General features: G+C 68.8%; 46 protein-coding genes and 1 pseudogene (2 of these 47 cut by a window edge). 26 read left to right on the forward strand and 21 right to left on the reverse strand.

Annotated elements, in window-relative coordinates; genetic code table 11:
- Nucleotides 1-268 carry the 3' portion of a beta-propeller domain-containing protein gene (locus Drose_RS00560; protein WP_260726221.1) on the forward strand. The gene continues 1643 nt to the left of window position 1, outside the view, so only the last 268 of its 1911 coding nucleotides appear in the window; the start codon falls outside the window, past its left edge; it ends in the stop codon at nt 266-268.
- Nucleotides 269-427: 159 nt separating this feature from the next.
- Complete coding sequence (locus Drose_RS00565; RefSeq protein ID WP_260729555.1) at nt 428-880, forward strand: PH domain-containing protein; 453 nt, start codon at nt 428-430, stop codon at nt 878-880.
- Here Drose_RS00565 and Drose_RS00570 read toward each other — a convergent pair.
- Nucleotides 877-2844 (reverse strand): SpoIIE family protein phosphatase, encoded by a 1968-nt coding sequence (locus tag Drose_RS00570; protein ID WP_260726222.1) that lies wholly within the window; start codon nt 2842-2844, stop codon nt 877-879. The two genes, Drose_RS00565 and Drose_RS00570, sit on opposite strands and share 4 nt — an antisense overlap.
- Before the next feature lie 91 nt (nt 2845-2935).
- Here Drose_RS00570 and Drose_RS00575 point away from each other — a divergent pair, with 91 nt between their 5' ends.
- Nucleotides 2936-7324, forward strand: coding sequence for a HAMP domain-containing protein (locus tag Drose_RS00575; RefSeq protein WP_260726223.1), 4389 nt, complete (start codon nt 2936-2938; stop codon nt 7322-7324).
- 31 nt (nt 7325-7355) lie between these two features.
- Nucleotides 7356-7934 (forward strand): response regulator, encoded by a 579-nt coding sequence (locus Drose_RS00580; RefSeq protein WP_260726224.1) that lies wholly within the window; start codon nt 7356-7358, stop codon nt 7932-7934.
- Nucleotides 7935-7967: 33 nt separating this feature from the next.
- On the opposite strand, the gene Drose_RS00585 is transcribed toward Drose_RS00580, so the two are convergent.
- The gene (locus tag Drose_RS00585) at nt 7968-8774 is read right to left on the reverse strand and encodes a YveK family protein (protein WP_260726225.1); all 807 of its coding nucleotides are present in this window, start codon (nt 8772-8774) and stop codon (nt 7968-7970) included.
- A gap of 241 nt (nt 8775-9015) precedes the next feature.
- On the opposite strand from Drose_RS00585, the gene Drose_RS00590 reads away from it, so the two are divergent.
- The 6 genes from Drose_RS00590 to Drose_RS00615 are packed head-to-tail and all read left to right on the forward strand — an operon-like array spanning nt 9016 to nt 15417.
- On the forward strand, nt 9016-10278 hold the full coding sequence (locus tag Drose_RS00590) for a polysaccharide biosynthesis protein (RefSeq protein WP_260726226.1): 1263 nt from the start codon (nt 9016-9018) through the stop codon (nt 10276-10278).
- A gap of 24 nt (nt 10279-10302) precedes the next feature.
- Nucleotides 10303-11133, forward strand: coding sequence for a glycosyltransferase (locus tag Drose_RS00595; protein WP_260726227.1), 831 nt, complete (start codon nt 10303-10305; stop codon nt 11131-11133).
- A 5-nt stretch (nt 11134-11138) separates the two neighbouring features.
- Nucleotides 11139-12224: a glycosyltransferase family 4 protein gene (locus tag Drose_RS00600; protein WP_260726228.1), complete on the forward strand. Its 1086-nt coding sequence runs from the start codon at nt 11139-11141 to the stop codon at nt 12222-12224.
- Nucleotides 12211-13623, forward strand: a complete 1413-nt coding sequence (locus Drose_RS00605; protein WP_260726229.1) for an O-antigen polymerase — start codon at nt 12211-12213, stop codon at nt 13621-13623. Before Drose_RS00600 ends, Drose_RS00605 begins: the two co-directional genes overlap by 14 nt.
- Before the next feature lie 49 nt (nt 13624-13672).
- On the forward strand, nt 13673-14542 hold the full coding sequence (locus Drose_RS00610) for a glycosyltransferase family 2 protein (protein WP_260726230.1): 870 nt from the start codon (nt 13673-13675) through the stop codon (nt 14540-14542).
- Nucleotides 14539-15417, forward strand: coding sequence for a glycosyltransferase family 2 protein (locus Drose_RS00615; RefSeq protein ID WP_260726231.1), 879 nt, complete (start codon nt 14539-14541; stop codon nt 15415-15417). The genes Drose_RS00610 and Drose_RS00615 overlap by 4 nt, the downstream gene beginning before the upstream one ends.
- 83 nt (nt 15418-15500) lie before the next feature.
- On the opposite strand, the gene Drose_RS00620 is transcribed toward Drose_RS00615, so the two are convergent.
- Nucleotides 15501-16190, reverse strand: coding sequence for a hypothetical protein (locus Drose_RS00620; protein ID WP_260726232.1), 690 nt, complete (start codon nt 16188-16190; stop codon nt 15501-15503).
- Between the two features lie 613 nt (nt 16191-16803).
- Here Drose_RS00620 and Drose_RS00625 point away from each other — a divergent pair.
- Nucleotides 16804-18540, forward strand: coding sequence for a DUF4185 domain-containing protein (locus Drose_RS00625; RefSeq protein WP_260726233.1), 1737 nt, complete (start codon nt 16804-16806; stop codon nt 18538-18540).
- A 227-nt stretch (nt 18541-18767) separates the two neighbouring features.
- Here Drose_RS00625 and Drose_RS00630 read toward each other — a convergent pair whose 3' ends face one another.
- Entirely contained in the window at nt 18768-20213 is a 1446-nt protein-coding gene (locus Drose_RS00630; protein WP_260726234.1) for a sugar transferase, read from the reverse strand.
- A gap of 692 nt (nt 20214-20905) precedes the next feature.
- Between Drose_RS00630 and Drose_RS00635 the strand changes: the two genes are divergently transcribed.
- Complete coding sequence (locus tag Drose_RS00635) at nt 20906-21985, forward strand: LCP family protein (protein WP_260726235.1); 1080 nt, start codon at nt 20906-20908, stop codon at nt 21983-21985.
- Nucleotides 21986-22039: 54 nt separating this feature from the next.
- Here Drose_RS00635 and Drose_RS00640 read toward each other — a convergent pair whose 3' ends face one another.
- Nucleotides 22040-22366: an STAS domain-containing protein gene (locus Drose_RS00640; protein ID WP_260726236.1), complete on the reverse strand. Its 327-nt coding sequence runs from the start codon at nt 22364-22366 to the stop codon at nt 22040-22042.
- Nucleotides 22367-22467: 101 nt separating this feature from the next.
- Between Drose_RS00640 and hemL the strand changes: the two genes are divergently transcribed.
- From hemL to ccsB, 6 genes are read left to right on the forward strand one after another with little or no spacing between them, the layout of a single operon-like run.
- On the forward strand, nt 22468-23793 hold the full coding sequence (gene hemL / locus Drose_RS00645) for a glutamate-1-semialdehyde 2,1-aminomutase (RefSeq protein ID WP_260726237.1): 1326 nt from the start codon (nt 22468-22470) through the stop codon (nt 23791-23793).
- Complete coding sequence (locus Drose_RS00650; protein WP_260726238.1) at nt 23790-24434, forward strand: histidine phosphatase family protein; 645 nt, start codon at nt 23790-23792, stop codon at nt 24432-24434. Before hemL ends, Drose_RS00650 begins: the two co-directional genes overlap by 4 nt.
- 4 nt (nt 24435-24438) lie before the next feature.
- Nucleotides 24439-24981, forward strand: coding sequence for a TlpA family protein disulfide reductase (locus Drose_RS00655; RefSeq protein WP_260726239.1), 543 nt, complete (start codon nt 24439-24441; stop codon nt 24979-24981).
- A gap of 1 nt (nt 24982) precedes the next feature.
- Nucleotides 24983-25726, forward strand: a complete 744-nt coding sequence (locus Drose_RS00660; protein WP_390891294.1) for a cytochrome c biogenesis CcdA family protein — start codon at nt 24983-24985, stop codon at nt 25724-25726.
- Complete coding sequence (gene resB / locus Drose_RS00665; RefSeq protein WP_260726240.1) at nt 25726-27306, forward strand: cytochrome c biogenesis protein ResB; 1581 nt, start codon at nt 25726-25728, stop codon at nt 27304-27306. The genes Drose_RS00660 and resB overlap by 1 nt, the downstream gene beginning before the upstream one ends.
- Nucleotides 27306-28271 (forward strand): c-type cytochrome biogenesis protein CcsB, encoded by a 966-nt coding sequence (gene ccsB, locus Drose_RS00670; RefSeq protein WP_260726241.1) that lies wholly within the window; start codon nt 27306-27308, stop codon nt 28269-28271. Before resB ends, ccsB begins: the two co-directional genes overlap by 1 nt.
- Before the next feature lie 402 nt (nt 28272-28673).
- On the opposite strand, the gene mqnP is transcribed toward ccsB, so the two are convergent.
- Both mqnP and Drose_RS00680 read right to left on the reverse strand, forming a co-directional pair.
- Entirely contained in the window at nt 28674-29576 is a 903-nt protein-coding gene (gene mqnP / locus Drose_RS00675) for a menaquinone biosynthesis prenyltransferase MqnP (RefSeq protein ID WP_260726242.1), read from the reverse strand.
- Nucleotides 29573-31033, reverse strand: a complete 1461-nt coding sequence (locus tag Drose_RS00680) for a menaquinone biosynthesis decarboxylase (RefSeq protein WP_260726243.1) — start codon at nt 31031-31033, stop codon at nt 29573-29575. The genes mqnP and Drose_RS00680 overlap by 4 nt, the downstream gene beginning before the upstream one ends.
- Before the next feature lie 76 nt (nt 31034-31109).
- Here Drose_RS00680 and Drose_RS00685 point away from each other — a divergent pair, with 76 nt between their 5' ends.
- Nucleotides 31110-31745: a UbiX family flavin prenyltransferase gene (locus Drose_RS00685; RefSeq protein WP_260726244.1), complete on the forward strand. Its 636-nt coding sequence runs from the start codon at nt 31110-31112 to the stop codon at nt 31743-31745.
- Here the strand turns inward: Drose_RS00685 and Drose_RS00690 are convergent.
- A complete protein-coding gene (locus tag Drose_RS00690; RefSeq protein ID WP_259860659.1) occupies nt 31708-31935 on the reverse strand; it encodes a BldC family transcriptional regulator in 228 nt (75 codons plus the stop codon). The genes Drose_RS00685 and Drose_RS00690 overlap by 38 nt on opposite strands.
- 186 nt (nt 31936-32121) lie before the next feature.
- On the opposite strand from Drose_RS00690, the gene Drose_RS00695 reads away from it, so the two are divergent.
- Nucleotides 32122-32577: an Lrp/AsnC family transcriptional regulator gene (locus Drose_RS00695; protein WP_260726245.1), complete on the forward strand. Its 456-nt coding sequence runs from the start codon at nt 32122-32124 to the stop codon at nt 32575-32577.
- 261 nt (nt 32578-32838) lie between these two features.
- Here the strand turns inward: Drose_RS00695 and Drose_RS00700 are convergent, their stop codons facing one another.
- From Drose_RS00700 to Drose_RS00715, 4 genes are all read right to left on the reverse strand, one after another.
- On the reverse strand, nt 32839-33444 hold the full coding sequence (locus Drose_RS00700; RefSeq protein WP_260726246.1) for a putative glycolipid-binding domain-containing protein: 606 nt from the start codon (nt 33442-33444) through the stop codon (nt 32839-32841).
- A gap of 71 nt (nt 33445-33515) precedes the next feature.
- Nucleotides 33516-34820, reverse strand: a complete 1305-nt coding sequence (locus tag Drose_RS00705; RefSeq protein ID WP_390891295.1) for a DEAD/DEAH box helicase — start codon at nt 34818-34820, stop codon at nt 33516-33518.
- Between the two features lie 77 nt (nt 34821-34897).
- Nucleotides 34898-38932 (reverse strand): hypothetical protein, encoded by a 4035-nt coding sequence (locus tag Drose_RS00710; protein WP_260729979.1) that lies wholly within the window; start codon nt 38930-38932, stop codon nt 34898-34900.
- A 158-nt stretch (nt 38933-39090) separates the two neighbouring features.
- Nucleotides 39091-40698, reverse strand: a complete 1608-nt coding sequence (locus Drose_RS00715) for a C40 family peptidase (RefSeq protein WP_260726247.1) — start codon at nt 40696-40698, stop codon at nt 39091-39093.
- Nucleotides 40699-40895: 197 nt separating this feature from the next.
- Between Drose_RS00715 and mqnE the strand changes: the two genes are divergently transcribed.
- The gene (gene mqnE / locus Drose_RS00720) at nt 40896-42065 is read left to right on the forward strand and encodes an aminofutalosine synthase MqnE (protein WP_260726248.1); all 1170 of its coding nucleotides are present in this window, start codon (nt 40896-40898) and stop codon (nt 42063-42065) included.
- A gap of 21 nt (nt 42066-42086) precedes the next feature.
- Here mqnE and Drose_RS00725 read toward each other — a convergent pair whose 3' ends face one another.
- Nucleotides 42087-43076 (reverse strand): FAD-dependent oxidoreductase, encoded by a 990-nt coding sequence (locus Drose_RS00725; protein WP_313899985.1) that lies wholly within the window; start codon nt 43074-43076, stop codon nt 42087-42089.
- Nucleotides 43077-43158: 82 nt separating this feature from the next.
- Here Drose_RS00725 and Drose_RS00730 point away from each other — a divergent pair, with 82 nt between their 5' ends.
- Both Drose_RS00730 and Drose_RS00735 read left to right on the forward strand, forming a co-directional pair.
- The gene (locus Drose_RS00730) at nt 43159-44145 is read left to right on the forward strand and encodes an SCO2521 family protein (protein ID WP_260729557.1); all 987 of its coding nucleotides are present in this window, start codon (nt 43159-43161) and stop codon (nt 44143-44145) included.
- Nucleotides 44142-45248, forward strand: a complete 1107-nt coding sequence (locus Drose_RS00735) for a phosphatidylserine/phosphatidylglycerophosphate/cardiolipin synthase family protein (protein ID WP_260726250.1) — start codon at nt 44142-44144, stop codon at nt 45246-45248. The genes Drose_RS00730 and Drose_RS00735 overlap by 4 nt, the downstream gene beginning before the upstream one ends.
- Here the strand turns inward: Drose_RS00735 and Drose_RS00740 are convergent.
- From Drose_RS00740 to Drose_RS00755, 4 genes are all read right to left on the reverse strand, one after another.
- The gene (locus Drose_RS00740) at nt 45201-46157 is read right to left on the reverse strand and encodes an SCO2522 family protein (protein ID WP_260726251.1); all 957 of its coding nucleotides are present in this window, start codon (nt 46155-46157) and stop codon (nt 45201-45203) included. The two genes, Drose_RS00735 and Drose_RS00740, sit on opposite strands and share 48 nt — an antisense overlap.
- Nucleotides 46158-47075, reverse strand: coding sequence for an SCO2523 family variant P-loop protein (locus tag Drose_RS00745; RefSeq protein ID WP_260726252.1), 918 nt, complete (start codon nt 47073-47075; stop codon nt 46158-46160). It abuts the gene before it with no gap.
- A 1-nt stretch (nt 47076) separates the two neighbouring features.
- Entirely contained in the window at nt 47077-48873 is a 1797-nt protein-coding gene (locus Drose_RS00750) for an SCO2524 family protein (protein ID WP_260726253.1), read from the reverse strand.
- A 66-nt stretch (nt 48874-48939) separates the two neighbouring features.
- A complete protein-coding gene (locus tag Drose_RS00755) occupies nt 48940-49707 on the reverse strand; it encodes an SCO2525 family SAM-dependent methyltransferase (RefSeq protein WP_260726254.1) in 768 nt (255 codons plus the stop codon).
- Nucleotides 49708-50236: 529 nt separating this feature from the next.
- Here Drose_RS00755 and Drose_RS00760 point away from each other — a divergent pair.
- Together Drose_RS00760 and Drose_RS00765 are read left to right on the forward strand one after the other, a co-directional pair.
- On the forward strand, nt 50237-50518 hold the full coding sequence (locus Drose_RS00760; protein WP_260726255.1) for a DUF4229 domain-containing protein: 282 nt from the start codon (nt 50237-50239) through the stop codon (nt 50516-50518).
- 46 nt (nt 50519-50564) lie between these two features.
- Nucleotides 50565-51836, forward strand: a pseudogene (locus Drose_RS00765) (M14 family metallopeptidase); the annotation flags it as partial.
- Nucleotides 51837-51838: 2 nt separating this feature from the next.
- Here Drose_RS00765 and Drose_RS00770 read toward each other — a convergent pair.
- The 3 genes from Drose_RS00770 to Drose_RS00780 form a co-directional block, all read right to left on the reverse strand.
- Complete coding sequence (locus tag Drose_RS00770) at nt 51839-52540, reverse strand: VOC family protein (RefSeq protein ID WP_260726257.1); 702 nt, start codon at nt 52538-52540, stop codon at nt 51839-51841.
- 100 nt (nt 52541-52640) lie between these two features.
- Entirely contained in the window at nt 52641-53099 is a 459-nt protein-coding gene (locus tag Drose_RS00775) for a helicase domain-containing protein (RefSeq protein ID WP_260726258.1), read from the reverse strand.
- A gap of 445 nt (nt 53100-53544) precedes the next feature.
- Nucleotides 53545-54954: a DUF2786 domain-containing protein gene (locus tag Drose_RS00780; RefSeq protein ID WP_260726259.1), complete on the reverse strand. Its 1410-nt coding sequence runs from the start codon at nt 54952-54954 to the stop codon at nt 53545-53547.
- A 366-nt stretch (nt 54955-55320) separates the two neighbouring features.
- On the opposite strand from Drose_RS00780, the gene Drose_RS00785 reads away from it, so the two are divergent.
- The gene (locus tag Drose_RS00785) at nt 55321-55833 is read left to right on the forward strand and encodes an LURP-one-related/scramblase family protein (RefSeq protein ID WP_260729558.1); all 513 of its coding nucleotides are present in this window, start codon (nt 55321-55323) and stop codon (nt 55831-55833) included.
- A 716-nt stretch (nt 55834-56549) separates the two neighbouring features.
- Here Drose_RS00785 and Drose_RS00790 read toward each other — a convergent pair.
- Nucleotides 56550-57671: the 3' portion of a DUF3352 domain-containing protein gene (locus Drose_RS00790; RefSeq protein WP_260726260.1), read on the reverse strand. Its footprint extends 540 nt past the window's final position; only the last 1122 of its 1662 coding nucleotides appear in the window; its start codon lies off the right edge, out of view — the gene reads right to left on this strand; it ends in the stop codon at nt 56550-56552.

Raw genomic sequence — 57671 nt, forward strand, 5'->3', positions numbered from 1 at the left:
GGCGGAGTTCGATCCGCACGCGTTCCTGTACTGGCCGGCGACGGGGTTGCTGGTCGTACCGGTGAACGAGCGGTCGCGGCAGGGTGCGCTCGTGCTGTCGGTCAGCGACAAGGCGATCACCCAGTCGGGCATGATCGGTCATCCCGGGCAATACGCGATGATCCGCCGGTCACTGATCATCGACGGCACTCTGTGGACACTGTCGGATCAGGGCCTCAAGGCCAACGACGCGGCGACCCTCGCGGAGCAGGCCTGGCTGCCGCTCTGAGCCATTCGAGGTGCTGCCGCGAAACATAGCCCGTTGATCTTGCAGTTGTGGTGCCTTGACACTCCCTGAATGTCCGGGTTTGGGGGGCACCACAACTGCAAGATCAACGGAAGGGGGTGGGGGTGGGGAGGGCGTCGGGTGCATGCTGTGCGGGTGGGTATGCGCAGCGGAGCCTGGTCCGAGCCGTCGGCGCCGTCGGCGACGAGCGCTGCCTGGCGGGTGTCGCCGGGGTTCACCGCGGTGAAGTGCGCGGTGACCGTCGTGCTCGTCGGGGTGGCGGTGTTCCTCGCCGACGACTCGCGGGCGTTGACCGCCGCGATCGTGGCCGCGGTAGTCGCCGGGGGGTATGCCCTGCGGGACCTGCTGGCACCGGTCCGGCTGGCCGCTGATCCGCACGGGGTCACGGTGGTCAGTGGCTATGCGGGTCGCCGCCGGCTCGACTGGGGACAGATCGAGCGGATCCGGGTCGACTCACGGACCCGGGCGGGGTTGCGGACCGAGCTGCTGGAGATCGACACCGGCGACCACCTGCACCTGCTCAGCACGTACGACCTGAACGCCCGCCCCGGCGACGTCGCCGACGAACTCCAGCGCATCCGCACTCGGCGCTAGGCGTCGTTGCGCACCGCGAAGATGGCGATGTCATCGCGTGGCGGCTCCTGCGAGTAGCTCAGCGTGCGGGCGCGCAGGCGCGCCACCACCACGTCGGCGGGGAAGCCGGCCAGCACGCCGGCCTCCTCGCGCAGCCGGGCGACGCCGAAGAGGCTGGGGCCGCGGCGGCGCTCGGTGACACCGTCGGTGTAGAAGACCAGCGTGTCGCCGGGGTCGAGGATGACCCGCGTGCGCGGCGTGTTGATCACGTCCAGCAGGCCGAGTGCCGTGCCGCACGTGCCGACCAGCTCCGTCTCCCCGTCGGCGCGCACCAGCACGGGTTGGTCGTGGCCGGCCAGGTGCAGGGTCACGTCGAGCGTGCCGTCCTGGCGGCGCATGACCAGCGCCAGGCAGAGCGTGCAGAAGCGGCCGGCGCCCCGCTCCAGCAGAGTTTCGTTGAGCCGGACCAGTGTCTCCGGCAGCGGCCGGCCGTCGCGGACGAGAACCCGGGTCACGTCACGCACCAGGCCGGTGACGGTCGCCGCCTGCACGCCCTTGCCGGACACGTCACCGACGACCACCAGCCAGCGGCGGCTGGAGAGCGGTACCACGTCGTAGAAGTCGCCGCCGACGTCGACGCCTTCGCCGGTCGGCACGTATTCGGCGCCGAACTCCACGCCTTCGGCCTTCGGGAGCTGGGGCGGCAGCAGCGAGCGCTGGAGCGCCTGGGCGATGTTGCGCCGCTCGGCGTGGATGTTGGCGTTGTCGAGGGCCAGGGCGGCCCGGCGGGCGACGTCCTCGACCACCGCCACCTCCTCGGTCCGCTGCCAGGTGTCCCGCCCGCCGCCGACGGTCAGTGTGCCGAGGTGCTGACCGCGGGCGATCAGCGCGACGACGTATCCCTCCAGGGGCAGGCCGAGCGGTACGACCGCGTCGGTCCCCATCGCCTCCTTGAGCTGCGGCGTGGCCTGGGCCAGGGAGTCGAGCAGGTCGGTGAGCATCGTCTCGTCGGCGTGCGTGGCCGCGGCCAGGTGCAGCTCGCCGCCCGCGTCCGCGGTGTGGATCGCGCACCACACACCGAGCCGCGGGACGACCAGGCGCGGGATCAGCGCGAGGGTCAGCTCGACGTCGAGCGATTGGGCGAGCAGCTCGCTGGCGTCGGCGAGGAACGTCAGCCAGGTGCGCCGCTCGGAGTCGGCGCGGCGCAACCGGTAGTTCTCGACCATCAGCGTCAGCTTGTCGGCGGCCAGGGCGACCAGCGGCCGCCCGTACGGGTTGCCGCCGGCGCCGGAGACCAGCAGCTCGGCCCGCCACGGCCGGGTGAGCTGCAACGGCACCCGCCGTCCGCCGTCCGTCGAACCGGTGAGCCGGCCCACCGCGGCGACCGTGTGCGGGCCGTCGCCCTCGTCGACGGTCAGCGCTGCCCCGGTCGCGCCGCTGACCTCACACAACCGCTGGAGCAGGTCCTCGGCCGCCTCGGTGAGGGTCGCGCCGGCGCTCGGCCCGGCCAGCTCGGCGAGCCGCTCCGGGCTGGGCGCCGCCTGCGCCGACGGCAGCTCGAACGTCGGCGGGGTGAACGGGCCCGGCGGGATGGCCGGCCGGTCGAGGCGGAACCAGACCCCCTTACCGCCGGTGAATTGCAGCGTGCCCCACGCGGTGGCGAGCTGGTCGACGAGCAGCAGGCCGCGCCCGCGCTCGGCCAGCTCGGGGCCGGTGTCGGTGTCGGCCTGCACGCTGAGCTGTCCGGGCTGGAAGTCGAGCACCGCTACCGTCAGCGATGTTTCGGTTGCGGTGATCTCCAGGTCGACCTCGGTGCCGGCGTGCACGACGCTGTTCGTGGTGAGCTCGGTGACCAGCAGCAGCGCCTCGTCGAGAACCGCACTCAAGTCCCGTTCGTGCGCGATTGTCCGGATCGCTGCGCGCGCCAGACCGGGAGAGCTATGGTCGGCCGGTAGCCGGAGCCTCCGGACGGTCTGGGCTGTCACACCTCGCAGTCTCCACTGAACGGTGGTAACAATCCAAGCTGACGGAAGACGATGGGTGGGCCGCCTGCCCCCGAGAACCGGTGGAGACGACATGACCAGAGTCGATGAGGCCGCCCAGCCGAGTGCTTCCGCACCCTCCTCACCCGAGACGCTGCTGCTGCAGGAGCTCTCCGACGCGCTCGACCGCCTGGCGGTCGGCGACCTGACGATCCGGCTCAACCGGCGCGACGGGCTCCCCGGTGAGGTGGTCGAGCGGTTCAACCGGCTGGCGGAGATGAAGCTTCGCCACACCCGTGAGCTGCTGCGCATCAGCCGCGTCGTCGGCCGCGAGGGCCGGATGACCGAGCGGCTCGACGAAGAGGGCTTCGAGGGTGCCTGGCTCGACCGCATCCACGCGGTCAACTCCCTCATCGACGACCTGGGCCGCCCGACCACCGAGATCGCCCGCGTGATCGTCGCCGTCGCCGAGGGCGACCTCACGCAGCACCTGGCGCTGGAGATCGACGGCCGGCCGCTGCGTGGTGAATTTCTCACCATCGGTCGCACGGTGAACACGATGGTGGATCAGTTGTCGTCGTTCGCCGACGAGGTCACGCGGGTGGCGCGTGAGGTCGGCACCGAAGGCAAGCTGGGCGGTCAGGCGCAGGTCACGGGTGTGGCCGGGACCTGGCGGGACCTCACCGACTCGGTGAACTCGATGGCGGCCAACCTCACCGGCCAGGTCCGCTCGATCTCGTCGGCGGCGACGGCGGTGGCCCGCGGTGACCTGTCGCAGAAGATCACGGTGAGCGCCAAGGGCGAGATCGCCGAGCTGTCCGAGACGATCAACTCGTTGGTCGACACGCTGCGGGTCTTCGCCGAGCAGGTGACCCGGGTGGCGCGTGAGGTCGGCACGGAGGGCAAGCTGGGCGGCCAGGCGGACGTGCCCGGCGTGGCCGGCACCTGGAAGGACCTCACCGACAACGTCAACTCGATGGCGTCGAACCTGACCGGTCAGGTCCGCAACATCTCCCAGGTCGCGACGGCGGTGGCCCGCGGTGACCTGTCGCAGAAGATCACCGTGGCGGCGCAGGGCGAGATCCTCGAGCTGAAGGACACCGTCAACACGATGGTGGATCAGTTGTCGTCGTTCGCCGACGAGGTGACCCGGGTGGCGCGTGAGGTCGGCACGGAGGGCAAGCTGGGCGGTCAGGCGCAGGTCACGGGTGTGGCCGGGACCTGGCGGGACCTGACGGACAACGTGAACTTCATGGCGTCGAACCTGACCAGCCAGGTTCGTAACATCGCCCAGGTCGCGACGGCGGTGGCGCGTGGTGACCTGTCGCAGAAGATCACGGTCGACGCGCGGGGTGAGATTCTCGAGCTGAAGTCGACGGTGAACACGATGGTGGATCAGTTGTCGTCGTTCGCCGACGAGGTGACCCGGGTGGCGCGTGAGGTCGGCACCGAAGGCAAATTGGGCGGTCAGGCGCAGGTCACGGGTGTGGCCGGGACCTGGCGGGACCTGACGGACAACGTGAACTTCATGGCGTCGAACCTGACCAGCCAGGTTCGTAACATCGCGCAGGTGTCCACGGCGGTGGCGCGTGGTGACCTGTCGCAGAAGATCACGGTCGACGCGCGGGGTGAGATTCTCGAGCTGAAGTCGACGGTGAACACGATGGTGGATCAGTTGTCGTCGTTCGCCGACGAGGTCACGCGGGTGGCGCGTGAGGTCGGCACGGAGGGCAAGCTGGGCGGTCAGGCCCAGGTGCGCGGCGTCGCCGGGACCTGGCGGGACCTGACGGACAACGTGAACTTCATGGCCTCCAACCTGACGGCCCAGGTCCGCAACATCTCCCAGGTGTCCACGGCGGTGGCGCGTGGTGACCTGTCGCAGAAGATCACGGTCGACGCGCAGGGCGAGATCCTGGCCCTGAAGTCGACGGTGAACACGATGGTGGATCAGTTGTCGTCGTTCGCCGACGAGGTCACGCGGGTGGCGCGTGAGGTCGGCACCGAAGGCAAGCTGGGCGGTCAGGCCCAGGTCAAGGGCGTCTCGGGCACCTGGCGCGATCTCACCGACAACGTCAACTCGATGGCGTCCAACCTGACCAGCCAGGTCCGCAACATCGCCCAGGTCACCACCGCCGTGGCCCGCGGTGACCTCTCGCAGAAGATCACGGTCGACGCGCACGGCGAGATCCTGGAGCTGAAGAACACCGTCAACACGATGGTCGACCAGCTATCGTCGTTCGCCGACGAGGTGACCCGGGTGGCCCGCGAGGTCGGCTCCGAAGGCAAGCTGGGCGGTCAGGCCCAGGTGCGCGGCGTCTCCGGCACCTGGCGCGACCTCACCGAGAACGTCAACCAGCTCGCCTCCACGCTGACCACCCAGCTACGCGCCATCTCGCAGGTGTCCACGGCGGTGACCCGCGGCGACCTGACCCAGCGGATCGCGGTCGAGGCGCTCGGCGAGGTCGCCGAGCTCAAGGACAACATCAACCAGATGATCGTCACCCTGCGCGAGACCACGAAGAAGAACGCCGAGCAGGGCTGGCTGGACTCCAACCTGGCCCGCGTCGGCGGCCTGCTGCAGGGTCAGCGCGACCTCGGCGAGGTCTGCCGCATGATCATGGCCGAGGTCACGCCGCTGGTCGACGCGCAGATCGGCGCGTTCTTCCTGACCGGCACCGATGCGGTCTCCGGTCTGCGACTGCGGCTCGAGGCGTCGTACGGCTACATGGCACCCGGCACCGAGGTCTCCTTCGCTCCCGGCGAGGGGCTCATCGGCCAGGCGTCGCTGTCCCGCCGTGCGATCCGGGTGAGCGCGCCGCCGGACGACCGGCTCAAGGTCCGCTCCGGCCTCGCCGCCACCCCGCCTGCCGACCTCGTCGTGCTGCCGGTGCTGTTCGAGGGCGAGCCGCTGGGGGTCATCGAGTTCGCGAGCGTCTCGCCGTTCTCCGAGCTCCACCTCGCGTTCCTCGACCGGCTCGTGGTGACCATCGGCGTGGCGCTCAAGACGATCCTCGCCAACCGGCGCACCGAGGAGCTGCTGTCGCAGTCCCAGCGGCTGGCCCTGGAGCTGCAGGACCAGTCGGCGGAGCTCCAGCGCACCAACGCCGAGCTGGAGGAGAAGGCGACGCTGCTGTCGGAGCAGAAGGGCAACATCGAGAAGCAGAACCGCGAGATCGAGATGGCCCGCCTCGGCCTGGAGGAGAAGGCGCAGCAGTTGGCGCAGGCGTCGCAGTACAAGTCGGAGTTCCTCGCCAACATGAGCCACGAGCTGCGCACGCCGCTCAACTCGATGCTGCTGCTCTCCCGACTGCTGGCGGACAACTCCGACGACAACCTCACCGCCAAGCAGATCGAGTTCGCGGCGACGATCCACAACGCCGGCTCCGACCTGCTGGCGCTGATCGACGACATTCTCGACCTGTCGAAGATCGAGGCTGGACGCATGGACGTCGAGCCCGGTGAGGTGTCGTTCGACGAGATCTGCGCATACGTCGAGCAGGCCTTCGCCCCACAGGCGGAGGACAAGGGACTCGACTTCAACGTGCGCACCGACACCGCGCTGCCGCCGGCGATCGTCACCGACCCGCAGCGGCTCCAGCAGATCCTGCGCAACCTGGTGTCAAACGCGGTGAAGTTCACCGACCACGGATCCGTGACGCTGTCGATCGGCGTCGCGCCGCCCGAGATGGACTTCAACTCGCCGACCCTCGCCGGCGCACGGCGCGTGATCGCCTTCGCCGTCAACGACACCGGGATCGGCATCTCCGACGACAAGGCGGCGCTCATCTTCGAGGCGTTTCAGCAGGCGGACGGCACGACCAGCCGCAAGTACGGCGGCACCGGCCTCGGCCTGTCGATCAGCCGTGAGCTGGCCCGGCTCCTCGGGGGCGCGATCGGCGTGACGTCGGAGCTGGGTCGTGGGGCGACGTTCACGCTGTACCTGCCGGACGTCATCGCCACCGAGGTCACGCCGACCGTCCACGCGATCCCGGCGCCGTCGGTGACCTCGCCGACCCGCAGCCTGCCGCCCGGCCCGGCGATGCTGCGTCCGCTGCCGAGCCAGGAGCACCGCCCCACCGCGGCCGCCCACCAGCTCGACGGCGCCACGGTGCTGATCGTCGACGACGACGTCCGCAACGTCTTCGCGCTGACCAGTGCGCTCGAGCTGCATGGCATGACGGTGCTGTACGCGGACAACGGCGCCGACGGTGTGCGTATCCTCTCCGAGCACCCGAACGTCGACATCGTGCTGATGGACGCGATGATGCCCGACCTGGACGGCAACGAGACGACCAGGGCGATCCGCCGGAACCGTCGTTTCGCCGACCTGCCGGTCGTCTTCCTGACCGCCAAGGCCATGCCGGGCGATCGGGAGTCGTCGCTGGCGGCCGGGGCGAGCGACTACATCACCAAGCCGGTCGACCTCGACGAACTGCTGGACGTGATGGCGGCGTGGGTCAACGGCGAGGGCAGGGCGGTGTAGTTTTGTGTGATTCGTGGAAGGGGGGCCGTTCTTGACAGGCCCGGACCGTGTGGCAAAGGTGCTGCTCGTCGATGATCGACGGGACAATTTGCTTGCCCTGGAGGCGATCCTCCAGGGTCTGCCGGTCCAGCCGGTCAGCGCCGAGAGCGGTGAAGAGGCGCTCAAGCACCTGCTGGTGGAGGACTTCGCCCTGATCCTGCTCGACGCCCAGATGCCCACGATGGACGGCTTCGAGACGGCACAGCACATCAAGCGCCGCGAGCGGACCCGCCACGTGCCGATCATCTTCCTGACCGCCGCCGACCGCGACTCCCACCTGGCGTTGCGCGGTTACGCCGCGGGCGCGGTGGACTATTTGACGAAGCCCTTCGACCCGTGGGTGCTGCGTGCGAAAGTCTCCGTTTTTGTCGAGCTCTGGACGATGACCCAGCAACTGGCGGCCCAGTCCGAGCAGGTGCGCGCCCGGGATACCGAGCTGCGGGCCGCAGGGGCGGCGGTCGACGAGGCGACGGCCCTGCTCAAGGGGGCGCTCGCCGCCGACGGTGAGCTGGGCCGGGCGCAGGTCGAGAAGGCCATGGTCGCATTGGCGAAGGCGAGAGCCCGCCTCTAGCAGCAACGAGTCAACCCGGCGGTCAACCGACGATCAGCGCCAGCCAGGGCCCCAGAAGCGCTCACTCGCCAGGCGCGCAAACGACCTGGTTCTCGCCATCTGGCTGCGCCAACCGTTGCCCACCCAGTCGCGCAGGGTCTGATGGCGTCTGCGGAGCAACACACGCAGAGTCGCCAGCCCGACACTGAAAGCCAATCCGCCGAGGGACCCGCTGATGAGGAGGCGCAACCCCGGCACGGCCACGGAGCTCGCAGGCTCGTAAGGCGCCTCCGAGACCGTCAGCCGCAGCTTGAGTGACTCCTCCTCGCCGTCCGGCAACTTCTCCTCGTCGGCCAGTTTGATCAGCTCGGCTGCGACCGCGGCGCTGACGGCGACTGCCCGTGTGCGGTCGGTATCACGCACAACAATGTCGATGAGCGTGGTGTTCAGCGGCGACGAGGCGGCGATACGGGAGCGGACTTCGTCGGCGGAATAGGGCAGTCGCAACGAATTCCGCACGGCTGCGGGAATCCCAACGCCGGTCGTTTTCTGCGCATATGTCCGCACTCGCGACTCAATGAGCCGTTCATCGACGCCGAGCAACTTCGCGACCGAGACCGCCGACGTGAGATCCAGCGTGGGAGTGGGGTTCGCGGGGGACTGCGGCGGCGTTGCCGGTGAGATCCGGGCGATCGATACCCGCGCGACCTTGGTGAACCTAGCCATGAGCTGAACGTGCGACCGGAACTCTGGCTCGCGCTGCGCGGCTGCCAGACCGATGAGCGACGCGCCGAGCACGAACAGCACGGTCACGCTGCGCCAATGCTGAATCGCCGAACGCGCATACAGGGTGCCGTGCATTGGACTCCAGCTCCGGACAGGACGCAAGACCGAGACATGTTACAGGTCATTGGTAGCCGAGTCAGCACCTCATCTACCAATCGGAAAACTTCAACTTATATCCAATTGCCGCCCGTTCGCCTCTTGCCGAACCAGCGAATGGTCCTGTACAAAGATCCGTCACGCGAGTACGGGGGACAGCAAAGATGGGAACCATACATCAGCGGCCAAATCGCCACGTACCGTGCGTACCTTGCATACCGTGCGTATCGACGGTCGGGGGCATGGCACTTTGCTGAAGTACGCTCAGATGCTCGTCCGGCCCACGCAGCTCTATATGGTATCGCTGGCGCTGACAGGGCTCGGTTCTCTCGGCACAGTTGTGCTGCCCGCGGGCGAGCGCGGTGACCTCGCCGCATCGATCGTCAGCGCCACGCTCGGTGCTTCGATCGGCGGGTTCTCGGTCGACACCTTTCTGCTCTCCCGGCCGTCAGGATGGGTGGTCAACCGCGGCCGCTGGTGGATCCTGCTCATACTCGTCGGGTGCGTGTTGGCCTCGTCGGGAGTCGCGGTCGCACTGACCGCCGCAGGCGGGATCGGCAGCTATTCCATCGCCGTGTGCGGTGCTGCGGCGTTGACGGTTTTCAACGCCTGCGCATCCCTGATGCTGCGGATCGAGCGATTCGCCTATGTGTACGCGATGCGCTCACTCGGCGGTGCTGTACTGATTGCGGGTTATGCGGCACTGTACCTCGCGGGTAACCGTAGTGGTGACCAGTGGAGCGATGCCTGGCTCGCGTCACAGGTCTTGGCTGCGATCACGCTCGTGATCCCCGTGCTTCGGCGTGCCCGCGGGTTCGGTCTCGGTCCCGACGGTCAACCGGCCGCCGACTACTCCGCAGCCGGGCGCACGAAGGATTTGACCGCGATCGGCAAGCTGCACGTCGGCATCGCTGCGCAGATGTTCACCTTCCGACTCAACCAGATCATCCTGGCTCGGTTCGCCGGCGCCGGCCCGCTCGGTGTCTACGCGCTCGCGGTCGCGGCTCTTGAGTTCGCTCAGTCCAGTGCCGTGATCACCGCACAGAAGATCCTCGCCGATCGGGGGAACACCGACGAGCAGGCGGCAGCAACTCCGGTTGTGAAGGCAGCTCCGATCGTGAAGGCCACACTGACGCTCGGCGTGCTGGCCGTCGTCGGCCTGGCGGCGTTGGGTTTGCTCAAGCCTGACTACAGTCAGGCCGCGCTCCTCGGCATGATCCTGCTGCCCGGCGCGGTGGCGGTGGCTCTCGGCAAGGCGTGGAGCGCGGCGCTGCTCAAGCAGGGCGGCGAGCAGGCGACCACCAACGTGGCGCTGATCGCCCTTGCTGTCGCGGTTCCCAGCTACGTCATCCTTATCCCGTGGATCGGCGCGGTCGGGGCGGCGGCGGCCTCGTCGTTCGCGTACGCCGTCCATGCGTATGGATCTTTTGTCAGCTTGAAGAAACGTAAGCGTCAGACCTTACTAGCTCATGGGATGGCATAACCGATGGACACCTCAATTATCGTCTTGACGTGGGAAGACCATGAGCGGACCACGGCCTGTGTGCAATCGATGCCGTCCAATGCGGAAATCATCGTCGTCGACAACGGCAGCAGGCCGGAGGTGAGCGACGCGCTCCGCGCGATGTGTGCCGCGACGGAGGCCCGATACATCCGCTCCGAGGAGAACCTGGGTTACTCGAAGGGGATGAACCTCGGCGTGCGGCACTCGACCCGCTCGAACGTCATCCTTGCCAACAACGACGTGGTCGCGATGGACGGCGCTGTAACAATGCTCGTTGACGCTCTGCGTGACCCGAAGATCGGCGCGGCGTTCCCGAGCGTCCGCAACAGCGACGGCTCGGAGGGCACCGACGCAGGTCGTTTCCTCTCCGTGCGGGTCGGCCTCGGCCACGCCACCGGGCTCGGAGTGCTCTTCGAGCGTCTGCGGATCAATACCACGCCGGACAAGGCCGACTGGCTCTCCGGGCCGTTTGTCGCGATCCGCCGTGAGACGCTCGACGCGATCGGCGGGGTCGACGAATCGGCGTTCTTCTACTCCGAGGATCTGCGTCTGTGTTGGGCGGTTCGGCAACTGGGCCTCGATCTGGCGTTCGTGCGCGAGGCTGTCATCGTTCACGAGAATGACACCACTTCCAAACGGGTGTGGAGCCGTGAAGAGATCTCCCGTCGGCAGACTCGGGAGTTCATCCGTGCGAGCCGGGTCCAAGGCGGCCGCCGTGGCAAGGTCGCCACCACGGCCTACGCGGCCGGAACTGTCGTACGTGCGGCCGTCGCACGGACCTCTGTACGCAAAGCCATCGCGCAAGGCGCGATCGAGGGGCTACGCACGCCATGAAGGTCATGGTCGTGTGCACCACGGGAGGATCGGGCCGCCGTCAGTTCGGTGGCGCCGAACACTTCCTCATAGACATGTTGCCGGCACTCATCACGACCGGCATCGATGTTGTGGCATGCACCCCGGACGACGAGGTGGGTGCGGCGCTGCGGGAAGTCGGCGTGCCGTGGCGCGACCTTGGTGCGCGCAGCCGCATCGATCTGCAGTACGTCCGGGGGATTCGGCAGATGATGCGCGGGTTCCGACCCGACGTCGTCTGCTCGCATCTGCTCTCCGCCGCGATGCACTGCCGCGCAGCGCTCAGCGTGGGCCGTAACGGCACACCGCTGGTCGTCACGCTGCACAACAGCCTCTGGCAGTACCGAGATGTCGCGCCGACCCTGAAGGCGAAGGCTGCGGTGCAGGCCAATATCACGCTCGATCTGACCATGCGCCGGATCCGGCCGCACACCACCGTCGCCGTCTCGGAGTACGAGGCGAGCGAGCTGCGCGACCGCGGCCGGGTGAAAGACATCCGGGTCATCCCCAACCCCCTCCCGCCGATCTGGCCTGCACCGACGTCCGCGCCTGTACCGGCCGGTCCTGGTCCGCTCACGATCGGTTTTATGGGCCGCCTCGAACGGGAAAAGGGCGCCGGTGTTCTCGCCGATGTGGCCCGGTCCCTTCCTACCGCACAGTTCAAGATTGCTGGTTCCGGCTCGATGGTCATTCCGCCGCTGCCCAACGTCGACCTGCTCGGTCAGGTCGACCCGGCGAAGTTCCTGCCGACGCTCGACTGCCTGCTGGTGCCGTCGAGCGTGGAGTCGTTCGGCAAGAGCGCCCAGGAGGCGCTGTCGCTCGGGGTGCCGGTCGTCCACTCGGGCGTCGGCGGTCTCGCCGAAGTGACCCGACATGCCGACGACGTGCTCGCCTTCACCACAGATCTGCAGCCGGCCTCGATCGTGGCCGCGATCCGCAGGGCAGCCTCTCCGGGCGCCCCCACCGCGGACCGGTTGACGATCGCCCGGTGGTACCAGCAGGAGTTTGCCTTCAGCCGCGCTGTCGAGCGGTGGACCGACCTGTACCGGTCGGTGTCTCATGCAGCAAATTGACGACCTGTCCGCGGACCGAGTGCCGTTGACCCCGGCCGCAGCCCTGATGGTGGCCGGCGCAGTCTTGATCGTGTTCACGTTCGACCCGCAGATCGGCTCGGTGCTCAGTCTGGCCGCGGTCGCGTTGTTCGCGGCGCGCGCCCACGTCTGGTGGCTGAGCGCGACAGCCGCTGCGTGGATGGCCGCCTTCACCGCGGTGCTGATCTTTCCTGGCCCCTACGACTCGTCGGCGGGTCCCGCAGTGGTTCCAGTGCTGGCCGTCTTCGTCGCATGCTTCCTGGGCGGTTGGGCCGTGGGGCGGAAGGTGCAACTCGCCCGGCGTGTCAGGAAGGCCATGCCAATCGTCGAGGCCGACGAACCACCCGCCGACATCGCCGGGCAGCCGGCCTCGACGCGCCGCCCGCAGCTCGTGTGGCCTGGCGAGCGGCGGCTTCGCCTCTACCTCGGAGTGGTGTTCCTCGTCGCGCTCGCCTCGGCGATCATGCGATTCCAGAACACACTGCCTCCTGTGTTCGCCGACAACCCGGACGCGGCCCGCGCGATTATGAGCCAACAGGACGACATTTACACCGGGCTGCTAGGACAGACATGGACGGTTGGTCTGGCTGTCGCCCTGCTGCGCGCGGTCAGCGGCGATGCACGTGGCCGATGGTTCTACATCCTGTTGAGTCTGGCGTTCGTCTTCGGGGCAGCACTCGGCGCGAGCAAGAACGCGGTACTTGTAGGAATCGTTCCCGCACTGATCGCCGCATTGTCCACCCGCCGACCGGCGAGCCACAAGCAGCCGATGGTCAGGGCGCCCATCGTCGTGGCATTGATCGGTGTCATTGCGATCATTCTCGCTGTCGTCCTCGGCGGCCAGCGAACCCTTGCCGGCGAGGGTCTCTTCGAGGACGAGTTCCGCGCCCGGTACGGCGACAATGTCGTCGCTGCCAGTGTCGCTTCGCTGGACCTGTCACTCAGTTCGTCGACAGAGACCTTCGGCCGGCTCTGGGAACAGCGCCAAGCCGTCCCACCGGGCCATGGCGCCTATTCGGTGAAGTTCCTCGGCGGGCCGGGCGAGGCCATCGTAGGACACACCGACCTGTACCTGATCACGTCCCAACTCAGCATGCCGTATTACATGAACACGGCGACGTTCGTGGCGATCCCGCTGCTCGACTTCGGTCCGGCCGGCGCGGCCATCTACCTGGCCCTCCTCGGATTGCTGGTGGGCATGGTCGACCGGCGGCTCGAATTTTCCACCGGCCCGGCGCAACAACTCGGACGGGCCTTTGTCGTCTACTACGCCGCGTTCGGCATCTACGAACTCTACGCGGCGATCCAGCCCTTCTGGCTCGGTCTCGCGCCCGGGCTCATAGTCCTGTACCTCACCGGGAGATCCCGTCGTGCCTCATAGCGTCCAGCCGCGCCTGGCTGTCGTCACGGTGTTGTACCGATCCGCCGACATGCTGGCCAAGACGTTGCCGACCTGGGTCCGTAGCGCTGAGGGCCTGCCCGTCGAGTTCGTGTTCGTAGACAATGCGCCTGACGGCTCCTGCCACGCGATTGTCGCCGAGAACCTCCCTGCGGACGTCGCTCGGTATCTGCCGGACGACACGAACCCCGGATTCGCCGCCGGCTGCAACCGGGCGGCGGCGCAGGTCACCGCAGCGCATTTGCTGCTGCTGAACCCCGATGTGTGGCTGCACGAGGACTCAATGTCGCGCATGCTCAAGGAGATCGATGCGACACCGGACACGCCGATCGCGGTGGGTCTGCACATGCACGACCGGGAGTACACCGGTATCGACCTCAACCTTATCGGTCTGTTCATCGACCGCCCGGAGCGGTCCCGCCGCGGTCCGCTCGGACCGTCCGGCGGCGCGGGTGTCTTCCCGACCACACTGTTCCGGCAGTTCGGCGGCCTGTACGAGCCGATGTTCGCGTGGGGTGAGGATGCCGATCTCGCCTTCCGCATGTACGCCTCCGGGGTACGCACAGGAACACTCGACTTGGCACTCCCGCATGCCTGGGGACACAGTGTTGAGGGCGACACCAAGCTCAGCGAGTTCCGCTCGTTTCTGCTGGCCCGTAACCGGGTGCTTGTTGCGGCACGCGACTTCACCTGGCCGCTCCTGCTCTGCGCGCTGCCGCTCCTGCTTGTGTCGCACATGGCGCTCGCCGTGCGGCGAGCGCTCAAAGGACTGCTCGGTTCGTTCTTGCGTGGGATCGGGCGGGGCTTAGTGATGGCGCCGGCCGCCCGGCGCGACTGGCGCGGTCCCCGATTCGGTATCAACGACTGCTTCAGCTATCTGCGTCGTGGGAGGAAACAATGAGCGAGCTTCGAATCCCCCGCCAGCGCACCGTGCCGGTGGCGCAGTGGAGTGTCGTGACAGTCACCTACAATTCGGCCGACACACTACGTCGGTGCTGGAGCAACCTCAACAAACCGTACGACTGGATCGTCGTGGACAACGCCTCGTCAGACGACTCCGTCGAGGTGGCACAGTCCCTCGGTGCTCGGGTGATTCAACTGGCGCAGAACGTGGGATTCTCCCGGGCCAACAACATCGCCGTCCTCGAGTCGGCCAGCCCGTACCTACTGTTCGCCAACCCCGACCTGGTCATCGAGCCGCGCGGGCTGGCTGACCTACGCGAGCACCTGGAGATCCATGGTGGGCTGGTCGCACCACAACTCCTCGAAACCAACGGTGAACCGCAGCCGAACGGACGCGGCTTTCCGTACGTCACCGCCAAGCTCGGCAACCGCAAACTCTGGCCATTCGATCGGCTGCACGACGGATACCGGATTCTCACGGCACCTGGGGAAGCGCGTTGGGTGGCGTGGGCCATCGGTGCCGCGGTGGCGATGCAGCGAGCCGGCTTCGACCGGATCGGTGGCTGGAACGAGCGGTTCTTTCTTTACTACGAGGACGCCGAGATCTGCCTGCGCGCATGGGAACACGGGTTGCCAGTGTCGGTGCTGGGCGATGTGCGCTGGACGCACCACTGGGCCAGGGCCACGAATTCCTTCAAGTGGTCACGCGCCCACAATCTGGAGCTCCGGGCTGCTCGTACGTTTTACAACATCTATCCAGAGTTTGTCCTCGGGGTGCCGCGCCCACGGTTGCGTCGGCGCCATGCCCTACCTGCGCGACTTGTCGGACGCAAGGTCACCACGGCTGAAAGCACATCGGTGAACAGCTCATGACCCGCAATGTCTGTCCTTCCGATTTCTGAATCGATGGTTCACCGCCGACGGCCGCTGACATTAGCTCTGGATCTCCGTCGATTTCAGCTATACTGCTGCCAGATATCGCGCAGCGGTTCCCACCGTCCGTTGAACTCCCGGTCGCAGACCGCCTCGAGCATCACCGCCGCGGAGCCGTCGTCTCGGTCCCACCACACGCCGCAGATCGTTGTGCCGGTGCTGAGCCGGTTGGCGTATTCGATGTACTGACCGGAGACTTGCGTCTTGGCACCGGTTTTTTTGGCCGGTGGCGCCAGGCCCGATGCGAGGTTCGCGGCGTCTGCGTTGAGCCGATGGTGATAGGCGCGCGCCTCATCGCGGGAGGCCGACGAGTCGTACAGGGCGAAGTGGGCCGAGATTCCGCCGTACATGCAGCCGACGTGGATCTTCTCCCCTTGGTTGAGGGCAGGCCCGTAGGGATCGGAATTCGTTAGGCAACCGCCCAGGTATGGCAGCCATGGGTCGGCGAGAGCGGCCAGGTCACCGCTGAGCTTCTGCTTGTTCAGGTCGCGTCGAACCGACTCGTAGGCGGACAGCGAGCGGCCCGGCTCCGGAGTGGACGACTCCGTTGCCTTCGGTTCCGCCCCATTCATCGACCTGCTGGTGAAGTATCCGGCCGGTCCGGCCAGCAGGATTCCGACCGCCAAGCCGACCAGCAGCCACAGGGCCACCTTGCCGCGTTGCGGTGGTGGCGACGGAGTGATACGCGGCTGCCAGGACTCCGGGTTGTCCATCGGGGAGCCAGCGCTCACCGACGGCGACGACCACGACTGTGGTGGTGCTGAGGTGGGGGTTCCGTACTGTCGTGACCATGTCTGGTGCGGCGCGGCCTGCGGTGGTGGCAATGGCGGCCCGGGTCGCGTCTCCGCTTGCTGGCTTGGGTCCGCACCAGGCCGGGGCTGCTGCGGAGAACCCGTCGGAGGCTCCGACCATGCCTGGTGCGGTGCGGTGCTCTGGTGCGGTGGTGCTGAGGTGGGGGTTCCGTACTGTCCTGACCATGTCTGGTGCGGCGCGGCCTGCGGTGGTGGCAATGGCGGCCCGGGTCGCGTCTCCGCTTGCTGGCTTGGGTCCGCACCAGGCCGGGGCTGCTGCGGAGAACCCGTCGGAGGCCCGGGCGGCCATACCGGAGACGGCTGGTTTGGTTGCGGCTCGGCAGCGTGCGCGCGCCGGGAATCTCCCTGATGCTCGGGGGATGGGCCAATGCTCACGACGGCAAGATTAGCAGCGGACTTCAAGGCCGATGACCTTGCCGTGTGCCGCCAAACGCGTCGAAGGCGGCCGCCAGCATGATCTGTAAGACGGTCAGATACTGTCGAGTGCGATCAATGGGCCGGAGGGAGCTTTGTGGTGCTGCCAGGTGACTGGCGGCGGTTCCTGCCCCGCGGCCGGCATCCGCTATCACATGACTGGCGTAGCCTGCTCAGGCTCGACTGGCGTCCGCTGTTGCTTGACTGGCGTCGGTCCGCTCGCGTTGTCATCTTCCTGCTCGTTCCGATATTCGTCGCCGGGCTGCTGGTGGGCCACCTCACCCTTGGAGCTACCGGGGCGGCCGACGCGGCGAATCAGGCGGCCGACGACACCTATCGACTCTCCTCGGGATTCTCCGGGGTTCAGGGTCGTAACCAGTGGTACTACCTGCAGTGGGATGGGTCGCAGTACTCGCAGATGGCCTGGGAGGCGAGCACCGGCCAGTGGCATGGCAAGCACCTGAACAGCCGGATCGGGCCGGGATGGGCACGCCCCGACACGGACCAGGTGGTCATCGGGTGGCAGGCGCCGCGATCCGGGATCGTAACCGTGCAGGGCACGATGGACCATCGGATGTACACCCCCACAAGTGACGGTGTGCGTGCGGTCGTCAAGCAGCGGAGGGGCACAACCATTACCAAGGTCTGGCCGTCCGCCGACTACCAGGTCATCCGACCGAACTTCATGGCACAGCACGTGTTCAAGGTGGACGTACGGGCCGGAGACATGCTCTATTTCCATGTCGACCAGTTCGGGACCGCGGCCTATGACACGCTGTTCTGGGACCTTGGGGTCACATACGGACTGGAGCCGAAGTTCCTGCTTGATCAGGCCGAGTCGGTCATGACGCCCGACGCCTTCCAGAAGATGCGAGTGCCGACCGCCCACGACTCGTCGCTGTCGGTCGTGCCCAACGGCAAGGACTTCGACTTCTATCACTCGTTCGGCACCACCAACAACGGCACCATGCTGGCCAAGTTCAGCGGCACGCTCGCCGATCCGGCTCAGAAGTCCGTCTACAGCATGAACATGTTGAACACGCGTGATGGTGAGCAGTGGTGGATCGCCAACATGTACCGGACGCCCGACAACGCGTTGCTGGCCTTCTGTCACATCGAGAACGCCGACCCAGCGAGGTACGGCTGGTGGGGGATCGGCCTCGCGTTCTCCACCGACAACGGCGCCTCGTTCCGCCGATTGGGATGGGTCGTCGGGCAGCACGTGGCGGACAGCACCGGTCAGACCAACATCGGCGGCGTGCCGTACGTCGCGAAGGATGGCTACTTCTACCTGTACTACGGCGATGTGATGACTGTCGGCACCGCGCCGGATCCATCCGTTGCTCGTGCTCCGATCGCTGAGGTACTCGACGCCGCGCGACGCGGCACGGTCAGCGACTGGCGCAAATACCACAACGGAGAATGGACCGAGCCGGGGTTGAACGGTAGGGCCACGCCCATCATGGATCACGGGCTGCTGTATTCGACCCACGGCGACAGCGCATTTAGCACGTACCTTGGCAAGTATCTGTTCACCGGGTATACCCACGGGCCGGGCAAGGGCGTGTTCCTCACGTTCTCCAAGGATGCCGTCAGTTACGAGACGCCCTCCTGGATCCAGCGCAGCGCCATTCCAGACAAGGACTCGCTCTCACCGTACGAAACCATCGTCAACATGGACGGCTTGGACAACGGGATCGTCGGGCAGTCGTTCTACATTTATTACGGGTACCAGTTCCGCCAGGCCGACGTGGTCACGGGCGACTACCCACGGCTGTACCGCTGGCTGTATCGGCAGAAGGTGACGCTCAACGTCGCCGGGTTCAGCGGAGGATGACGCCGATCTCGCCCCTCCTCCACGCCGCCTCGGCTGGTCCCCCGATGAGGACCCACCCGAGGCGGCGTGCCCGGCCTTTCAGGTGATCACGCTGACTGCGGCGGATCTCCTGGGCTGGCCGGGATGCTGTTCAGCCGTACGACCGCCATCATGGGCGCCTACGCCTTCGGCGGCTGTCCAAGCCGTGAGCTTCTCACCCTCCGCAGGCCGATGACGCCCGCTCCCGGTCAGCGACCTCCGCCACGGAACACCTCGGAGACGGTCCGTAGCACCACTTTGGCGTCGAGCCAGATCGACCAATTCTCGATGTAGTAATTGTCGAACCGCGCCCGGTCGGAGATCGGCGTGTCGCCACGTAGGCCACTCACCTGTGCCAGGCCGGTCAGGCCGACCGGCACCCGGTGACGCATGGCGTAGTCGGGGTGCTCCGCGGAGAACTGGTCCACGAAGTACGGCCGCTCGGGACGTGGCCCGACGATCGTCATGTCTCCGCGCAGGATGTTCCATAGCTGAGGCAGCTCATCCAGCGAAGTGCGGCGTATGAAGCGTCCCACCGGGCCGACTCGTGGGTCGTGCGCCACCGACCAGTTGGTCTGCGACTCGGTCTCGTTGACCGGGCGCATGGAGCGGAACTTGATCAGGTGGAACGGCTTGCCGTAGCGGCCGATCCGCTGCTGGTGGAAGAAGATGCCCGGTCCGCCTTCAAGCCTGACGGCGATCGCGCAAAGCAGCAGGATCGGGCTGAGGAGCACCAACGCGATGGAGGACAGGACGATATCGGAGGCGCGTTTGACGAACCACTTCGGCCCGCTGAGCGTGGGCCGGCGGACCCGGACGACGGGGATCGCGCCGATGTGGTCGGGGTTGCCGCCCTGGGAGGCGAAGTCGCGCAGCCGGGGGACCATCCACAGGTCGTAATTCGCCATCAGCGGAGACCGCGCCACCGGCAGCAGTTGGGACTCCGGACAGTCGATGTCGGCGATGATGATGACGTCGCAGTCGACCATCTTCGCGATCTCCTCGAGATCGTCGAAGAGTCCAATGAGCGGGGTGCTCTCCTTCAGCTCGTGGGTGGTTGTCTCGACGTCGACGAAGCCGGCGAACCGCAGTCCGTACTGCGGGTAGCGGCGGAGCAGCCGGGCCAGTTCGATCGCGACCGGGCCACCGCCGAGGATGATGGCGCTGTGCTCCACCCAGCGGCGGCGTCGCGCGAACCGAACGGACGCATAAGTGAAGGCGCGCCCCACCAGCACCAACGCCGCTGAGACGCTTACAAATCGCAGGAAGGAAGCGATGTCCTCGACGGACAAGTGTCGCGCCGCCACGGCGATGCTGACCAGCGCGGCGGCAACGAGCATCCGGCCGATGAGCGTCGGGAGCTCGTCGAGGATGCTGAGGTGTCGGCGCGCGCGGTAGAGACCGCCGCTGGCGAAGAGCATCGCGCTCACGCCGGCGGCCACGATGATGCTCTTCCAATGGTCCAGATACCAGAACGCCGGCAGCGAGAATGCCGCCAGATCGACCGGTAGGGACATCATCCATACCCGCAGACGGCGGGTCTTCCGGGCGGTCGACGAGCCGAGATACGGCAGCACGACGGTCGAGCCGGCGATGCGGCGATTGTCGCTGTGGTGCCGACCGCCGACGCTGCGCGCAGTCTCAGATGCGCCCATGGACTCGAAGGCCTGCTCCGCGTCAATTGCGTGCCTGCCGAGACCATCGCGCTGTTTGGGCACCCACCCGCCGAGGTCGGAAGCGAAAGCGGAGCTCTGATCGCCCTCGGTCGCAATCGGGACCTGCGGTGTGGACGTCGCCTCGGTGTTCGCGGGCACAGGTAGACCCGGGTCCAGCTTCATGGTTTCCCCCGATTCACGGCGAGTCTGCTCGCAGCGTTCAATGGGTCAGGATGCTACGACTATGGAGGCGAAATCCACTAGTGCGCTGACCAAGAACGCTCGCCGGGTTAGTCAGACGCCGGACGGGGTGATCACCAGAACAAGCCACGACGACTCCCCTCCGCTGCCATTCAATATCAACCTGGTGAATGTTCATGGTCAGCACGCTGGATCGCGCCCTCAGAGCCATCGCTGTTTGTGACAAGCGTCACATACGCGGATTGCAACACCGGATGTTTGCGATATTCGGGCATGCCGAATTAGGGCATTTTGCACCATTTGTGGCTCGTGGATCGGTAGTAATGCGGACGGATGGTGCATCGGCCGGCCGCCTGGCGAATGGACCTGCCTGCCCGCCCTGATCGGTCGGTGTCCGCCCCCGACGCGACGGTCCGTGGGCTCGGCGTCGGATCGGTACGATCGTCGCCATGCCAACGCGACAACGATCTACCGACGGTGATCTCACCGAGGTGATCGACCAGATCCCGGCACCCCGCCGCCAGCGGCGGAACGGGTTGGAGGTGCCGGAGAAATCGACGCCTGTGCCGAAGCGGCGGCGCCGGGGGCGCCAAATCGCGCCGATCGTCGCCGCGTCGTTGTCCGTAATCGTCGGTTTGTCCCTGCTTGGCGTCAGTCTTTACCTGCACTCCGTGGAGTCGGACGTCAAGCGGGTCAACGCGTTCGACGATGTGCCCGAGGCTGGCCGACCCAAACAGGTTGAGGCTGCGAAGGGCTCCCTGAACTTTCTGTTGCTCGGCAGTGACTCGCGGGATCCCAATGTCGGGACTGAGGATCAACGAGCGGCGGCAAAGAACGGTGCGCGCACAGACACGATCATCATGCTGCACCTGAACAAGGACCATTCGAAGGCCCAGATGATCTCGATCCCGCGGGACACCTGGGTGTATGTGCCGAAGTCGAAGAATGGCAAATACGGCAACACGAATGCCAAGATCAACGCATCGTTCGCCTGGGGCGGGGCGCCGCTCATGGTGCAGACCGTGGAGCACTTCACCGGCGTCCGGATCAACCACGTTGCCTTGGTCGACTTCGCCGGATTCAAGGAGATCGTGAATGCGCTCGGTGGCGTGGAGATCGACGTGCCGCAGAGCTTCACGACGGCATATGCGCTCAACGGCACTCGGCATTTCAACAAGGGCCTGCAGACCATGGATGGTGCGGCGGCGCTGGACTACGCTCGCGAGCGCCACGCGTTCGCAGACGGCGACTTCGCTCGGATTCAGCACCAGCAGCAGGTGATCATGGCGATCCTCAACAAGGCTGCCTCCGGCGGCACGCTGTCCAGCCCGACGAAGCTCAACGCGTTTCTGCGCGCCACCGCCGATTCAGTGACCATCGACGGCACGCTCAACATCGTCGACATGGCCATGGAGCTGCGCGGCCTGCGCGGCGACGACCTCACCTTTTACACCAGCCCCACCAAGGGCACCGGAATGATGGGCTCGGAGAGCGTTGTGCTGGCGGACGAGGCCAAGGTCAAGTCGTTCTACGACGCCGTGCGAAACGACCAGCCTCTGCCAACCCCCTAGCGCCTGGGATTCCGTCGAGGGGCAAGGGTTTCCACTCCTCGACGGAATCACCTTCTACGCGTCTTCCTGGATCATCAGCGCGCCACGGAGGCCGGTGATGTCCAAGACGCGGATGAGGAAGGCGCCCACGTTGACGAGGACCAGGTAGCTCTGCGCCATCGTGGCCTTCCGGCTCAGGACCACCAGCGTGCCCAGGCCCTGAGAGTCACAGAACGTGACGCCGGCCATGTCGAGCACCACGCGGGCCGGGGGCTCGGACAGCACCTCATCCACCGCCGCGGCCAGCCGTGGCACGGTGGACATGTCGATCTCACCGGCGATGGACACCACGGTTTCGGTCGGGGCGCGCCGCACGGTGACGGAGAGATCGGGCCGGTCCACGAAGACAGCCTATATGTGGCCGGCGTTCGCAGTGGTGTCGGGCACAGGGTGGCGAGGGCGCCTCGGCGACGCTACCGAGCGGCTGTCAGAATGGGCAGGCTGTGACCGATTCTGACTCTGTCGGCCTCGGCCCCTATGCGGCTGACGCGCCGGCCTCCCAGGCACTGTTCGACCGCGCCCAGGCCATCGTGCCGGGTGGGGTGAATTCACCTGTCCGGGCGTTCCGGGCAGTGGGCGGCACCCCGCGCTTCATGGTCGGCGGCGAAGGCTGCTGGCTCACCGACGCCGACGGCCGGCGCTATGTGGACCTCGTCTGCTCCTGGGGCCCGCTGATCCTCGGCCACGCGCACCCGGAGGTCGTCGACGCGATCACCTCGGCGGCGGCACACGGCACGAGCTTCGGCACGCCGACGCCCGGCGAGGTCGCCCTGGGCGAGGAGATCGTCGCCCGGACGCCGGTCGACCAGGTCCGCCTCGTCAACTCGGGCACCGAGGCGACGATGAGCGCGCTGCGGCTCGCCCGGGGATACACCGGCCGGGCCAAGGTCGTCAAGTTCGCCGGCTGCTACCACGGGCACGTCGACGCACTGCTCGCCGCGGCCGGGTCCGGGGTGGCGACGCTCGCGCTGCCCGACACGCCGGGTGTCACCGGCGCGGCGGCGGGCGACACGATCGTGCTGCCGTACAACGACATCGCCGCCGTCGAGGCCGCCTTCGCCGAGCACGGGCCGAGCATCGCCGCCGTGATCACCGAGGCGGCGGCCGGCAACATGGGTGTGGTCGCGCCCGAGGGCGGGTTCAACGGCAAGCTGGCCGAGCTCGCGCACCGGCACGGCGCCCTGCTCATCGTCGACGAGGTCATGACCGGCTTCCGGGTCAGCCGGTCCGGCTGGGCCGGGCTGGAGCCGGTCGACGCCGACCTGTGGACGTTCGGCAAGGTGATGGGTGGCGGCATGCCGGCAGCGGCCTTCGGCGGGCGGGCCTCGATCATGGCCGCGCTCGCCCCCGCGGGCCCGGTCTACCAGGCCGGCACCCTGTCCGGAAACCCGCTGGCCTGCGCCGCCGGCCTTGCCACCTTGCGCCTGGCGACGCCCGAGGTCTATACCCGCCTCGACGCGACCGCCGCGACGATCGGCAAGCTGGCTTCGGAGGCCCTTGCCGCAGCGGGTGTACCGCACGTGCTGTCCACGGCGGGCAGCATGTTCTCGATCTTCTTCACCGCGTCGCCGGTGTCGAACTACGACACGGCCAGGACGCAGGACGTCCAGGCGTTCAAGGCGTTCTTCCACGAGATGCTCTCGCGCGGCGTCTACCTGCCGCCGAGCGCCTACGAGGCGTGGTTCGTCTCGACGGCGATCGACGACGAGGCGCTGGCCGTGATCGAGGCGGCGCTGCCGCACGCCGCCCGGGCGGCGGCTGCGGCATGAAGACGATCGTCCACGTGCTGCGACACGGTGAGGTCCACAACCCGGAGAAGGTCCTCTACGGCCGGCTCCCCGGCTATCGGCTCTCCGAGCTCGGCGTGCAGATGGCGAAGGCGGCGGCGCAGGCGGTGGCCGACAAGGACATCACCCACGTCGTTGCCAGCCCGCTCGAGCGCGCCCAGCAGACGGCCCAGCCGATCGCCGAGCAGTTCGGCCTGCCGATCGCGGTCGACGAGCGGCTGATCGAGAGCGCCAACTTCTTCGAGGGCAAGCGCGTCGGCGTCGGTGACGGCGCCCTGCGCGACCCGCGCAACTGGTGGGTGCTGCGCGACCCGGTGACCCCGTCGTGGGGCGAGCCGTACAACGTGATCGCCGCGCGCATGTTCGCCGCGCTCATGGCGGCCCGCGAGGCCGCCGAGGGGCACGAGGCCGTGTGTGTCTCGCATCAGCTACCGATCTGGACGCTGCGCCGGCACGTGGAGCGCAAGCGGCTCTGGCACGACCCGCGGCGGCGGGAGTGCAACCTGGCCAGCTACACGAGCTTCCACTTCGAAGACACCAAGATCGTTGGCATCTCGTACAGCGAGCCGGCCGCGCACCTGGTGGCCATGTCGCCGTCGGCGCGCCAGGCGAAGGGTGCGTGACGCGATGAAGCGTGTCCTCGCCGTGCTGATCGCCCTGCTGGCACTGGCAGCCGCGTCGGCCTGCGGCGGCGGTGCTCCGAAGAACGCGCTCGGCAGCCGCAAGATCGCCGCCGGCGACCGGGTCGCCGCGCCCGCCATGCGCGGCGACTACATGAGCGGCGGCGGCTCGTTCGACCTCGCCCAGCACAAGGGTCAGGTCGTGGTCGTCAACTTCTGGGCGTCGTGGTGCGCGCCGTGCCGCAGCGAGGCACCGGAGCTGGAGAAGGTCGCCGCGGCGACCAAGGCCGACGGCGTCACGTTCGTCGGCGTCAACGTCCGTGACCAGCGCGACGGGGCCGCCGCCTACCTGGCCGACACCAAGCCCTCGTTCGGCAGCGTCTTCGACCCGGCCGGCGAGCTCGCGCTGGAGTTCAACGTCCCGCCCAACTCGATCCCGGCGACGCTCGTCGTCGACCGCAAAGGCCGGCTGGCGGCCGTGATGCGCATGGAGGTCGACCAGGAGATCCTCGAGCCGGTCGTCCGTGAACTGCTGGCGGAGCAGGGCTGACATGGACGTCGGCAGCCTTGCGATGAGCGGGCCGCTGCTCGCCGCCGTCGCCGTGGCCGTGCTGGCCGGCCTGGCGAGCTTCCTGTCGCCGTGCATTCTCCCGCTGGTCCCCGGGTACCTCTCCTATGTCACCGGCCTGGCGGGCGCCGATCTCGACTCGGGTCAGCGGCGCGGCCGCGTGGTCGCCGGGGTCGGCCTGTTCATCGCCGGGTTCGCGGCGGTCTTCATCGGCCTGATCGTCCTCGCCACCCAGGCCGCCATGTCACTGATGGTCCACCGCCGGCTGGTCGAGGTGATCGCCGGCATCGTGGTCATCGTGCTGGGGCTGGCGTTCATCGGCCTGGTGCCCGGCCTCGAGCGGCAGTGGCGGATCCGGAAGCTTCCCGCCGCCGGCCTCCTCGGCGCCCCCGTCTTCGGCATGGTGTTCGCGCTGTCCTGGGCGCCGTGCACCGGACCGACCCTCGGCGCGGTGATCGCGCTCGGCTCGACCAGCGGCTCGCAGGCCCGCGCCGTAACCCTCGCGATCGCGTATTCGCTGGGCATCGGGCTGCCGTTCATCGCCGTCGGGCTGGGCTTCCAGCGGCTCATCGGCGTCGTCAAGTTCATCCGGCGCAACAGCCGCTGGGTGACCCGCATCGGTGGCGCCCTGCTGGTCCTCGTCGGGCTGGCGCTCGTCACCGGCCTCTGGAGTGAGCTGATGATCGCGTTGCAGGCCAACGTCGGCGTCGGATCGGTGCCGTTCTGATGCGCTGGGCGTACCACACCATCGTCTCGGTCGGCCGGCGCGCCTGGCGCCAGTTGACCAGCATGCGCACCGCCCTGGTGCTGCTGTTCCTGCTCGCCGTCGCGGCCATTCCCGGCTCGGTGCTGCCGCAGCGCAACGTGTCGCCGGAGCAGGTCCGGCAATACCTGGCGAAGAACCAGGAGTGGGGCCCGACGCTCGACCGGTTCTTCTTCTTCGACGTCTACGGCTCGCCCTGGTTCTCGGCCATCTACCTGCTGCTGTTCGTCTCGCTGGTCGGCTGTCTGGTGCCCCGGTTCCGGGTGCACGCGACGGCCCTGCTGCGCAAGCCGCCGAACGCCCCGCAGCGGCTCGATCGGCTGCCGGCCCACGCGGTGCTGTCCTCGCCGGACCCCGAGGTGGTCCGGCGGGTGCTGCGCAAGCGGCGCTTCCGCACGGTCGTGCGGCAGGACGGGGACACCGTCGAGATCAGTGCCGAGAAGGGGTACCTCAAGGAGACCGGCAACCTGGTCTTCCACTTCGCCCTGCTGTCGCTGCTCATCGGCGTGGCATACGGCTCGCTGTTCGGCTGGCACGGCAACCGTCTGCTGGTGGCCGGCAAGGACTTCGCCTTCTGCAACACGCTGCTGAACTACGACGAGCACGCCCTCGGCTCGCAGGTCGGCGAGAACGACCTGCCGCGGTTCTGTCTGCAGATGAACAAGTTCACGGCGACCTACCTCGACAACGGGCAGCCGGTCACCTACAAGGCCGACATCACCGTCAAGCAGCACGGCCGCACCAGCGACCACGTGCTGCAGGTCAACGATCCGCTGCGGCTCGACGGGGCCAACGTCTCGCTGCTCGGCCACGGCTACGCGCCGATCCTGCTCTACACCGACAAGTACGGCAAAACCCACCGGAGCGTCGCACCGTTCCTGCCGAAGGACGGAATGCAGACCAGCGACGGGGTGGCGACGTTCCCGGACGTCAACATCAACCCGGAAACCGGCAAGCGGGACGAGAAGGCGCAGGTCGGCTTCCTCGGGATCTATCTGCCGACCGTACCGTCGGATCCCTCGCTGAACTCGTCGGCGTTTCCCGCGGAGAACGATCCTCGCCTGATGCTGCAGCCCTACCAGGGTGTGCTCGGGTTCGACGCCGGGGCGCCGCTGTCGGTCTACACCCTCGACCAGCGGCAGATCGACGCCGGGCGCCTGAAGGCGTTCGGCGCGCCGGTGATGCTCAAGCCGGGCGGGTCGGCGACGCTGCCCGACGGCTCCAAGATCGAGTTCCTGGGCACCGAGCAGTGGATCAGCATCTCGGTCCGGCACGACCCGGGCCAGCCGATCATGCTCTGGGGCTCCATCGCGCTGCTCGCCGGCTTGCTGGGCTCTCTGGGCGGCAAGCGGCGGCGGGTCTTCTTCCGGATCACGCCCAACGGCGCCGCGGCGGGTGGCCTGCCCCGCAGCGACTATCCCGGCTTCGCCGAAGAGTTCGCGGCGCTGGTACGCGATGTGTCGCCCCCCGCCACCGACGTCCCGGAACAGGTGGCGCAGACTGATCAGGTCGTTTCGGTGCCGGATCGCGAGGAGGTCGTTTGATGGGTGAGTTGTCCAACCAGCTCTTGGTCGTGACGATCTTCAGTTACGTGCTGGCCATGATGGCGTATGCGGTGGAATACGCGTTCGGCGGCCGCAGCGTGATCGCCCGAGCGGCGACGCGCGAGCTGGTCGGCGCCGGTGGCCCGTCGGCGACCGTCCCGGTCGAGCCCGCCGCGCCGGACGAGCCGGTATCGATCGTCGCGTCCGCGGGCGCCCGCCGCGCGGGCCTCATCGCGGTCGGCCTCACCATCCTCGGTTACGTCGCCCACCTGGGCGCGCTTGTCGCCCGCGGCGTGGCGGCCGACCGGGCGCCGTGGGGCAACATGTACGAGTTCGTCATGACCGCCACCCTCGTCGGCGTCAGCGCCTGGCTGGTCGTGCTGCTCAGGTGGCGCAACCTCCGCCACCTCGGCGTGTTCGTCACGCTGGTGGCCGCGGTCCTCCTGTCGATCGCCGGCATGACGCTGTACGTCCAGGTCGGTCCGCTGGTGCCCGCCCTGCAGTCGTACTGGCTGGTCATCCACGTCGGCGCCGCCTCGGTCGCGTCCGGCGTCTTCCTCGTCGGCTTCATCACCGCGGCGATGCACCTGATCCGCACCGGGTACGACGCGGGCAAGCGCACCTTCCCGTACTCGCTGGGCGAGCGCCTCCCGCAGGCGGTCTCGCTGGAGCGGGTGACGTTCCGCGTCCACGCCTTCGCCTTCCCGATCTGGACCTTCGGTGTCATCGGCGGTGCGATCTGGGCCGAGGCGGCGTGGGGTCGTTACTGGAACTGGGACCCGAAAGAGGTCTGGTCGTTTGTCGCCTGGGTCGTCTACGCCTGCTACCTGCACGCGCGCTCGACCCCCAGCGTCAGCCGCAAGGTGACGTCGTGGATCGCCGTGGTCGGCTGGGCGACGATGCTGATCAACCTGTTCGGCGTCAACCTCGTCGGCAGCGGCCTGCACTCCTACGCCGGCATCTGAGCGGACTGGCAGAGCTGCTGCACGCCTGCGCCCGCATTTCCTGGTCAACCCGGAAGAGCCCGACAACTCCGGCATAGGGGACTCGCGAGGTCCGCCGGTCCCCGCCTTCCGCCGTAGTCCGCCGCCGGGCCGCTCGATCCCATGATCATGGGAAAGATCCGGCTGCCCCGATAGCCGCATCTTTCCCATGATCATGGAATTGCCCGGCTCGGAACGCGCCGTCTCGGGTCCGGCGGCGACCGCGAGCGACAGACACCCACCCGCGACCGTGCGTCACCATTCCGTAGCGCAACATCGGGGTGCACGGGCGACTCCGCACGGCTCGACTTCGCGGCCCTGTGTCGCGGCGACCCGATGGATCATGGGACTCTCGCGCGGGACCCCGCTGACCGATCGCCCGGGCTACAGGCGGAGGCCGCCGAGGATCACCAGGTCGAGCAGGGCGAACACGAACAGCGCTATGCCGACGAAGCCGTTGGCCGTGAAGAACGCCCGGTTGACGCGGGACAGGTCGTCGGGGCGGACGATGGCGTGCTCGTAGACGAAGGCGGCAGCCGTCACGGCCAGCCCGATCCACCACAGCCAGCCGAGCCCGACCAGCGCACCGAACCACACGAACAGCGCGAACGTCACGACGTGCACGACCGTGGAGAGGTTGAGGGCGAACGGGACGCCGAAGCGGGCCGGCACCGAGTGGACGCCGATCTCCCGGTCGACCTCGGTGTCCTGGCAGGCGTAGATCAGGTCGAAGCCGCCGATCCACAGGCCGACCGCCAGGCCCAGGACCCAGGCCGGTCCCGAGCCGCGCAGATCGCCGGTGACCGCCAGCCAGGCGCCGACCGGGCCGACCAGTTGTGCCAGACCCAGGATGGCGTGCGGCCAGTTGGTGAACCGCTTCCCGTACGGATAGACGATCAGCGGAACGACCGCCAGCGGGGCGAGGGCCAGGCACAACGGGTTGAGCAGGGCGGCGGCGCCGAGGAACACCACCAGTGCGACCGCCGCGCCGGTCCATGCCGTGCGCACGCTGACCGCGCCTGTGACCAGCTCCCGCTTGGCCGTGCGCGGGTTGCGGGCGTCGATGCGCCGGTCGATGATCCGGTTGGCGGCCATGGCGAACGTGCGGGCGCCGACCATCGCGATCGTCACCAGTAGCAGGTCGACCCAGTGGATGCGCTGGTCGCGCACGGTCATGACGGTCAGCGCCGCCAGATAGGCGAACGGCAGCGCGAACACCGAGTGCTCGATCGCCACCAGCCGCAGGAACGCCTTGGCCCGGCTCGGGGGTGCCTCAACGAGCGTCACTTGAACCCATACTCTCTCCAGCGCTTGTCGACCCGCGCCACGACCTCGGGCGACATGACCATCTCTTCCGGCCAGCCGCGATGGTAGCCCTCGGCCGGGCCCTTGCGGGTGGCGTCGATGCCCGCCTTGCCGCCCCAGAACTGCTGGTAGGAGGAGTGGTCGAGATGGTCGACGGGGCCTTCGGTGAGCAGCAGATCGTGCTTGTAGTCGACGTTGCCGAACGCGCGGAAGGCCACCTCGGCGTAGTCGTGGACGTCGCAGTCGTCGTCGACCACCACGATGAGCTTCGACAGGGACAGCAGGTGGGCGCCCCAGATGGCGCTCATGACCTTTTGCGCGTGCTTCGGGTAGCGCTTGCGGATCGAGACGATCACGCAGTTGTGGAAGACCCCCGCTGCCGGCAGGTCGTAGTCGACGATGTCCGGAATAAGGATTTTGAGCAGCGGCAGGAAGATGCGCTCGGTCGCCTTGCCGAGGCCGTGGTCCTCCTGCGGCGGTTTCGACGTGATGATCGAGTGGTAGATCGGCTGCTTGCGGGTGGTCATGCACTCCACGTGCAGGACCGGAAAGTCCTCCACCGGCGTGTAGAACCCGGTGTGGTCGCCGAACGGGCCCTCCGGCAGCCGCTCGCCCGGCTCCAGGTAGCCCTCCAGCACGATCTGGGCGTTGGCCGGCACCTGGAGCGGCACGGTCAGGCAGTCGACCATCTCGACCCGCTCACCGCGGAGGAACCCGGCGAACAGGTATTCGTCGATGTCGGACGGCAGTGGGGCACTCGCCGCGTAGGCGACGACCGGGTCGGCGCCGATGGCGATCGCGACCGGCAGCCGCTGGCCGAGCCGCTCGGCGACCGCGTGGTGAGCGGTGGAGTCCTTGTGGATCTGCCAGTGCATGCCGAGCGTGTTGTGGCTGTGCTGCTGTAGCCGGTAGAGCCCCAGGTTGCGCTTGCCGGTCTCTGGGTGCTTGGTATGGGTCAGGCCGAAGTTGTGGTAGATGCCGCCGTCCTCGGGCCAGACCTGTAAGCCGGGCAGCCGGTTGAGGTCCACCTGATCGCCCTTGTAGACGACCTCCTGGCAAGGAGCGCTCTTCACGCGCTTGGGCGGCACGGCCTTGAGCTGCATGAGCTTGCCGATGCCGTCGCGGATGCCGGCCCAGCCCACCGGCAACTCGGGCTTGGCCAGCTCACCGATCCGGGCGCCGACCTCGTCGAGGTGCTCGACGCCCAGCGCCATGGCCATGCGGCGCTCGGTGCCGAACAGGTTGATGGCGACCGGCATGTCGCCGCGTGTCGGCCGGTCGAACAGCAGCGCCGGACCGCCGGCCCGGACCGTGCGGGTCACGATTTCGCTGATCTCCAGGTGCGGGTCCACCGGCACGGTGACGTGGTGCAGGTCGCCCGCCCTCTGCAGGGCAGCCAGGAATTCGTTGAGGTCCGCATAGGGAAAGCCGCGCGCCATGCGTCCATCTTGGCAACCCCCACCGACAATTTCGCCGCGGGTGGGCGGTCATGCGCCGCATGGCACAGTTGTTGGTGTGACCGAGCAGCGCAGACCGTGGGTCGTCGGGGTGTCCGGGGCGTCGGGCACGCCGTATCCGGCGGCGGTGATCCGGGCGTTGTTCGACGCCGGAGAGCCCGTCGACCTCATCGTGTCGCGCGCGGCCCGGCTGACGATCCTCGACGAGACCGGGATCTCCTTCCGTGACGCGCACTGGAAGGACGACCTGGCCGCCTGGCTGGGACGGCCGCTGGACGGCGCCGACGTGGCGTTCTGGCCAGCGGGCGATCTCGCCGCCGGCCCGAGCAGCGGCTCGTACCAGGTGAACGGCATGCTGGTCGTCCCGGCGAGCACCGCCGCGTGCGCCGGCATCGCCATCGGCCTGTCCAAGGACCTGCTGCAGCGCGCCGCCGAGGTCAACCTCAAGGAGCGCCGCCCGGTCGTGGTGGTGCCCAGGGAGACCCCGGTGACCCGCAGCCACCTGGAGCATCTCATCGCACTGCACGACGCGGGCGCGGTCGTCCTCCCCGCGAGCCCCGGCTTCTATTCAGCCGGTGCCGCGGCGACCGCTCAACAGCTCGTCGATTTCGTCGCCGGCAAGGTCCTCGACGCTGCCGGCGTGCCGCACAGCCTCTTCACTCGTTGGTCGGGTGAACTCGGCCATTCCCGTTAGAGGTGTCATCGAGCCCGTCGTCACCTTCGAGCAACGCCCTCACCTCGGACTCCCGGAACCGCCGGTGTCCTCCCGGGGTTCGGATGCTGCTGATCCGGCCGGCGGCCGCCCATCGCGTGACCGTCTTCGGATCGACGCGAAACAAGGCAGCAACCTCACCGGGCGTCAGCAGACGATCTCCCGTCTCCACGGCCCCTCCTTAACCCTGGGTGGCTCGCCGGGCCCGCGCACCCCCATGCTGCGAAGCCGAAAGCGCGAGTCATCCTGGGATGTACGCCCATTACAGCACCGCTCACGTGCCGTGTCCGGGAAACGAGGAAATCGCACTTCTTGGGCAATTAGCCGTGCTAAAACGCGGGCCATTAGGCTTGCCGTGATGGACGCGATCGATCGTCAACTCATCGACCTCCTTCGGGAAAACGCCCGACTTCCATATGCGGAGCTCGCCCGGCAGGTCGGGCTGTCCGCGCCGGCCGTGCACGAGCGAGTCGGCAAGCTCGAGGCCTCGGGCGTCATCCAGGGCTACCGAGCGGAGGTGCAGCCCGAGGCGGTCGGCCTCCCGGTCACCGCGGTCATCGGCATCGTGCAGGACAGCAGCGGCGACACCGACGGCATCCTCACCGCGCTGCGCGAGCACCACGAGATCGAGTCGTGCTACTTCATGGCGGGCGAAGAGTCGTTTCTCTGCAAGGCCCGCGTGAAGACCATCGGCGACCTGGAGCGGCTGATCGTCGAGCTCAACCGGATCAAGGGTATCGCGCGAACACGCACAGCGATCGCGCTGTCGACCAAGTGGGAAGGTCGCCCCCAGCCGGCGAAAGACCGGCCTTGACGGCATGCCGGCGCCGCAGACGGCCGCCCTCCGGCCGCCGGCCAGGAAGCCGCGGTCGGCACCGGCGGCGCCCGTAGTCCGGGCCGGGCGGTCGCCACCGGGCTCGCCCGCCGCGGCTCTGCGGCCTGCGTCGCCGACCTGGAGGCCGACGCGGCCCGTGCCGCCGAGTGGCTCCTCGACGCCTTCCCGCGCGCCTCGGCACCCTTCGCCGGTGCGATGGCCGCCTCGGTCGCGCGGGGCGGCGCTGTCAGCCCCGGAGGCTCAGGCGAGCGTCGCCAGGCCCGGATATTCGGTGACGTAGCCCCCCTCGTCCAGGTCGATGACGGCGGTGAAGTTCTCCGAGCTGTACCGCACCCGGCGGCCCTCCAGCACCTCATAGGTCTGGTCCACCGGCAGCACCGCCAGGCTCGGCAGCAGCACCCAGGCGGCCTCGATCGTCACCCGCGTGCCGGGTGCCGCTCGGTGCAGGCCCAGACGGCGCACGGGCAACGTGTTGGTCAGCGGGGAGTTGTAGAGGTCGACGTCGAGCACCTGGTGCAGGCGGTCCGGCTCCTCGATGCCGGCGAACGGCGCACTGGGAAGCGCCCGCTCCAGGTCGCCCTGCTCGCCGGTGGTGACTCTCCAGCGGCCGGCGGCCCGCTCCATCCGCAGGCTGCGCAGCCAGCCGGCGCCCTCGGCGGTCACCTCCAGCCGGGTGGTCGCCCAGCTCTCGTCGGTGTGCAACTCATAGCGGCACATGTAGAGCGAGTTGTCCGCGGCGAACGCGACGCCCTTGGCGTGCAATCCCCGCCGGTCGTCAAGGGTGGCGAACTCACCACCGGTCGTGTCGGTCCTCTGCCAGGCAAACGCTCGTGGAAGCACCGTCATGCCCGGACGCTATCCGACCGGTACGACAAAAAGCGGCCCGCCGACGGCGGACCGCTCCTGCTGTCACATCCTCACCGGTGCCGGCGCGGCCGCCGATCACCGGACGAACGCGGCGCGGGCGGGCGCTGCACCCGCACGGGCACACCACTGGGCTGCCGGGCCCCGGTGACCTCGGCCAGCGCCGGGTCCCCGGCGCGCACCCGCAGCTCGGTCGGGGTCACCCCGGCCTTCGCCAGCAGTGCGGCGGCCCGCCGGCGTTGACGCGGCAGCACCAGCGACACGACCGTCCCGGCGGCACCGGCACGGGCGGTCCGGCCGGCCCGGTGCAGATAGTCCTTCTGGTCCCGGGGCAGATCGACGTGTACGACCAGAGAGACGTCATCGATGTGAATGCCGCGCGCCGCCACGTCGGTCGCGACCAACACGTTGACCGTGCCCTCCCGGAACTCGGCGAGCGTCCGCGTGCGCACCCGCTGCGCCTTGCCACCGTGCAGCGCACCGGCCCGTACACCCACCTTGGCGAACTGCTCGGCCAGCTCGTCGACGGCGGCCTGTGTCTTCACGAACAGGATCGTGCGGCCTTGACGCGCCGCGATCGAAGCGGCGATCGCGAACTTGTCGTGCGGGGGCACCAGCAACACGTGGTGGTCCATCGACCCGACCGACGCGACGGGCGGCTCGATCGAATGGGTCACCGGATCGACCAGGAACCGCTCGACCAGGGCGTCCACGTCCTTGTCGAGCGTCGCGGAGAACAGCAGCCGCTGCCCGGTGGCGGGTGTCTGCGCCAGGATCTCGGTGACCTCGGGCAGGAAGCCCATGTCGGCCATCTGGTCGGCCTCGTCGAGCACGGTGATCTCCACCGCCTCGAGCCGGCAGGAGCCGCGCTTGATCAGGTCGCCGAGCCGGCCGGGCGTCGCGACGAGCACGTCGACGCCGCGCTCCAGGGACCAGATCTGCCGGTCGTAGGGAACGCCGCCGACGGCCGTCTTGCAGAACAGACCCAGCGCCTTGGCGAGTGGGGTCAGCGCGTCGTTGACCTGCATGGCGAGCTCACGCGTCGGCACGAGCACCAGCGCCTTCGGCAGGTGTGGCCGCGCGCGGCCGGCGGCTGCGAGCCGGGTCAGCAGGGGCAGGCCGAACGCGAGCGTCTTGCCCGAGCCGGTGCGGCCGCGACCCAGCACATCACGGCCGGCGAGCGCGTCGGGCACCGTCGCGGACTGGATCGGAAATGGTTCGGTGATGCCCTCCCTGGCGAGCGCACGCACCAACTTGGCGGGCAGACCGAGACCGGCGAAACCGCCTCCGGGGGTTTCGACGAGGTCTTCGGTGGCAGCAAAAAGCGAGGGAAACGAGGTGGGGTCAGCGAGCAGCAACGAGCTGGGACCTTCCGATTGGAGAACGGTTCAGCCTAGCCGATCTCCATGGAAGATCCCGCATCGCGTGTCCGGGCTCACTTCTGCGGTACGCCGCTGAAGATGCTGTCCACGAAACCCTGGGCCAGCATGACCGCGAAATACCCTCCAGCGATCAGCACGATCACGATCACGGCGATGATGATCATTACCCGGCGATTGCTGGAGTTCGACGGTTCTTCTTCGTCGTTGTCCGCGACCTGCGTTCCTTGACTGAGAATATGCCCGGTGAGTGAGCCGGAGTTTTCCAGCGGGCTCCCGCCGTCGGCCGAAACAGAAGGCATTGACTCGCCTGTCTGCCCGCCATACACAGTGCCGGCGGAGATTCGCTGGTTACGCGCCCACTTCCCGTAGCTTTCCGCCGAGCTGCCCACCAGTTGCGTCGCCTCGGACGGCTTCGACTCGGCGGGTTCGGACCCGGCGGATTCTTCTGCGGAGTGTTCGGTCTCCGCCTCGGGCGGAGGAATGGCCGGGGGTTGCAGGTGCTCCGGCCCGGTGTGGTTGGATGCACCGGTTGCCGGATAGACCGTGCCCGGATTCCGGGGAACCTGCGGGTGCCCTTCTCGTTCGGGCCCGGACGACGGCGTCCGGTTCGCGGAGAACGGGTGTTCATAGGTCGACGGCGGCCAGGACGGAAGCGCCGGATCCGGTACTTCCGAAGCCTCGGCCTCCGCCTGCGCCGCACCCGGCGCGGACGGCCCACCGGTGGGCGACGCGCCCCAGTCGCCAGGCGACGCCGGCGCCGCGTTCCAGGCCTGCGGCGCGGACTGCGCGGAGCCGGGCGCCTGCGGCCAGGCATGCTCGTCGGCCGATGCGGGCGAGGCCGCTGGCGGCCACCCGTGCGCCCCGGACGGCGCCGAGGCGGGCGGTTGTCCCCAGCTCGGCGGCTGGTTCGAGGCGGGCGGAGCCGACGTGGGCGCCGGTGCCCAGCCCTGCGACTCAGGCGGGGCCGACGCCGGCGGTTGTCCCGAGCCCTGCGGTGCCGCCGGAGGGGCCGAGGCAGGTGGGGTCGACGTCGGCGGCTGGCCCCAACCCTGCTGGGCCGGCTGGCCGGCGGGCGGCGGCGCCCAGGCGGGCGGCGCCGAGGCCGGCGGTGGGGACGCGGGTGGTTGGCCCCAGCCGTGCTGGGCGGGTGGTGCGGACGTGGGCGGCGCCGAGGCCGGCGGCGCTGACGCGGGTGGTTGGCCCCAGCCGTGCTGGGCGGGCGGTGCGGATGCGGGCGGCGCCGAGGCCGGCGGCGCCGATGCGGGTGGTTGGCCCCAGCCGTGCTGGGCAGCCGGTTGCTGACCCCACGCCTGCTGGCCGGGCTGACCCTGCTGGGCCGGTGGTGGCGCCCAACCCTGCGGCTGGCCGGGCTGACCCTGTTGGCCGGGCGGCGGGGCCCAGCCCTGAGCGGCCGGTGGTGGTGCCCATCCTTGTTGCGGGGTCGACGGCGACTGGTTCCACCCTTGCTGCGCGGGTGGTGGCGTCGAACCCTGCTGTGCGGGAGGAACAGACGCGGGCTGCTGGCCGGAGGAAGGCGGCTGTGCCCAGGCGGGCGGCGCCGAGGCCGGCGGTGGGGACGCGGGTGGTTGGCCCCAGCCGTGCTGGGACGGCGGCGCCGAGGCCGGCGGCGCCGATGCGGGTGACTGGCCCCAGCCTTGCTGGGCAGCCGGTTGCTGACCCCACGCCTGCTGGCCGGGCTGACCCTGCTGGCCGGGCGGCGGCGCCCAACCCTGCTGCGCAGGCTGGCCGGCTTGCCCTGCGAAGCCTGGCTGCCCAGGCTGCGGTCCGGCAAAGCCCGGCTGACCGGCCTGCTGCCCCGCGTAACCTGACTGCCCGCCCTGTTGGCCTCCGAAGCCCGGCTGCTGGCCGCCAAAGCCCGGCTGACCGGGCTGACCAGGCTGACCGGGCTGACCGGGGGCGGCCGACCAGGGCTGCTGGCCGGGCTGTCCCTGCTGGACCGGCGGCGGAGCCCAGCCCTGCGGCCCTCTCTGGGGAGCACCCGGCTGCCCTGCCTGCGGGGCCCAGCCTTGCGAGCCGGTCTGGGGAGCACTCGGCTGTCCGGCTTGCGAGGCCCAGCCTTGCGAGCCGGGTTGCTGACCGGCCCAGTTCGGCTGCGCGGGCTGGTTCCAGCTTGGCTGGCCCGGGGCCTGCGGCCACTGGTCCGCCGGCCGCGGTTGCTCCACCGGGGTCGACGACTGGCTGCTGCCCCACGGGTGCTCGGCCGACGGGGTCGTGTACGCGGGAGGCGCGGACACCTCCGACTCCGAGCCCTGCAACGGCGCCGGCGGGGAGGCCGGGCCGGGCTGCGGGATCGGCTCGGGCGGGGGCAGCGGGCCGGGGCTCGGCGGCTCCGGCTGCGGAATGGGCTCCGGCTGCGGTACGGGACCAGGCTGCGGCGCCGGCGGGAACGGCTGCGGGATCGGCTCCGGCTGCGGGGCCGGCGGGAAGGGCGAGGGCTCCGGCTGCGGGGTCGGCTCCGGCCGCGGGATCGGCGACGGCTCGGGGCCGGGGATCGGCTCCACCGGTGCGGCCGGCGGCTCGACGCCGACCTGCTCCGGCCCGGGCTGCCCGGCCGGAACCGCGGGGTCGAGCGGACCCGACGCCAACGGCGCGACGCCCAGGTCACCGGCACGGTACACGCGGGGCGCCGCCGGAGCGCCTGCCGCACGTACTGCCTGGGCGGCCTCTTCGGCGCTCACCGTGTGCACACCGCGCACGGACGCGCTGGCCCGAGCCGTGCCCGCGGCGACCACCGGCGCTGCCTCGACCTTGGGCTCGGCCGGGGCCGGGCGGTTCTGCACGGCGAAGGGGTGGACCACGGGCGCCGGCTCGAATGCGGGTGCGGCGGGCTGCGCGGGGCCGTGCGAGGACGGGTGGTGTCCGGGTGCGGACGGCTCGAAGGTCGAGGCCGGTGCGCTCGACGGAATCTGATACGCCGGAGGTGCCGGTTCGGCGGCCGGGGGCAGGCCCGAGGAGTACGGCGGGGCCGGTTCGACGGGTGGCGGGGTGAACAGCGGGGCCGGTTCGGCGGGAGCCGAGGAGTACGGCGGGGCGGGTTCGGCGGGTGGCGGGGTGAACAGCGGGGCCGGATCCGCGGAGGCGGCCGCCGGTGCCGGCTGGGCGGAGCCGTAGGCGGGTGCCGGGTCGCTCGAATGCGGCGGCTCCTGCGGCGCGGGTGCTGTCCAGGGCTTGGCGAACGCGTCCCACGACGACTCGACCGGAGCGCGCGGGGTCCGCAGGCGACTGGGCAGCGGCGGTGGTGCGGACTCGGCCGGCACCGGCGGCGAGAACGACCCGGCGTCGGCGGGGTCCGATGCGCTGGAGGGGCCCGCAGCCGGGGCGTCGACGTCGTCATCGTCGTCGACCGCGGCGCCGAAGCCATCGACCGGGGTCGGGCCGAACGGCGTCGGCGCGTAATCGGACGGTGTGTCGTCGAAGGCCGGGACGTTGGCGGGTGGCGGCGTCGAGTCGGTGGGCGGCGGACCGAATGTGCTGGCGACCGAGTCGAAGCTCGGCAACTGGTACGCCGGGGCCTGGTCGACCGCGGCCGCGATGACGTCCGCCTCCGGCTCTGCCGCGGCGGGAGGCTGTCCGGCCGGAGCCGGAGCGGCGTTTCCGACCGGGACCGGCGTGGCGTCGGCCGGATCGGCGCTACCGGCGTCGCCCGAGGAAGGCGACGGAGCCGGGGGAGGCGAAGAAGACGAAGACGTGTCCCCGAATGCCGCCATCAGCGCGGCGACCTCCGGGTCGTCCTCGGCGTCGTCCGAGCCGGTGTTCTGGAACGGGTCGGCCCCCGGCCACAGCGCCCCGTCGACGGGGGTGGGCGGCGGCTCGTACGCCTCCGGGAGGGGTTCCTCCGCCTCGTCCACCCGCAACTCGGCGCCGACCGGCGGTGGTGGTGGCAGCGGTGGCAGGTCGCCGAGATCATCCGAAGGTTCACCCGCCCCGGCCGCGCCGGGTGAACCGCCGGACGAAACTCCGGAGGGTGTTCCGGACAAGGTCCCGGGAACGGACCCGGGCGAGGCTCCGGGCGAGGTCCCGGGCACCACCTCGTCACGTGTGTTGTCCCGCGTCTCCCGCTCGTCCATCGTCGCCCTCCATGACCTTGCCCTGTGCAGGCATCATCGCGTGACCGGCAGCCCCCTCCGCCGGTCACGCGTCCACGGTGCCACATCAAGTCACGGAACGCTGGGTCGGCCAGCGTCGGGTTTTGGATCACCCGCCGCTGTCACGGCGCCCGGGGGGCTCAGTTGCCGGACGCCGACCCGGACACCTGCGCCGCCGTGCTCGCCCCGCTGCTGCTCGCCTTGGTCGAGGCGGACGTCGCGTTGCCTGGCGCGGTGCTCGTTGAGCTGTTCGGCGACGGCGACGGCGACGGCGACGGCGACGGCGACGGCGACGGCGAGGCTGACGCTGACGCTGACGCAGACGCAGACGCTGACGCAGACGCAGACGCAGACGCAGACGCAGACGCAGACGCAGACGCCGAGGCTGACGCTGACGCGGAGGCAGACGCCGAGGCGCTGGCCGAGCCGGACGTCGGCTTGGGCTGCGGCTGCGGCTGCGTGGTCTGGTTGGGCGCCGGCACCGCGGGGAAGATCCGCGAGGCGCCGAACAGCCGGGACCACTTCACCGGCCCGACCTTGACCCTCTCGCCGGTGGTCGGCGCGTGGACCATGTTGCCGTTACCGATGTAGATGCCCATGTGGTAGATCGAACGCCAGTCGTTGGGATTGCTGGCGAAGAACACCAGATCACCGGGGAGCAGTTGGTCGCCGAGCCGGCTCTTCGTCGGCCGGATGTTCGGCGTGCCGTGGTACATGTCGTTGGCGACCCGCGGGACCCGGACGCCGACCTTGCCGTAGGCCCAGTAGGCCAGGCCGGAGCAGTCGAACGTGTCGGGGCCTTCGTCACCCCAGACGTACCAACTCCCGATCTTGCTCATCGCGTAGTTCAACGCCTCGATGGCCTTGGGGTTGGCCCGCATGCCGTCGATGATCGGGTTGGCGGCGAGGCTCGGACCGGCGAGGCTCTGCTCGTAGGCCTCCTGGGCCGCCATGATCTGCATGACCGCGGCGTCGTTCTGGCTCTTGAGCGTGAGGTATGCCGAGTTCTTGGCGTTGAAGTCGGTGTCGATCGGCGTGTAGATGCCCTGCGCCGTCCGCACCGCGCCGTGGGCGAGCTCGACCTCCTTCTTGGCCGCCGCCTCCGCCTGCTCGGCACGCAGCAGGTCACGCGCCGCCTCCTGCCCGCCCGGCTGCTCACCGAGGCCGGGAGCAAGCATCCCGAACTGGTGCAGATCGTGCGCGTACGCGTCGAGGGGGCCGAGGCCGGCCGCGCGCTTGTAGGCGTCGGCGGCGGCCGAGTCGGCCTTGCCGCGCAGGTCGGCGACGCGGGCGGTCGCCTGCCGGAGCTTGTCCTCGGCGTCGGTCAGGGTGGCCTGCGCCGCTTCGAGGTCCAGGGATGCCTGCAACCGCCGCTGGCCGAGGGCGGTGACCGCGGCCTCGGCGGCGGCCAGTTGCGCCGCGAACGGCCCGCGCAGCGCCGCGGTGGACGTGCTGGCCGGCTGTGTCGTGGTCACGGTGCCACCGGTGCCGGGCATGACGACGGAGCCGGACGCGATCGGCCGGGAGCCGGTGTCCGGAATGCCCTGTCCCGGCTCAGCGTGGGCGGGGCGCGCGACGAGCGAGCAGAGCATCGTGCAGACCACGGCGGCGGTGACCACGGGGCCGCGCCGGTATCGCCGACGCCGGCGGACCTCAGACCCGGTGACCTGCTCCGACGGCTCCGGGTCCAGCGGCTCCGGTCGCCAGTCGTCGCCTGGATGCGCCGCCCTCAATACCAGCCTGTCCATCGCCACCGTCCCCAGTCGGTTAGCCACGCCTATTGGTCGATCGTCGCCGATCGATCAGTCGGTCTGCCGCCCGACCGTGTTCCCGCCCACATTTTCTTACCTTACGAAGGCAAGGGACGTCGAGGGCTGATCAATGTCAGCTTCGTCCTTGGCAGGTGAATGCGGGTGGAGCAAAGGGTTCGACGTACGCTGGGCTCGTGGATGGTGGTTTGAAGCGGGAACTGGAAGCCAAGGTCGTCGCCGGGGAGCGGTTGAGCAGAGAGGACGGCATCGCGCTCTACGAGAGCGACGATCTCGTCTGGCTCGGCGGCCTGGCGCACCGGATGCGCACGGAGAAGAACGGCGACCGGGTGATGTTCAACGTCAACCGGCACCTCAACCTCACCAACGTCTGCTCGGCTAGCTGCGCGTACTGCTCATTTCAGCGCAAGCCGGGCGAGAAGGACGCCTACACCATGCGCATCCACGAGGCGGTGGCGAAGGCCAAGGAGATGGAGGATGAGCAGCTCACCGAGCTGCACATCGTGAACGGCCTCCACCCGACGCTGCCGTGGAAGTACTACCCGAAGGTCCTGCGCGAGCTGAAGGCCGCGCTGCCCGGGGTCAACCTCAAGGCGTTCACCGCGACCGAGATCCAGTGGTTCGAGAAGATCTCGGGCCTGCCCGCCGACGAGATCCTCGACGAGCTCATCGACGCCGGCCTGGAGTCGCTGACCGGCGGCGGTGCCGAGATCTTCGACTGGGAGATCCGGCAGCACATTGTCGACCACGCCACCCACTGGGAGGACTGGTCGCGGATTCACCGGCTGGCCCACAACAAGGGTCTGCGCACGCCGTCGACGATGCTCTACGGCCATATCGAGGAGCCGCGCCACCGGGTGGACCACGTCATGCGCCTGCGTGAGCTGCAGGACGAGACCGGCGGCTTCACGGTCTTCATCCCGCTGCGCTACCAGCACGACTTCGTCGACTCCGCCGACGGCAAGATCCGCAACCGGCTGCAGGCCCGCACGAAGATGGCCAGCCCGGCGGAGTCGCTCAAGACGTTCGCCGTGTCGCGGCTGATGTTCGACAACGTGCCGCACGTCAAGTGCTTCTGGGTGATGCACGGCCTGTCGGTGGCCCAGATGAGCCTGAACTTCGGCGTCGACGACCTGGACGGCTCGGTGGTCGAGTACAAGATCACGCATGACGCCGACAGCTACGGCACGCCCAACACCATGCACCGCGAGGACCTGCTGCACCTCATCTGGGACGCGGGATTCCAGCCGGTGGAGCGCAACACGCGCTACGAGATCGTCCGGGAGTACGACAAGCCGACGCCGCTCGCCGAGCGCCGTTCGGAGCCTCAGCAGATCTGGGCGTGACGGCGCCCCCGGAAAGCGGCCTCACCGGTCACCGAGCGCCGCGACGATCCGGGTCACCGCAAGGGCGCAGCCCCAGGAGACGGTGACCCCGGCGCCGCCGTGCCCGTAGTTGTGGATCACGTCCAGGGCGCCGATCCGCTCGTGCTCCAGGCGGACCTTCGGCCGGTTGGGGCGGATGCCGACGCGGTGGTCGAGCACCTTCGCGCCGGCCACGCGGGGCTCGATCGTCGCGCACTGGGCGACGATCTGCCGCGCCACGTCGGCGTCCGGCGCGCGGTCCCAGCGGCCGGGCTCGATGCTGCCACCGAGCACCAACTGCCCGCCGTGCGGCAGGTAGTAGATCGGCAACCGTGACTCGTCGTGCTCGCAGAAGAACTCGTCGACCCCCGGGTTCTCCACCACCGCGAGCTGGCCCCGGGTCGGCATGATCGACGCGTCGCCGGTGAGCTTGCCCGCACCGGCACCGGTGCAGTTGACCACGACCTTGTCGGGCGTGGCGGCCTCGGAGAAGGCGTCGACGGTCCGCTGCTCGACGGCCGTCCCGGTGGCGTCCAGGCGTCCGCGGAGATACCGCAGGTAGACGGGCATGTCCACGAGCGGCGCCGAATACCACCAGCCGTTGCTGAATCCGGCGGGCAGCTCACCGGGAGTCGCCGTCCGGTAGCCGGGCAGCGGCGCGGCCCACGCCGGTGGGGTCGTCGGCACCCGGGCTGCCTCCAGGCCGTGCACCGACCGCACGCCCGTCGCCCCCAGGTCCGCCGCCAAACCCAAAAGGATCTGTCGGGTTTCATCACTCCACGGCAGCACGCGTTCGTCTTGTGACAAATAGGGGCCCCAGATCGCGCCCGCGGCGCATGACGTGGTGTTGAGGTCCGCTTCCTCGGCAACCACGCTGACCTGATATCCGGCCTCAGCCAGGCAAATCGCCGTCGTCAATCCCGACACGCCGGCACCGATCACCACGACCCCGCGTCCGGTGTGCATGAGTCGACAGTAGGCCATTATCGTCATCAAGTGAATACGGGCGGTTGCATAGATCCATGAAGATGAGGTGAAATCGAATCTCGCCGACGGAGAGCCTTGGGGGGTGGTGATGTTGGAATCGCCGTCGGCCGGCGCCTTTCTGGTGTTGGGTGAGGTGCACACCGCGCTGCTGCAGAGTTCCGCCGCGTTGCCGGTCAACGCGTGCGAGCGGCTGGTCCGGCTGATCGGAGGGGAGCGGATCCGCCGCTTCGAGCGGCCCATCGTGCACGTCGCCTCGCCGAGCGTGCTGACCGGTGTCGACTGCCGGCTCGCCACCCGCGACGGCGCGAAGGTGCGGGCCATCGGCACCGTCGAGAGCCGGGTGGCGATCACGGGCGGTCACCTGCTCCAGGCATCCTCGCGGGTGTGCCTGGAGCCGAGTGCGGCCCGCCGCCGGCTGCCCTGGTCGCACTACCTGACCCGGCCCGGCCGGGCCGAGGTGATCGCCAAGCGGCTCGACGCCGAGGACCTGGCGCAGAGCTTCGTCCAGGGTGAGCTCCGCGCGGACCACGACGACACCGTGCTCGACCTGGCCAGCGTGACCACACGCCTGGTCGACGAGGTGCAGCAGTCGTCCGCCCTGGATCGGCGGGCGCCGCTGCGCGCCGGCCGGACCAAGCTCCGGTGGGCGGCGGTGGTTGCGGAGGGAGCGGTACGGGGCCCGTCGCTGGTGGTCGAGAGCGGCGGGGTACGGACGTTGGTGGTGCAGTGTCGCGCCGTCGATGTCGACACGATCGGTGACTTCAGTGACGATGTCGCGCTGCACGACTGGCTGCTGACCACCCTGCTCCACGTGATCGAGAGCAGCCGCATGGGGAACGACGATCATGCCAAGGTGATGGCCCGGCTCCGGCCCGCGGTCGAGCACCTGCTGCACCTGTGGATGCCCGAGGCGCGGCTGAGCCGGGACGAGGTGGGCGCGCAACTGTGGCGCAGCCTCGAGAACCGGCCCGGGATGAGTCGTCAATGGCGGTCGTGTGTCGATCGAATCAGGGACCAACTGGCGCTGAACACAATCGCGCTGTTCGGCGAACGGGTCGGGGAGGCCAGTAGATGACCGAGGGGGAGTCGGCGCGCCCACGTGACCCCGTGGCGCAGTCGAAGATCATCAAGAAAATGCTCTTGTCGGTGGGGATCGGCAGCATCGCGTACCTGCTCACGAATATTCTGATCGACGGGGTCGGCGAGCAGCAGATCTGGGTGATCACGCTGTCGCTGCTGATCGGTGGCGTGACGTTTCTGACGCAGTTTCTGCACGATCTGGAAAAGCGGATGGAGACGGTGGAAAACGCCGAATCGGAGCAATCACGCCGGGTCGGCGAGCTGGTCGACTCGCGGTTCACCGCGATCAACGACGTCGTGCGGGAGCGGTTCGTCGAGATCGACAAGGTGGTGCAGGGCGGCTTCGCGAAGATCAACGAGGCGACGCAGTTGTTCGGCCTCGTCGAGGCGTCCGCGCTGCGGACCGATGCCGTGACCCAGCTCGTACGACACTCGACACAGATCGATCCGCAGGCTCCCGACCTGGTGTTCCGGTTCGCCCAGGCCGAGATCAGCCGGATGTCGGAGTTCCTCAAGGAGCTCAGCGAAGGCGGCAACGTCACCTACGAGGGCGAGGACCGCGACTGGATGCTGTCCCTGGCCGCGAACTGCCGGTCGACCATCGACGCCATCAGCCTGACCACGGTAGATGCCCGGGGATCGGGGTTCGTCGACGGCAGCCTGTGGAGCAGCGACCTCGGCCAGCGGTACCTCGAGGTGCAGCGCGACGCGCTCGATCGCGGCGTGCGCATCCGGCGGGTCTTCATCCTCGATCGGCCGGGTCTCGCCGACGACCCGATGTTCATGGAGAACTGCCTGCTCCAGCAGGAGATGGGCATCGAGGTGCGGCTGCTGGACACGCACGCGATCCCGGGCACCCGGCGCAGCTCACTGTTCGACTTCATCCTGTTCGACGACGTGATCAGCTACGAGTCGACGCCGGCGTCGAGCATCGACGGCTCGATCCGCCCGACGATCGTCACCACCCGCCTCGAACTGCGGGCCAGCCGGGTCAAGGACCGCCTCCTGCGGTTCAAGGACCTTCACAACTCGGCCCGCCCGATCGTCCACTCAGCCGGTGAAAACATACTGAAGGCGGTCGACCGCGGCGAGCGGTAGGACGATGCCCTCGTCCCCGGCCCGCCGGACCACGTCCTCGTTCAGACCCGCTTCGATCGCCACCTGACTCAGGATGGTCCGGACCGCCTGTTCGGTGGCGAAGAAGCGACTGCCGAGAACGGAGAGCGAGCGGTACGCGCTGAAGGGCGCCGCGTCCGGATTGACCTGCATGACGGCGGGCAGGCGCCCCCACTCGCTCGGATAGGCGCCCTCCCACGCCCGGGGCACCGCGACCGCCCGCCCCTCGTAGCGCAGCAGTCCCAGCCGCAGCAGTTCCCAGACCGAGGCGAGATATGCGCACGACCAGCGCCGGTGCCGGTCCGGCTCGTCCCAGAGCTGCACGTCGACGAAGACCGAGTGCCGGTTCGCCGCGTTCTGCACCGGCGGCCGCCACGGCTGCAGCCCGCCCATCGCCTCACCACCGGTGACGGACGGCGAGCGCTCCCCGTTGCTCAGCCAGCCGCTCTCGCCGACCGGCGGGCGGGAGCCGTTGGTGCCCGGCGGCGGGTCGGCGACGATCCGCTCCTCGACCAGCCGGGCCAGCTCGACCCCGTCGGCCTCCGCGCACGCCGACTCGCGGGCGATGTAGTCGATGCGCACGCCGTTGGCGTCGGCGGCGGCGAGCAGCATCGGCAGGACCTCGCTCGGCGGCTGCTTCGGCCCGAAGTAGTCGTCGATCAGAAAACACGTGCTGATGCGCACCGACCGGCCGGTCGCCGATCTGCGGTGGATGTCCGCCGCCGCGGCGACCCACGGCGCGAGCTGCGCGAAGTGCGCCTTGAGCCGCTCGGGTCCGTCGCGGAAGTCCTCGAAGTACAGGTGGCCGGCCTCGATCGACAGGTGTGACAACGGCAGGGAGGTACTGCGCGGCTCCGCACCCGCCTCCCGGAACGTCGCCGCCTGGTGCATCTACAGCCCTTCCCAGGCGGTGTCGTCGACGAGCCGTTGCGCGAGCCGGTCGAAGGCGTCGAGCGTCTCCTGGTTGGCGATCTGGCGCAGCTTCACGTCGTCGTCGGCGATGAGCTGCTCGCGCCACTGCAGCACCGGGTCGAGCGGCACGCTGCCCAGGACCAGCGTGCGGCCGAGGCCGACCTTGCCGGCGAGCCGCTGCAACTCGTAGTTGCAGTCCTCCAGCCACGCGATCTGGGCCGGCCGCAGGCCGGCGAGGTCGTCGGAGCTGGGGTCGACGACGGCGGTGCGGACGAAACGGATCTGCCGGGTCAGCTCGTCGCGGTCGTGGCCGAACCGCATCCCGGTCTCGAGGATGCCCTGCTCGCCGAAGACCAGGTCGGCGGCCGAGATGATGTGCTGGCGGGTCCAGCGGTGGAAGACCAGCCAGCGGCTGGTGGTCGAGCGTAGCTGCGGTTCGGCGGTCGCGGCCAGTACGGTCTCCACCGCATGCGAGCGACCGGCACTGAGGTCGATGAGCGAGATCTCGAACTCCTCCTCCAGCTTGAGGAAGAGATCGGCGCAGCGTCGCACCATCTCGGGCGAGCCGGGCAGCTCGCCGCCGCCGCTGTCGCCCGGGAAGAGGACCAGCCGGCCGGAGCGCAGCGGCTGGTGGCGCATCGACTCGCCCTCGGACTCCGACCAGACGTCGACCGAATACGGCTCGCCGATGCGGCCCTGTAGGTAGGAGTGCAGGCCGCGGCCCCGCTTGCCGTGCAGCAGACCCTCGATCTGGAACACGGTGCCCGCCGTCGGTGAACCGAAGTCGAAGTCGAGGTAGCAGACGTCGCCGCCCTGCAGCGCGCGCCGGTAGACGATGTTGCTGCTGGTCACCGACCGGCCGGTGCCGCCCTTGTCCGACGTGGCGAAGACGAGCATGTCACCGCATCCCACTGGCGTCGCGCCGGGCGGCGCTGAGCCGGTCGAGGTCGACGAGGACCTGGGCGGCGAGGGCGGCGGCGGTGCCCGGCCGGGTGCGTATGACGTCGTGCGCCCGGCGCAGGGTCGCGCCGGCCGACTTCAACGCGTCGCGCATCGAGGGACCGGAGTCGGCGGAGATGCGCAGCAGCTCCTGGTCATAGATGTGATCGGCCTCGGTGAGCAGGTCGGTCGCCTGGGCGACCAGCGCCGGGCTGCGCAGCGGCGGGCTGTCGATGAGTGTCGCCGCGGCGACGAGGCAGTTGATGACCCGCTCCGAGTAGTACCAGGACGCGGCCTCGTCGGACGGGGGCAGGCTGGGGTAGATCGCCGACGGCTGGTCCCACAGCCCGGCCGCCGGCCCCTGCTCGATGCGGCGCCGGGTGACGTGCTCCCACACCTCGTCGATGAGGTTCGTCATCTCGTTGCGCAGGTCGACCCGGTTGAGCAGGGCGGCCACCCGCAGCGTCTGTTTGAGCAACTGGGTGGAGAAGTCGGCCAGCTCCCAACTGAGCATCGGGCCGTCGACCTCCTCGCTGCCGTCGAGCTGGAACGGGAAGCCGGGCAGATGCAGGGCGATCGCCGGGTCGTCGGCGGAGATCGGGCGACGGGTGATCCGGGCCCGTTCGGCGAGTTCTTCGAGCACCTGGCCGATCCGGACCGGGTCGGACTCGTTGCTGACCTTGTTGACGGTCATGTCGAGCACGACCATCGACGAGACGAGCAGGCTCAGGTAGTCGGACTGGGAGCCGTCGACCGTCATCCACGGCACGTTCTCCAGCGGCCAGCGGCTGTCGCCGAAGCGCGCGATCTTCGACCAGTACGAGAGGGTCAGGTCGTATCGGATCTGGAGGGCCCGGGACAGGCGCTGCTGCTCCTCGTCGAGCAGGCCCAGCAGGCGGGTGCGCTCGGAGAACAGGTGCTGCATGCAGTCGAGCGCCACCGCGGTGAAGTAGGCGTAGGGCGCGGCGAGGGCGTAGCCGTGCGGTTGGTGGATGCCGGCCTCGTTGGTGTCGACCTGAGGCGCGCCCTTGGTGATGCCCCAGGACCAGCCGCACTCGAAGACCTTGTTGTCGTTGTCGAGGTCCGGTATCTCACCGAGGCCGAACGTCACGTCGCGCAGACCGGCCCGGATCTCCTCCACGATGGCCTGGAACTCCAGCCGGATACGGTTCTTCGGCTGGCGCGCCTGGTTGATCATCTGGAGCAGGTTGAGGCCCTCTTGGGACTCCGGGTCGAGCACGTTGACCGTGAAGCTGCGCATCAGGCCGATCATGGCGCCGGTCAGCCGCTGGCTCGCCAGCTTCTCGATGGTGCGGACCTCGTCGCGGAGGTTGGGCCGGGTGAGCACCCGGCGGAACACCTTGGCGAAACCGATGACCGCCAGGGAGAGCCGGATGGAGATCGCGAACGAGTCGACCACGTCGAGGGCACGCTGCATCTCGGTCGGCTCACCCGATTCAGCGGCGGTGAAGTAGCTGCCGCCTCCGTAGGTCGGGCGTCCCTCCTCGTCGATGTAGGTGGTGAGGTACTCGTGGATGACCCGCATGAGCACCTGCGGGATCTCGACGCTGTCGCCGATCGCCTCGAGTGAGTGCTCGACGTCCTCGGCGGTCTCGTTGGGCAGGTCCAGCTTGAACGTCGAAACCTCGGTGGCCGGCCCCATCAGGCACAGCAACTGCTCCGCGTCGCTGATGGAATTGCGCTGGCGCCGGCCTTCCCAGACCCAGGTGCCCTTCTGAAAGGATGAACGCGCCACGGCGCGCCATGATTCGAGCAGTTGTTGACGGGGCTGGATCCTCATGGGCCTCCCACCACACGCTTTTCAGTCGATGGCCGCACCCGCCCGCCCGAGGGCGAGGATCATGCCTTTGTATTGCGCCTTGACGACCTGACCCGAGAATACCGGCTGGACGTCGACCTCTTCAACGAGCGGGTTGAGCTTCTGCCGCACATCGTCCACCGTCACCGACACCGCGGGATAGCGGATCCCGCCGACGGAGTAGCCCGGCGACTGGGTCATGAAGGCGGCCGCGAATGGCGCGCCGGGACGCAGCGCGTGGACGAACCTCTCCAGGGCCCCGGCAAATTCTTCGGGGCGTTCGGACATGGACTCGGCGACGAAGAACATCGTGCCCAGGTCCCAGTGGCGCCGCTCGAGCTCGAAGAGGTCACCCGGCTGGACGTGCACCTTCGCGGCCTCGACGCGCGGGTCGACGCCGCTGTACGGCGAGTCGTCCTTGGCCGCCAGCACCGCCCAGAACGGCTCCCAGATCGCGTCGAAATTCGGCAACTGAGTCTGCAGCCAGGCCAAATTTGATCGACTGTGCTCGAACAGTGTCACGCTGTCGCAGAACGGCAGCATCGCCATCATCGGGTAAAGGTTCGCGCCGGCGCCGACGTCCACGCCGTGCGCCCCGGGCGCCGGGGCGTGGGCGATGAAGAAATCTCGCACCATTTGCAAGATCTGGCGATCGTCCTCGATGAGTGTGGCGTAGTTGTCCTGTACGTACTGCGCGGGGTTGAACGAATCCCAGGGATAGGCCGAATTGCCATGATCGTTCCCGGTGATCGTCGGTGTCCCCACGTCCATGGCCGGCGCTCCGATCCGGTCGGCAGGTCAACTGCAACGGTGCTCAACTGCAAGGGGTGCAAGGGGTGCTCAGCCGCAGCGGTGCGAATCCAGACCGGCTGTGATCGAGGTCGGGGCGGATGCGCACCCCTGGGCCGTGGACCTCGGCCCCTGGGGCGATTCGACCTGAACAGGATTCAACGGGATGGTAACGCACCGTTACCACAAAAACGAGGCATGTGTGGCTGAAGTGGTGGGTGTTACGCATGAGGCGAAGGCCGAATGTACGGTCCGCCGCGGCGGCAGCGCTACCCGCTCCCCGGGACGAGAAACGACCGAGTTTTCCGGAAGACCTGCGTGGCGGCCGCCGGCCGCCGGCTGATGTCGCCAATCCGACTCCGGCGGGCCCTTTGCCCTCCGTGGCTCGGGCCCTCGGCTGGCCCGCTCGCGCGGATCGAGGGGGACGGCATGTCGCCGGGGCGGGCGCGACAGGTCGGCGCGACGGCCCCGCGGACCGGGTGGGCGGCGGCGGGGATACGCTGGGTGAACCATGTCTCCGATTGTCAAGTACTCGCTCGCCCGGCTCGGCTTGTTCGTCGTCGTCGCGGCCGTGGCGCTCACTGTTCCGGTCGACGTCAACATCACCCTCAAGCTGATGGTCGCCGTCCTCGTCTCCGCCGTGCTGGCCTTCTTCCTGCTCAAGGGGATGCGGGAGCAGGCGTCCGTCCAAGCTGTCGGAGTCGCCCAGCGGCGGACGGAAAAGCGTGAACGCCTGCGCGCGGCGCTCAACGGGGATGACGATGGGGGTGAAAGCGCCACCAAAACGGGCTAACGCCATTTAAACCTTGGATGGTGCAGAACCACCCAAGGAGGCGTATATGGCCCGCAGGCTCGTCCCGTCGCTCGCGCTGGCCGCGGTCGGCATGTTGATTGTCGTCGCGACGAACCCGGCGAGTGCCGCACCCACCGTGCCCGCGCGACCACCCGCCGACCAGGCCAGGCCGTACGTGGTCGACGGGGTCCGCACGTGGGACGACCGTAACCGCGTCGCTCGTACCGGTGCGGCGATCGACGCGATCGAGGACGGGCACGCCGACGTCACCGCGACACCCGGCGAGGTGCGGGAGATCCGCAAGCTCGGTTACCGGGTGGCGGAAGACCGGCGTGAAGACTTCCCCGCCGCCGACGCCGGCTATCACAACTATGCCGAGATGGTCGCCGAGCTCGACAAGGCGGCGAAGGACCACCCGGCGATCATGCGGAAGCTCAGCATCGGCACCTCGTACGAGGGCCGCGACATGCCCCTGGTCAAGATCTCCGACAACGTGGCGATCGACGAGAACGAGCCCGAGGTCCTCTACGGCGCACACCAGCACGCGCGCGAGCACCTGACCGTCGAGATGGCCCTGTACCTCGTCAAGCTGTTCACCGACGGATACGGCAAGGACGCACGGATCACGAAGCTCGTCAACAGCCGCGAGATCTGGATCGTGCCGGACCTGAACCCGGACGGCGGCGAGTACGACATCGCGACCGGCACGTACCGCTTCTGGCGCAAGAACCGCCAGCCGGCCCCGAACTCGCCCGGCGTCGGCACCGACCTGAACCGCAACTGGGGGTACAACTTCGGCTGCTGCGCCGGCTCCTCCAGCGATCCGGCGTCGGAGACCTACCGCGGGTCCGTGGCGTTCTCGGCGACGGAGACGAAGCGCCTGCGTGACTTCGTGCTGAGCCGGCGGATCAAGGGCGTCCAGCAGATCAAGGCGGCCATCGATTTCCACACGTACTCCGAGCTGGTGCTCTGGCCGTACGGGTACACGATGGCGACCACGGCGAAGGGGCTCGGCGCCGACCAGCGGGCCACGTTCAAGGCACTCGGCACGCAGATGGCGAGGAGCAACGGGTACACGCCGCAGCAGTCCAGCAGCCTCTACATCACCGACGGCTCGATCATCGACTGGCTGTGGGCGGCACAGGGCGTCTGGGCGTTCACGTTCGAGATGTTCCCGAACTCGCCGGACCAGGGCGGCTTCTACCCGCCCGCGAGTGTGATCACCGCGCAGACGACCCGTAACAAGGAGGCGAGCCTCCAGCTCGCCGAGTACGCCGACTGCGCGTACCGCATCATCGGCAAGCAGCACCAGTACTGCTACTAGAGTGCGTACTCCTCGGCGAGTTCGATGAGCGCGAACTGGGCGCCCGTCGGGTCCGCGACACGGGCGTTGTAACCGGCCGCCACCGGTTGCGGCGCCCGCGCCACGGTGCCGCCCAGCTCGGCGACCCGTTCGCACGCCGTCACGCAGTCGGTGACCATGAAGCAGGCCGTCCAATGGTCGGGGACGCCGTCCGGGAACCGGTGGTCGATCGGGACCAGGCCGCCGACGGTGTCGTTGTGGTGATGGAACTCGAAGTACGGGTCGCCCGGGCTGCTCTCCGCCTCGACCGTGTGCCAGCCGAACACCTCCTTGTAGAAGGCGTTGGTTTTGTCGGGGTCGTGCGACGCCAGCTCGTACCAGCAGATCGCACCCGGCTCGAAGGAGACCTGTGCGCCGACGAACCGGCTGCGCAGCCACGTGCCGAACAGTGCGCCGCCGGCGTCGGCGAAGACGCCGGCCGTGCCCAGATCGCGCACGCTGGTCGGGGCAAGGCGGACCGTGCCACCGGCCCGAACGACGGCGTCGGCGGTGCCGGCCGGGTCGTCGGTCGAGATCGAGATCAGCCACGCGGCCTCGGGGCTCTGCCGGAGTCCGGCGACGGCCCGCCCGTTCAGTGTGAAGTGGCCGTCGTCGTTGAACCCCCAGCCGAACAACCCGCCGTAGAACGCGCGGGCGGCGACTGGGTCGGGGCTTGTCACTTCGGTCCAGCACGGGGTTCCCGGTGCATAACCCCTTACTCGCATTCCGCGTCCTTTCGGTTGTCACACTGTTTCGAGACAGTGACATCCGTCAGCTTGATCATGACACCTTATCCAGCGGTGTAGGAAGCGGTTGCGCGTGCAACACCTCGAGTCGCGACACGGCTCGAGTCAAAACGACGAACAGCCGATTGAGCCCACGGGCCTCGGCCGCCACGATGTCGGCCGGCTCGACCGCGATCACATGGTCGTGCTCCAGACCCTTGGCGAGGCTCGCCGGCAGCGCGGTGACCCGCCCGTCGATCTCGATGTCGGCGACCGGGAGGCCGGCGTCCCGCAGGGCCTCGGCGAGGCCGTCGGCGCCCATGTCGGCAATAATGACGTTGATCGATTGATCGTACCTCAGTGCCTCCATGGCTGATCGCTCGGTTTCGTGTCCGAGGGATTCAATGGTACTGATGTGGGGCGCGCCGTCGATCCGCCGCGACCTGGCCCCCGGCACATTGACGCCGCGCGTCGGCAAGAGCCGGTTGGCGAGCGCGACCACCGCGGCCGGCACGCGGAAGCCGGTCGCCGCGGTACCACCCGGGCCCCAGCTTGCCGAGGTGGGCGAGCGGCGCGGCCCGGTCGCGTGGCACCCGCGGCGCGGTGCCCTGGGCGCGATCGCCGAGGAGTGTGATCGAGCCGTCTTCGCCGCGCCGGGCGATCACACGCGCCCGCATGGGCGAGAGCTCCTGTGCCTCGTCGACGGCGACGTGGCCGACGCTCGGCAGGCGGTCGTTACGGCCGGCTCCAGCGGGCCGACTTGGCCGGCTTCGGGGGCTTCGCCCAGGTGATCACTTCTTGCTCATCGGCGGAAAGAAGAAGAACGACACGAGGCCGCCCGCGCCAACGAGCGGGACGACCTTGTGCGCGCCGAGAGCGACGAGTCGATCGGCACGCAGCGCGCCGGAAACCGGGAACCCGCCGACATGCGCAGGTACTCTGCCTCGCCAATGCCGTGGTCAAGCTTCGGCAGTGAGCGACTCGCGGGCGTTGAGACGGGCGCGGTCGGCTGCGGCCCGGCCCGATGCCCATCCGTCCGGATTCGTGACCGCCACCTGCTTGCCGACGAGATCGGGGAAGAGTTCGTCGGTGAACGCTCCGACCTTCGCCTCCCTGGAGGCGAGCACCGGCAGCAGCCGCTCCGCCTCGGGCCCGTCGGCCATGTCCCGGGTCGCCTGTTCGGTCGCGTCCTTGGTCGCCGTCGTCAGCCGCTCGCCGATGCGCTGAGCGTATGCGGTCAGGAAGGACTGCCGAAACGAGCGGGTACTCGAACGACCGTCGGCATCCCGGTGTGACCCGGCCGCCACCATTGCCCCGGTGGCTTGTACCAACAGTGAGGTGAACACGATCTCGACACCGTCCACGTCGGACGGGAAGCCGAGCACGGTAACAAAACCGAAGGAATTCGACCAGACCGTACGGCAGCGGTTCGCCCGAGCTACCGCATCCAGTAGGAGCACCTTCGGCGCCTCGTACGGGTTGTCGACGCCGATCCGTCGACCGACCGGCTCATCACGTGCACCCGCCCCGGCCGACAGCAGCGCATAGTTGATGCTGTACCGAGCCATCAACTCTTGGGCCTTGGCGGTGTACGTCTCGGCTTCCTCGGGAAAGCTGGTCGATTCTGCTTTGGCGAGCAGCGCCCGTACCCGGTCGAGCTGACGCGCATGGACGGCCTGTTCCCGCGTCGCCGCGCCCAGCGAACCGCGGCGCGCCTGGCCCGGCAGCGGGCAGAGTTTCTGGATCTGCGGGCAGGTGTTGAACACGTACAACACCTCCAGCGCGCAGCGGATCAACGCCGGCCGGGCCAGACCTTCACGCTCGCCCAACGCCGAAAGGTACTGATCGTCGCGCTCCCACCAGACCGTTGCACCGAGGTCGCGCACCTGGGCTTCCCAACGCTCGTCGACGGTGGCCGCGGCATAACCGCGCATCTCCGCGGCGATGACGTCGACGACAATCCGCCGGTGTCGGGCACCGTAGCGGCGCTGCGCAACCCGGACCACGTCGGCCGGCTGCCAGCCCCGCCGCCACGCCTCGGTGAGATCGCGCCGCAGCGCCGCGATCAACGCCGTGTCCACCGCACGCCGACCGCCGGTACCGCCGGACCCACCCACCAACACGTCACAACACCTCTGCACGGTGTCCTCGTCCTTGACATGCAGGGCTTGCATCGCCTCGTTGACGAGAAGGGCCATCATCCGAGCCGGGCGCGCACCACCGTCTATCAGACCGAACGGTCCCGCGAACGCTGGATCGGCCGGCGCACCGTCACCAAACTCAGAACCGGCCCGTTCACGACGGCCCTGCTGTTGCTGCTGACGCGCCTTCTGCTTGGCCCGCCGACGCTCACGGTTCTTGATCCCCACCGTCGACCACCTGTCTGCCGTCAACCCGGTCTGGCGCACGATAACCGTTGGAGGCCGCGCGTTCACCTCTACCACAGAGGATTTCACGGACCGTAACGCCCTCCAAACGGCCTTGTGTCGCTGGGCACCGCAGCGGACGTCCCACGCGCCAGGGATCTTCCCGGATACGCGAGCGAGCGGCGACCGAGACCTCCAAGAGGATCACCGTGCCCGCCAGCAACTGGGGACCGTAAGCCCGGCGGAAACGCGCTACTGTGCAGGCCGCGCCCCCGCAATAGGCGACCTCTTCCGACCGGAAAGGCAAACGTGGACACCCCCACCCTGCAAAAGCAACAGACGTTGCACCTCAAGCAACGCATCACCCTCATGGTCAACCAGTACGAGGTGTTCGCATCGGACAGCAGCGGCACCCCCGGCGACCTCGTAGCCTTCGCCCAGCAGAAGCGGATGGCCCTCAAGGAGCAGGTCACCCTCTACACGGACAGCACAAAGTCGCAGGTCGTGGCTGGATTCAAGGCCCGCCAGGTGATCGATCTCGGCGCCACCTACGACGTCACCGACTCGTCAGGCTCGGCGATCGGCACCTTCCGCAAGGACTTCGCCAAGTCGCTGATTCAGTCGACGTGGCACCTCGAGCAGCCCTCAGTCGGTGCTATCACCGGCAAGGAGCGCAGCCTGGCCGTGGCGCTGCTGCGCCGCTTCGCGCTGAGCTTCCTGCCCTACCACTTTGACTTCGTCCGCAATGGTGCCGTGGCCTTCTCGGTGAACAAGAAGTTCTCCCTTCGGGACCGCTATGTGATCACCATCAACGACCCAGAGCTGGACCGTCGCCTCGTCATCGCGATGGCAGTCGCGTTGGACGCGCTACAGGCTCGCTGACCTGACGCCCACCCGGAGCCCCGTAGGGATCGCCGCCGGTTGGCGGCGATCCGCTATCACCCACACAAGGCGGAGCCCACTCGTCTCAACCAGGCGATGAGTGTCTGGCGTCGTGCGGGCTGGACCGACCACCCACCTCGCCGTCGGCGGCCGCAAGCACGCCAGTAGGCCAGCGGCGGCGTGCCGAACAGCGCGGCGTCGACCTGTGTCAGCCCCTCCTCGAACGGCTGGATCGTCGTGGCGCCGTAATACCGCTCAATCTCCTTCGATCTTTGCGGCGACGGGCTCGGCGTCGCCGGGCTCGGCGTGGCGGACTGATCAGGCCGACAATTCGGGCGCGGGCCTCGGAGATGTCGTCGCCGGGGCGTGCCGGCCGGCGCGCGTTGCGGCGCAATCCGCGCCAGGCCGCTCGATCCCATGATCATGGGATCGATATGGCTGCCCCGGCTGCCGCATCTTTCCCATGATCATGGAGTCGCCCGGCCCAGAACGCGCCGTCCGGGGGTCCAGCGGCGATCATGAGCAACAGACGCCACCCGCACGACTGCGCGTCACCAACACGTAGCGCAAAGCAGTGGATGCCCCCATGCGCCGGGGTGCACAACCCTGGATACGGCACGACTCGGAGCGGTGGCAGTTGCTCGAATCCGGTGTGGCCAGCGGGGTGTGGGGTCCGGACTCGGCGACTCGGGCCCACACCTCGAGGATGGGGTGTGTCAAAGGAGGATGCGGGCCAGGAGCACGGCGTCCTGGCCGTCGCGGGCCGTGGTCAGGCCCATGGACTTGATCGGGGCCATGTCGGCGGAGCCTGGCACATAGATCGCGGCCGTCGGGTTCTGGAGAGCGCCCTGCATCGTCTGCTTGAAGAGCGGGGTGGAGGAGAGGGGGGTCTGGGCGCCGGCGTACTTGGCGGTGCGCAGGACCAGGTGGTCGCCCTGGACGGTGCAGGTGGCCTTGGCGGTGGTCACCACGGTGGCCAGGTCGTTCTTGAGCTGAGTGGCGGCGGCCGCGGTGGGGAGCTGGAGGTCTAGCTGGACTGGGAGGCCGTCGGTGTCGGTGTCGGGGCCGGCGACGGTCAGGGTGAAGGACTTGGCGGTGGGGAGGGCCTTGGCCAGGGACTCGCCGCCCTTGAGTGCGGCGGGGTCGCCCAGGGAGCCCGCGAGGAGGTCGGTGAAGAGCTCGGGGTGCTCGTTGAGGTACTTCTCGACGGCCTCGTCGTCGTTCGGGTCGATGTTCGGCGGAAGCTTGAACGGGGGTTTGTCGGAGGCGGTCGGCTCGGCGGCGCCATTGAGGGCCTCGGGGAACAGGAACGCGGTAAGGGTCATGCCCTCGGCGCCGAACGCGGACAGGTCGCCGGAGAGGCTGTCGGCGGCGGCGGCCACCCGTGCGTCGGAAGGGAGCCTGCCGAGGTTGGCGATGAGATCGGTGCCGTTGCCCGTACCGGTGAAGGGGATGTTCTTGGTGTTGATGAACCGGGCGCGCAGTTCGAGCGCGTCGTCGGTGGCCTGAAGGCCGGCGATCAGGGTGCCGGACATCTCGGGCATAGGTGCGGCGCCCGCGGTGGCTGTGAGCTCGCCCGGCCCGCCGAACGGTGCGCCCGGGCCGCCGAGGGACTCGACGAAGACCAGATCGGAGACGGTGGACTCCAGGGCGGCGGCGCGGCTCAGGTCTGCCCAGGCGAGGCCGGGCTGGTCGGCGGGGAGCTTGGCGAGGGCGGCCGTGAAGGCCGGATCGGCCGACAGGTGCGGGGCCTTCGCGGCGGCGGCGGCGACCTGCTGGGAGTCCTTCTTCGCGAAGGCGAGCAGCGCGTAGCCGTCCAGCATGGCGAAGCCGAAGTG

It is taken from the genome of Dactylosporangium roseum, from assembly GCF_025264685.1.
GTDB classification, from domain to species: domain Bacteria; phylum Actinomycetota; class Actinomycetes; order Mycobacteriales; family Micromonosporaceae; genus Dactylosporangium; species Dactylosporangium roseum.

Excerpts from the sequence above, each read along its gene's own strand:
- Drose_RS00565 (WP_260729555.1), top strand. The coding sequence starts at position 428 with ATGCGCAGCGGAGCCTGGTCCGAGCCGTCGGCGCCGTCGGCGACGAGC.
- Drose_RS00575 (WP_260726223.1), top strand. The coding sequence starts at position 2,936 with ATGACCAGAGTCGATGAGGCCGCCCAGCCGAGTGCTTCCGCACCCTCC.
- Drose_RS00585 (WP_260726225.1), bottom strand. The coding sequence starts at position 8,774 with ATGCACGGCACCCTGTATGCGCGTTCGGCGATTCAGCATTGGCGCAGC.
- Drose_RS00600 (WP_260726228.1), top strand. The coding sequence starts at position 11,139 with ATGGTCGTGTGCACCACGGGAGGATCGGGCCGCCGTCAGTTCGGTGGC.
- Drose_RS00605 (WP_260726229.1), top strand. The coding sequence starts at position 12,211 with ATGCAGCAAATTGACGACCTGTCCGCGGACCGAGTGCCGTTGACCCCG.
- Drose_RS00610 (WP_260726230.1), top strand. The coding sequence starts at position 13,673 with ATGCTGGCCAAGACGTTGCCGACCTGGGTCCGTAGCGCTGAGGGCCTG.
- Drose_RS00615 (WP_260726231.1), top strand. The coding sequence starts at position 14,539 with ATGAGCGAGCTTCGAATCCCCCGCCAGCGCACCGTGCCGGTGGCGCAG.
- Drose_RS00620 (WP_260726232.1), bottom strand. The coding sequence starts at position 16,190 with ATGGACAACCCGGAGTCCTGGCAGCCGCGTATCACTCCGTCGCCACCA.
- Drose_RS00630 (WP_260726234.1), bottom strand. The coding sequence starts at position 20,213 with ATGGGCGCATCTGAGACTGCGCGCAGCGTCGGCGGTCGGCACCACAGC.
- Drose_RS00650 (WP_260726238.1), top strand. The coding sequence starts at position 23,790 with ATGAAGACGATCGTCCACGTGCTGCGACACGGTGAGGTCCACAACCCG.
- Drose_RS00655 (WP_260726239.1), top strand. The coding sequence starts at position 24,439 with ATGAAGCGTGTCCTCGCCGTGCTGATCGCCCTGCTGGCACTGGCAGCC.
- Drose_RS00660 (WP_390891294.1), top strand. The coding sequence starts at position 24,983 with ATGGACGTCGGCAGCCTTGCGATGAGCGGGCCGCTGCTCGCCGCCGTC.
- resB (WP_260726240.1), top strand. The coding sequence starts at position 25,726 with ATGCGCTGGGCGTACCACACCATCGTCTCGGTCGGCCGGCGCGCCTGG.
- ccsB (WP_260726241.1), top strand. The coding sequence starts at position 27,306 with ATGGGTGAGTTGTCCAACCAGCTCTTGGTCGTGACGATCTTCAGTTAC.
- Drose_RS00680 (WP_260726243.1), bottom strand. The coding sequence starts at position 31,033 with ATGGCGCGCGGCTTTCCCTATGCGGACCTCAACGAATTCCTGGCTGCC.
- Drose_RS00695 (WP_260726245.1), top strand. The coding sequence starts at position 32,122 with ATGGACGCGATCGATCGTCAACTCATCGACCTCCTTCGGGAAAACGCC.
- Drose_RS00700 (WP_260726246.1), bottom strand. The coding sequence starts at position 33,444 with ATGACGGTGCTTCCACGAGCGTTTGCCTGGCAGAGGACCGACACGACC.
- Drose_RS00710 (WP_260729979.1), bottom strand. The coding sequence starts at position 38,932 with ATGGACGAGCGGGAGACGCGGGACAACACACGTGACGAGGTGGTGCCC.
- Drose_RS00715 (WP_260726247.1), bottom strand. The coding sequence starts at position 40,698 with ATGGACAGGCTGGTATTGAGGGCGGCGCATCCAGGCGACGACTGGCGA.
- Drose_RS00725 (WP_313899985.1), bottom strand. The coding sequence starts at position 43,076 with ATGACGATAATGGCCTACTGTCGACTCATGCACACCGGACGCGGGGTC.
- Drose_RS00730 (WP_260729557.1), top strand. The coding sequence starts at position 43,159 with ATGTTGGAATCGCCGTCGGCCGGCGCCTTTCTGGTGTTGGGTGAGGTG.
- Drose_RS00735 (WP_260726250.1), top strand. The coding sequence starts at position 44,142 with ATGACCGAGGGGGAGTCGGCGCGCCCACGTGACCCCGTGGCGCAGTCG.
- Drose_RS00740 (WP_260726251.1), bottom strand. The coding sequence starts at position 46,157 with ATGCACCAGGCGGCGACGTTCCGGGAGGCGGGTGCGGAGCCGCGCAGT.
- Drose_RS00745 (WP_260726252.1), bottom strand. The coding sequence starts at position 47,075 with ATGCTCGTCTTCGCCACGTCGGACAAGGGCGGCACCGGCCGGTCGGTG.
- Drose_RS00755 (WP_260726254.1), bottom strand. The coding sequence starts at position 49,707 with ATGGACGTGGGGACACCGACGATCACCGGGAACGATCATGGCAATTCG.
- Drose_RS00760 (WP_260726255.1), top strand. The coding sequence starts at position 50,237 with ATGTCTCCGATTGTCAAGTACTCGCTCGCCCGGCTCGGCTTGTTCGTC.
- Drose_RS00785 (WP_260729558.1), top strand. The coding sequence starts at position 55,321 with ATGGTCAACCAGTACGAGGTGTTCGCATCGGACAGCAGCGGCACCCCC.